This is a genomic window from Virgibacillus dakarensis (assembly GCF_900155625.1).
GTDB lineage: Bacteria > Bacillota > Bacilli > Bacillales > Amphibacillaceae > Lentibacillus_C > Lentibacillus_C populi.
Map to the genome: position 1 here is coordinate 2,768,186 of NZ_LT732554.1, position 57,671 is coordinate 2,825,856.

The 57,671-nt window shown below is 41.0% G+C and carries 49 protein-coding genes and 1 pseudogene; 30 read left to right on the plus strand and 20 right to left on the minus strand.

Going from position 1 to position 57,671, the window contains the following annotated elements:
• The first annotated feature begins 55 nt into the window (after positions 1-55).
• Together CZ382_RS22895 and CZ382_RS22900 are read left to right on the plus strand one after the other, a co-directional pair.
• Positions 56-724 carry a TerC family protein gene (locus CZ382_RS22895; RefSeq protein WP_088053599.1) on the plus strand — a complete coding sequence of 223 codons (669 nt, stop codon included), beginning with the start codon at positions 56-58 and terminating at the stop codon, positions 722-724.
• 174 nt (positions 725-898) lie between these two features.
• Entirely contained in the window at positions 899-1,570 is a 672-nt protein-coding gene (locus CZ382_RS22900; protein ID WP_088053358.1) for a hypothetical protein, read from the plus strand.
• Positions 1,571-2,588: 1,018 nt separating this feature from the next.
• On the opposite strand, the gene CZ382_RS22910 is transcribed toward CZ382_RS22900, so the two are convergent.
• From CZ382_RS22910 to kynU, 5 genes are all read right to left on the minus strand, one after another.
• Positions 2,589-3,935, minus strand: a complete 1,347-nt coding sequence (locus tag CZ382_RS22910) for a CoA-disulfide reductase (protein ID WP_088053360.1) — start codon at positions 3,933-3,935, stop codon at positions 2,589-2,591.
• Positions 3,936-4,028: 93 nt separating this feature from the next.
• Entirely contained in the window at positions 4,029-5,372 is a 1,344-nt protein-coding gene (locus CZ382_RS22915; protein ID WP_088053361.1) for a sodium-dependent transporter, read from the minus strand.
• Positions 5,373-6,114: 742 nt separating this feature from the next.
• Positions 6,115-6,957 carry a tryptophan 2,3-dioxygenase gene (kynA, locus tag CZ382_RS22920; RefSeq protein WP_088053362.1) on the minus strand — a complete coding sequence of 281 codons (843 nt, stop codon included), beginning with the start codon at positions 6,955-6,957 and terminating at the stop codon, positions 6,115-6,117.
• A gap of 18 nt (positions 6,958-6,975) precedes the next feature.
• Entirely contained in the window at positions 6,976-7,605 is a 630-nt protein-coding gene (kynB, locus tag CZ382_RS22925) for an arylformamidase (protein WP_088053363.1), read from the minus strand.
• Positions 7,605-8,876 carry a kynureninase gene (gene kynU, locus CZ382_RS22930; RefSeq protein WP_088053364.1) on the minus strand — a complete coding sequence of 424 codons (1,272 nt, stop codon included), beginning with the start codon at positions 8,874-8,876 and terminating at the stop codon, positions 7,605-7,607. The genes kynB and kynU overlap by 1 nt, the downstream gene beginning before the upstream one ends.
• A 241-nt stretch (positions 8,877-9,117) precedes the next feature.
• Here kynU and CZ382_RS22935 point away from each other — a divergent pair, with 241 nt between their 5' ends.
• The 11 genes from CZ382_RS22935 to CZ382_RS22980 all read left to right on the plus strand — a co-directional run bounded on the left by CZ382_RS22935 (position 9,118) and on the right by CZ382_RS22980 (position 20,636).
• Positions 9,118-10,698 carry a Na+/H+ antiporter NhaC family protein gene (locus CZ382_RS22935; protein WP_088053365.1) on the plus strand — a complete coding sequence of 527 codons (1,581 nt, stop codon included), beginning with the start codon at positions 9,118-9,120 and terminating at the stop codon, positions 10,696-10,698.
• A 124-nt stretch (positions 10,699-10,822) separates the two neighbouring features.
• The gene (locus tag CZ382_RS22940) at positions 10,823-12,004 is read left to right on the plus strand and encodes an aminotransferase class I/II-fold pyridoxal phosphate-dependent enzyme (RefSeq protein ID WP_088053366.1); all 1,182 of its coding nucleotides are present in this window, start codon (positions 10,823-10,825) and stop codon (positions 12,002-12,004) included.
• Positions 12,001-13,674, plus strand: coding sequence for a thiamine pyrophosphate-binding protein (locus tag CZ382_RS22945; RefSeq protein WP_268811341.1), 1,674 nt, complete (start codon positions 12,001-12,003; stop codon positions 13,672-13,674). The genes CZ382_RS22940 and CZ382_RS22945 overlap by 4 nt, the downstream gene beginning before the upstream one ends.
• A 41-nt stretch (positions 13,675-13,715) precedes the next feature.
• The gene (locus tag CZ382_RS22950) at positions 13,716-15,215 is read left to right on the plus strand and encodes an aldehyde dehydrogenase family protein (protein WP_088053367.1); all 1,500 of its coding nucleotides are present in this window, start codon (positions 13,716-13,718) and stop codon (positions 15,213-15,215) included.
• A gap of 539 nt (positions 15,216-15,754) precedes the next feature.
• On the plus strand, positions 15,755-16,930 hold the full coding sequence (locus CZ382_RS22955) for a saccharopine dehydrogenase family protein (RefSeq protein ID WP_088053368.1): 1,176 nt from the start codon (positions 15,755-15,757) through the stop codon (positions 16,928-16,930).
• A gap of 189 nt (positions 16,931-17,119) precedes the next feature.
• Positions 17,120-17,896 carry an IclR family transcriptional regulator gene (locus tag CZ382_RS22960; RefSeq protein ID WP_088053369.1) on the plus strand — a complete coding sequence of 259 codons (777 nt, stop codon included), beginning with the start codon at positions 17,120-17,122 and terminating at the stop codon, positions 17,894-17,896.
• A 21-nt stretch (positions 17,897-17,917) separates the two neighbouring features.
• Positions 17,918-18,241: a DUF3870 domain-containing protein gene (locus CZ382_RS22965; RefSeq protein WP_088053370.1), complete on the plus strand. Its 324-nt coding sequence runs from the start codon at positions 17,918-17,920 to the stop codon at positions 18,239-18,241.
• A 487-nt stretch (positions 18,242-18,728) separates the two neighbouring features.
• Complete coding sequence (locus CZ382_RS22970) at positions 18,729-19,019, plus strand: hypothetical protein (RefSeq protein ID WP_371871328.1); 291 nt, start codon at positions 18,729-18,731, stop codon at positions 19,017-19,019.
• The gene (locus CZ382_RS22975; RefSeq protein ID WP_088053371.1) at positions 19,003-19,383 is read left to right on the plus strand and encodes a retropepsin-like aspartic protease; all 381 of its coding nucleotides are present in this window, start codon (positions 19,003-19,005) and stop codon (positions 19,381-19,383) included. The genes CZ382_RS22970 and CZ382_RS22975 overlap by 17 nt, the downstream gene beginning before the upstream one ends.
• A 310-nt stretch (positions 19,384-19,693) precedes the next feature.
• Positions 19,694-19,846, plus strand: coding sequence for a hypothetical protein (locus CZ382_RS23875; RefSeq protein WP_155555447.1), 153 nt, complete (start codon positions 19,694-19,696; stop codon positions 19,844-19,846).
• Positions 19,847-20,084: 238 nt separating this feature from the next.
• Positions 20,085-20,636 carry a cupin domain-containing protein gene (locus CZ382_RS22980; protein WP_088053372.1) on the plus strand — a complete coding sequence of 184 codons (552 nt, stop codon included), beginning with the start codon at positions 20,085-20,087 and terminating at the stop codon, positions 20,634-20,636.
• 380 nt (positions 20,637-21,016) lie between these two features.
• Here the strand turns inward: CZ382_RS22980 and CZ382_RS22985 are convergent, their stop codons facing one another.
• The 5 genes from CZ382_RS22985 to mreBH all read right to left on the minus strand — a co-directional run bounded on the left by CZ382_RS22985 (position 21,017) and on the right by mreBH (position 26,972).
• Positions 21,017-22,459 (minus strand): NAD-dependent succinate-semialdehyde dehydrogenase, encoded by a 1,443-nt coding sequence (locus CZ382_RS22985; RefSeq protein ID WP_088053373.1) that lies wholly within the window; start codon positions 22,457-22,459, stop codon positions 21,017-21,019.
• An 87-nt stretch (positions 22,460-22,546) separates the two neighbouring features.
• A complete protein-coding gene (locus tag CZ382_RS22990) occupies positions 22,547-23,749 on the minus strand; it encodes an acyl-CoA dehydrogenase family protein (RefSeq protein ID WP_088053374.1) in 1,203 nt (400 codons plus the stop codon).
• A 16-nt stretch (positions 23,750-23,765) separates the two neighbouring features.
• Positions 23,766-24,923 (minus strand): CaiB/BaiF CoA transferase family protein, encoded by a 1,158-nt coding sequence (locus CZ382_RS22995; RefSeq protein WP_088053375.1) that lies wholly within the window; start codon positions 24,921-24,923, stop codon positions 23,766-23,768.
• 382 nt (positions 24,924-25,305) lie between these two features.
• The gene (locus tag CZ382_RS23000; RefSeq protein WP_088053376.1) at positions 25,306-25,665 is read right to left on the minus strand and encodes a DUF1428 family protein; all 360 of its coding nucleotides are present in this window, start codon (positions 25,663-25,665) and stop codon (positions 25,306-25,308) included.
• A gap of 299 nt (positions 25,666-25,964) precedes the next feature.
• Positions 25,965-26,972, minus strand: coding sequence for a rod-share determining protein MreBH (gene mreBH / locus CZ382_RS23005; RefSeq protein WP_088053377.1), 1,008 nt, complete (start codon positions 26,970-26,972; stop codon positions 25,965-25,967).
• 450 nt (positions 26,973-27,422) lie between these two features.
• Here mreBH and CZ382_RS23010 point away from each other — a divergent pair, with 450 nt between their 5' ends.
• Positions 27,423-28,214: a CAP domain-containing protein gene (locus tag CZ382_RS23010; protein WP_088053378.1), complete on the plus strand. Its 792-nt coding sequence runs from the start codon at positions 27,423-27,425 to the stop codon at positions 28,212-28,214.
• 243 nt (positions 28,215-28,457) lie between these two features.
• The gene (locus tag CZ382_RS23015) at positions 28,458-28,787 is read left to right on the plus strand and encodes a general stress protein (protein WP_088053379.1); all 330 of its coding nucleotides are present in this window, start codon (positions 28,458-28,460) and stop codon (positions 28,785-28,787) included.
• A 329-nt stretch (positions 28,788-29,116) separates the two neighbouring features.
• On the opposite strand, the gene CZ382_RS23020 is transcribed toward CZ382_RS23015, so the two are convergent.
• On the minus strand, positions 29,117-30,427 hold the full coding sequence (locus CZ382_RS23020) for a D-arabinono-1,4-lactone oxidase (RefSeq protein ID WP_088053380.1): 1,311 nt from the start codon (positions 30,425-30,427) through the stop codon (positions 29,117-29,119).
• Positions 30,415-30,876, minus strand: a pseudogene (locus CZ382_RS23025) (amino acid deaminase/aldolase); the annotation flags it as partial. The gene CZ382_RS23020 and the pseudogene CZ382_RS23025, both read right to left, overlap by 13 nt.
• A 212-nt stretch (positions 30,877-31,088) precedes the next feature.
• Here CZ382_RS23025 and CZ382_RS23030 point away from each other — a divergent pair.
• Positions 31,089-32,351, plus strand: a complete 1,263-nt coding sequence (locus tag CZ382_RS23030) for a transposase (RefSeq protein ID WP_159457745.1) — start codon at positions 31,089-31,091, stop codon at positions 32,349-32,351.
• Between the two features lie 153 nt (positions 32,352-32,504).
• On the opposite strand, the gene CZ382_RS23035 is transcribed toward CZ382_RS23030, so the two are convergent.
• A complete protein-coding gene (locus CZ382_RS23035) occupies positions 32,505-33,242 on the minus strand; it encodes an alanine racemase (RefSeq protein ID WP_088053382.1) in 738 nt (245 codons plus the stop codon).
• Positions 33,243-33,392: 150 nt separating this feature from the next.
• Between CZ382_RS23035 and CZ382_RS23040 the strand changes: the two genes are divergently transcribed.
• Positions 33,393-34,388, plus strand: coding sequence for a glutaminase (locus CZ382_RS23040; RefSeq protein ID WP_088053383.1), 996 nt, complete (start codon positions 33,393-33,395; stop codon positions 34,386-34,388).
• A gap of 36 nt (positions 34,389-34,424) precedes the next feature.
• On the opposite strand, the gene CZ382_RS23045 is transcribed toward CZ382_RS23040, so the two are convergent.
• Together CZ382_RS23045 and CZ382_RS23050 are read right to left on the minus strand one after the other, a co-directional pair.
• The gene (locus CZ382_RS23045; protein WP_088053384.1) at positions 34,425-35,921 is read right to left on the minus strand and encodes a sodium:solute symporter family protein; all 1,497 of its coding nucleotides are present in this window, start codon (positions 35,919-35,921) and stop codon (positions 34,425-34,427) included.
• Between the two features lies 1 nt (position 35,922).
• Positions 35,923-36,111 (minus strand): hypothetical protein, encoded by a 189-nt coding sequence (locus CZ382_RS23050; RefSeq protein ID WP_088053385.1) that lies wholly within the window; start codon positions 36,109-36,111, stop codon positions 35,923-35,925.
• A gap of 565 nt (positions 36,112-36,676) precedes the next feature.
• Here CZ382_RS23050 and CZ382_RS23055 point away from each other — a divergent pair.
• On the plus strand, positions 36,677-37,228 hold the full coding sequence (locus CZ382_RS23055) for a transcription repressor NadR (RefSeq protein ID WP_123057236.1): 552 nt from the start codon (positions 36,677-36,679) through the stop codon (positions 37,226-37,228).
• A gap of 292 nt (positions 37,229-37,520) precedes the next feature.
• On the opposite strand, the gene CZ382_RS23060 is transcribed toward CZ382_RS23055, so the two are convergent.
• Entirely contained in the window at positions 37,521-38,879 is a 1,359-nt protein-coding gene (locus tag CZ382_RS23060) for an alanine/glycine:cation symporter family protein (protein WP_088053387.1), read from the minus strand.
• Between the two features lie 513 nt (positions 38,880-39,392).
• On the opposite strand from CZ382_RS23060, the gene CZ382_RS23065 reads away from it, so the two are divergent.
• Positions 39,393-39,698 (plus strand): hypothetical protein, encoded by a 306-nt coding sequence (locus CZ382_RS23065; RefSeq protein ID WP_088053388.1) that lies wholly within the window; start codon positions 39,393-39,395, stop codon positions 39,696-39,698.
• A 123-nt stretch (positions 39,699-39,821) separates the two neighbouring features.
• Positions 39,822-40,643, plus strand: a complete 822-nt coding sequence (locus CZ382_RS23070) for a YihY/virulence factor BrkB family protein (protein ID WP_088053389.1) — start codon at positions 39,822-39,824, stop codon at positions 40,641-40,643.
• 3 nt (positions 40,644-40,646) lie between these two features.
• Here the strand turns inward: CZ382_RS23070 and CZ382_RS23075 are convergent, their stop codons facing one another.
• Positions 40,647-42,605 (minus strand): heavy metal translocating P-type ATPase, encoded by a 1,959-nt coding sequence (locus CZ382_RS23075; RefSeq protein WP_088053390.1) that lies wholly within the window; start codon positions 42,603-42,605, stop codon positions 40,647-40,649.
• Between the two features lie 304 nt (positions 42,606-42,909).
• Between CZ382_RS23075 and CZ382_RS23080 the strand changes: the two genes are divergently transcribed.
• The 6 genes from CZ382_RS23080 (at position 42,910) to CZ382_RS23105 (ending at position 49,343) form a co-directional block, all read left to right on the plus strand.
• Complete coding sequence (locus CZ382_RS23080; protein ID WP_230856245.1) at positions 42,910-43,764, plus strand: transporter substrate-binding domain-containing protein; 855 nt, start codon at positions 42,910-42,912, stop codon at positions 43,762-43,764.
• A 1-nt stretch (position 43,765) separates the two neighbouring features.
• Positions 43,766-44,464, plus strand: a complete 699-nt coding sequence (locus CZ382_RS23085; RefSeq protein WP_088053392.1) for an amino acid ABC transporter permease — start codon at positions 43,766-43,768, stop codon at positions 44,462-44,464.
• Positions 44,465-44,981: 517 nt separating this feature from the next.
• A complete protein-coding gene (locus tag CZ382_RS23090) occupies positions 44,982-45,239 on the plus strand; it encodes a thioredoxin family protein (protein WP_088053393.1) in 258 nt (85 codons plus the stop codon).
• A 1-nt stretch (position 45,240) separates the two neighbouring features.
• Positions 45,241-47,184 carry an anaerobic ribonucleoside-triphosphate reductase gene (nrdD, locus tag CZ382_RS23095; RefSeq protein ID WP_088053394.1) on the plus strand — a complete coding sequence of 648 codons (1,944 nt, stop codon included), beginning with the start codon at positions 45,241-45,243 and terminating at the stop codon, positions 47,182-47,184.
• A gap of 17 nt (positions 47,185-47,201) precedes the next feature.
• Positions 47,202-47,855 (plus strand): 4Fe-4S cluster-binding domain-containing protein, encoded by a 654-nt coding sequence (locus CZ382_RS23100; protein WP_088053395.1) that lies wholly within the window; start codon positions 47,202-47,204, stop codon positions 47,853-47,855.
• 321 nt (positions 47,856-48,176) lie between these two features.
• Positions 48,177-49,343 carry a DUF4317 domain-containing protein gene (locus CZ382_RS23105; RefSeq protein WP_088053396.1) on the plus strand — a complete coding sequence of 389 codons (1,167 nt, stop codon included), beginning with the start codon at positions 48,177-48,179 and terminating at the stop codon, positions 49,341-49,343.
• Between the two features lie 226 nt (positions 49,344-49,569).
• Here CZ382_RS23105 and CZ382_RS23110 read toward each other — a convergent pair whose 3' ends face one another.
• Positions 49,570-50,817, minus strand: a complete 1,248-nt coding sequence (locus CZ382_RS23110) for an MFS transporter (RefSeq protein WP_088053397.1) — start codon at positions 50,815-50,817, stop codon at positions 49,570-49,572.
• Positions 50,801-51,976, minus strand: a complete 1,176-nt coding sequence (locus CZ382_RS23115; RefSeq protein WP_088053398.1) for an MFS transporter — start codon at positions 51,974-51,976, stop codon at positions 50,801-50,803. The genes CZ382_RS23110 and CZ382_RS23115 overlap by 17 nt, the downstream gene beginning before the upstream one ends.
• A gap of 138 nt (positions 51,977-52,114) precedes the next feature.
• On the opposite strand from CZ382_RS23115, the gene CZ382_RS23120 reads away from it, so the two are divergent.
• From CZ382_RS23120 to mbcS, 4 genes are all read left to right on the plus strand, one after another.
• Positions 52,115-52,507 (plus strand): OsmC family protein, encoded by a 393-nt coding sequence (locus CZ382_RS23120; RefSeq protein ID WP_088053399.1) that lies wholly within the window; start codon positions 52,115-52,117, stop codon positions 52,505-52,507.
• A gap of 245 nt (positions 52,508-52,752) precedes the next feature.
• Entirely contained in the window at positions 52,753-53,553 is an 801-nt protein-coding gene (locus tag CZ382_RS23125) for a YfkD famly protein (protein ID WP_088053400.1), read from the plus strand.
• A gap of 425 nt (positions 53,554-53,978) precedes the next feature.
• Entirely contained in the window at positions 53,979-54,776 is a 798-nt protein-coding gene (gene pdaA, locus CZ382_RS23130; protein WP_088053401.1) for a delta-lactam-biosynthetic de-N-acetylase, read from the plus strand.
• Positions 54,777-54,923: 147 nt separating this feature from the next.
• Positions 54,924-56,504 carry an acyl-CoA synthetase MbcS gene (gene mbcS, locus CZ382_RS23135; protein WP_088053402.1) on the plus strand — a complete coding sequence of 527 codons (1,581 nt, stop codon included), beginning with the start codon at positions 54,924-54,926 and terminating at the stop codon, positions 56,502-56,504.
• 84 nt (positions 56,505-56,588) lie between these two features.
• On the opposite strand, the gene CZ382_RS23140 is transcribed toward mbcS, so the two are convergent.
• Entirely contained in the window at positions 56,589-57,605 is a 1,017-nt protein-coding gene (locus tag CZ382_RS23140; protein ID WP_088053403.1) for an LCP family protein, read from the minus strand.
• Positions 57,606-57,671 lie beyond the last annotated feature (66 nt).

A 57,671-nucleotide genomic window follows, 5' to 3' on the forward strand; every position in this document is an offset into this window, starting at 1 on the left:
AAATAGTATAATAAAGGTCGTTTCATATAGAAGGGTGGCACCAAATTTGCTCGGTATTGAATTTACATCTGAATCGATTATTGCATTATTAAAGATCATTGCGATTGATATCGTTCTCTCAGGAGATAACGCGATCGTTATTGCATTGGCCACCAGAAGATTACCAAAAAAACGCCAAAACAAAGCAATTATTTTGGGGACTGGCGGTGCGGTAATTTTACGGATCATCTTTGCTATTGTTATTGTATATTTATTGCAAATACCATTGGTTCATTTAATTGGCGGGCTTCTTTTGCTTTATATAGCCCACAACGTACTGATTGATGACAAAGAGGAAGCGAATGTTCAATCATCAAGCAGTTTGGGGAAGGCCGTTATGACGATTATTATGGCGGATGCCGTCATGAGCCTTGACAATGTTGTAGCGGTCGCCGGTGCGGCAAAAGGGCATATCGGTATGATTGCACTTGGTGTTGCGGTTAGTATACCAATCATGATTTTCGGCTCCAAAGTGATTGTTCGAATCATGGAAAAATATACATGGATTGCCTATATCGGTGCTGGGATATTAGCATGGACCGCTGGAGAAATGATAACGGAGGACGATTTCGTTACAAATACGCTTCAATTGGAACATGGGCCATTCCAGTATGCGATTATTGTAATTCTGACGATCGGCGTATTGTTGTCAGGATACGTACAGAATAAAAACACGAAAGCATAAAGGTTCCTGTAATGGGAGCCTTTTGTTCTAACACTAGTTATCCTTATGGAAAAATGGTACAATTGCTTTTACTTTAAAGGAAATTACATATACTATGTTTAGGATGTACAATAAGAAGGAAAAGAATTTAAGCCATTATTATTTTTGAAAAATGATTCATGAGGAGGTAACGAAATGAAGCTTTTCCAAGTAAGAAAGGGACAATTTGTTTTCTATAAGAATGAACTGCATAAGGTTTATTCGGTTAAGCCGATGTTTAAGAAGTCCGTCCATTTATACCGATTGAAGGATATGCAGCAAATACTTACGAAAGCGAGCGAAATTAATTTGTACCGGCCGAAACATTTGGATTCGTTTATTTTCTACGGCAAACGGTACACCATTGACAAGGACAAATTGCCGGAAAAAGGCGATTATATTTTAATTATTAAACCGGCTCCCGATTTCCTTGACCATTATTCCCTTAATGAAATTGAAAAGGTAGATACCGTAGAAGATGGGAATGTTGTAACAACAAAGGACAACGGGGTAAAACATAGTGAATATGTTGTAATGGTCCCAGGCAAGGCAGAGGGTAGCCAGGATATCGCGTATTTTGATAAAAGTCTCGTTCCGGAAACGCAGTTGCATGCGGATGAATCTCCGAAATACCTACAGGCGTCCGAAACACAACTGAAACCGGTTGTTGGTGATATTTATTATGATGCCAAAAATGAAATGAAAGCAATGATTGTTGCAATGACAGAAGATGAAGTCATTTTTGGCCACGGGGTGCGAATTCATGTTAGTGAACTGCTGGATGAAGAAAATTATACGTTGATCTATCGGATAGAAGAGGATTTATAAACACGAATATAAAAAACCCCCTTGGATTTGGGATAACAGGTTCTTTTAAGGGTGCAAATACACTAAATAGCAAGTGAAATCGGATAGATTTTCACATGTTATTTGTGTATCAGGTTTTATTGTGTCTCCAAATAGCATTTGGAAAACGTATAGGTATAAGCGGGACAGGAATGTATATTCCTATTCCGCTATTTACTGCATAAAAATAGATATTAATTACTGTCAGACACGTGATAGAACAAACTTGAAAAAATCGACTTCTATTATAAATCGGAGCGAATGTGGTCACTGATATCCATGATGAAGGCCTATTTCCTTGTAATTAGAGCGAATATGGTCACTGATATCCATGATGAAGGCCTATTTCCTTGTAATTCGAGCGAGTAAGGTCACTGATATCCATGATGAAGGCCTATTTCCTTGTAATTCGAGCGAGTAAGGTCACTGATATCCATGATGAAAGACTTTTTCCGTAATCCGATCAGATTTGTTCTTCATTGCCTGCTTATCTTACTAAAAACATAGAAAAAAATAGCAGGAGGATTTATTTGTAAATTACCCTGCTATTTTTATTTGATAATTTTAACGAACTTAGCCAAGAAGTCTTCATCCTCAAGGATTGTGAAGGGATTTAGCACAAGGAGTAGGGTGGAGATGAATTGGCTTTCGGGCAAATACGTCTTTAGATGTGCTAATTGACTGAACTTATGTTAGTATTTATCTATGAAGTGTTCTTTGATAACTGGATATATGAGGTTGCATGGAGAAATAAAAAATGCGAAAACCAAGCGAAATCCTTCCATGCGTAAAATATCCAAGGTACGAAAGAAACTCCGAATCGTCGGACATCTAGGGCAGGAACTTCCCGAAGTAACGCTCATGGAGATGAAAGGTTGCTTTCGTCATGGAAGTGAGAAGCTCCCACTTCAAGCGTAGCTAAGTGGTGAGTAGTTCACTGCCAAACTCTGTGTGATTTTATTGTATACACCTTAATTAAGAACCCCTTGGATTTGGGAGCTTAATTTTTGTTCAAGGCATCTACTGCTTTATAGCCAATAATATTAATCGGGTCTTTTGGTGATGAATATGGTGGGGCATACCCGAGTTCCAGTTCAGTTAAATCTGCAACGGTCAGCCCGCCTTTAATGGCTGTCGCCAGTACTGCAAGTCGTTTATCTGTACCCTTTCCCCCAATCACCTGTCCTCCTAGCAATGTTCCGGTTTCCCTGGCAAATAGAATTTTTATGGAAAGCTTCTCGGCACCAGGGAAATAACCAGCATTTGATAACGCTTCATGTGTTACCGTTTGAAACTGGAATGACGTCTGCTTTAATGATTCACTCGTGTGCCCGGTACTTGTTACGGTTAAATCAAATACTTTAACGATTGATGTTCCGAGTGCCCCCTGATACCGAATTGGCGTGTGATGAAGGTGATTGGCGATGATATATGCTTGCCGGTGGGCGGGAGATGCCAAGGCAACATTACTTGGTGCTCCTGTCAGAAAGTCCGGTGTTTCTGCGGCGTCACCTAGTGCATAGATGGCTGGATCGGACGTTTGCATAAATTCATTGACATGAATTGCTCCGGTTTCACCGAGAGAAAGATCAGCCTGCTTGGCGAGTTCCGTGTTGGGCTTAATACCAACTGCTAGTATGGTCATATCTGTCTCAAGACTTTTTCCATTGTTTAAATGTAATGTCCTTCCATGATTTGCAAAGGAATCAAGGGAAGTATTTAAAAATAACTGCACACCTTTCTCATCCAGGTGATCATGAATATGTGCTGCCATATCGCTGTCAACTAACGTCATCACATGCTCGGAATGGTCAATAATGCAACAATCTATGTTCCGGTCACGTATATTTTCAGCCATTTCCAGCCCAACAAACCCGCCGCCAACAATGGCACATGTTTGCGGATTATTTTCGTTAATAAAGGCGTTGATGCGGTCCATATCAGGTATGGTTCTAAGTGTAAATGTATTTTGCTCTGTCAGTCCTTTTATGGGAGGGACGGATGCGTGAGCCCCCGGTGAAAGGATGAGAACATCATATGGTTCCTCGTATTTACCTGAGTCATTTTGATATGTAACGGACTTTTTCGTACGGTCAATTTGTGTTACCTCGGAATGGATCCTTACGTCAACGTTATATTTTTTTGCAAATTTCTCCACATCTGGCAAGATATCATCCCGGACTGGAACTGTTCCGCCTATGAAATATGGCATCCCGCAATTGGAAAAGGCAATGTTTGCTCCTCTTTCAAATAAAGTAATTTCCGCTTGATTATCAAGCCTGCGAATTTGTGAAGCGACTGTTGAACCACCGCCAACCCCGCCAACAATTACAATTTTTTTAGCCAAAGTATGCTCACTCCTTTGCTTGTCATTATTATTATAGTACCCGTGTACTGCCAAAAGTAAGCAGAAAAAAACAGATGTCTAAAATGACACCTGTTACAGCATTCCAAGTGAACTGACAAAAACAATAATAATCGTAACCGGCACAAGCCAGCGCATAATCGGAAACCATAGTCGAAATAGGCCAGGGGATAGATTTCTCCCATAATAAAACTCCTGTTTAACTAAAGCTTTATCCATAACAAAGGTAATAAATATTGCAATTAGCAAACACCCGAGCGGAAGGATGATATTACTTACCAGAAAATCAGATGCATCAAACGCCGTCAATCCAAAAATTTTAACATCTACTAATACATTGGATGACAGTGCTGCTGGAATTCCTGCAAGAAAAACGATAAATCCCGCTATCCAGGCCACTTTGGTACGTGAACGTTGCTTGTTAGCGGTAAAAGCAGAAGTAATAATCTCCAGCATGCTAAAAGAAGATGTCAACACGGCAAATAAGAATAGTAAAAGAAATAAACATAAGAATAGTTCACCGAGTGGCATTTGGGCGAATGCTTCCGGTAAGACAATAAATAATAAACCAGGACCTTCCGTTGGTTCAAGACCGAACGAAAAGACAATCGGAAAAATGGCTAACCCGGCGAGCAATGATACAAAAATATTCATAATCGAAACAGAGCCCGCTGACATTGGCAGGCTAACGTCTTTTTTTAGGTAGGAACTATATGTGACCATAACGGAAATCCCAACCGCCAATGAAAAAAAGGATTGCCCAAGTGCATATAACACATTCTCCCCGGTTAATTTTGAGAAATCCGGCTGCAGAAAAAACTCGAGTCCTTCCATGGCACCTTCAAAGGTGACTGCACGAATAACCAGGATGATAAAAAAGATAAACAATAATGGCATTAACACTTTACTAGCTTTTTCAATCCCATTTTTGATGCCAAATGAAATGACAATAATATTAATGATCATAAATAAGGCGTGACCCAGAATAGTAATGCCGGGATTGCCTGTTATGGTGGTGAATAATCCCTGGTAATCGGCCGTTCCCGTAATGATCAGTCCCGGGATGGACATGGCACTATAGATGAGTACCCATCCGCCGACAACACTGTAAAAAGACATTAAAATAAATGCTCCAAATACTCCCAGTTTGCCAATAATCGACCATCCGTTATTTGATGCGAGAACCTTATAGGCACTAACTGCTTCCTTTTGTGCACCTCTGCCAATAATGAATTCCGCAATTAATAAGGGGAGGCCAATGATAATTGTGAACCCGATAAACAAGAGAAAAAACGCTCCACCGCCGTTCATCCCGGTCATATAAGGAAACTTCCAAATTGCACCAAGGCCAATCGCGGCACCGGCTGATGATAAAATAAAGCCGAGTTTTGATGACCATTGATCTGTTTTTTTCTGCATGATATTCCTCCCTTTGAAAATGCTTATCTTTAAAAAATATCATTACTTCTGGGTAAGCGCAAGTAATGGTATTTCGTCGTAGGTAAAGAAAGTTTAAAAAAATTTAGGCTCTATTCTGCTTACGTCAGAGTTGGCCATGTCCAGCTCCAGCGCTAAAGCCAAGCAAACTTCACACTCCTTCACTACGATAAGTCAACATCGGTTCGGGGCGGAAGGAAGGCCGACTAAAAACGGCCTTTGCGGCCAACGTCGGCATACCCCTTTTGCAGGGGCATGTTTCCTTTATCTCATTGCGGAGTGCTCCAGTTTGTACGTTGCTAAACGGGCGCTTGCGCTTTTCTTAAAAGATAAGAAAGTATATAAATTTAGGCTCTATTCTGCTCTCGACAGGGTAAGCCACGTCCGGCTCCAGCGCCCAGCGACTAGTGGACTTCCCTCACCTCCGTACGATAAGTCAACATCGGTTCGGGGAAGGAGGAAGGCCGACTAAGAACGGACTTTGCGTCCAACTCACGTCTACCCCTTTTGCAGGGGCATGTTTCCTTTATCTCCTACGGCTCAGTCCAGTCCATACGTCGCTAAACGGGCGCTTGCGCCTTTGTTCACAAGATCCCGGGATTCGTTGAAAAGCCGGCTTTACGGACGGGTGGAAGGTTTTTGTCGAACGGAAAGGTATCCGCCTGAAAAAGAAGAAAACGCATGCGAACGGAAAGATATGGCAACAACAGTATAAAGGATAGCATTACAATTCTGTCCGAATCGCCCACAATTCCGGAAAGAAATAATGATCCAGCACCTTTTTCAAATACCCGACACCTGATGATCCGCCAGTTCCTTTTTTATGTCCAATGATTCGTTCCACCGTTTTCATGTGACGGAACCGCCATTGCTGAAAAGCGTCTTCCACATCCACAAGCTTCTCAGCTAACTGGTATAAATCCCAATGTGCCTCCACATCTTTATAGACATCGAGCCAAGCACTTTCGACGGAACTATCCCTTTGATACGTTTTGGAAAAATCGCGATGTAGTATTGCATTATTAATTGCAAATCCATGCCGGGCTAAGGCTTGAATGGCCACGTCATACAAGCCGGGAGCGTTATATGCTTCCTGTAAAATGGTATGAACTTCTGGATCTTTTTGATAGATTTTCAAGATATAGGGTGTTTTATATCCTAATACAAATTCAACCAATCGGTATTGATACGATTGAAATCCGGATGCATTCCCTAACGTATCGCGAAATTCCATATACTCTGCCGGGGTCAAGGTTGATAGTACGTCCCATGCCTGAATAATTTGTGTTTGGATTTTAGAAACGCGAGCAAGCATTTTGAACGACGCTTGCAGGTCATCTCGTTCAATTGCTTTGATAGCAGCTTTCGTTTCATGGATAATCAGCTTCAGCCAAAGCTCTGACACATGATGAATAATGATAAACAGCATTTCATCATGATGATCGGATAATCGTTTTTGACTGGACAACAGTGTATCAAGCTGAAGATAATCGCCGTAGGTCATTTTCTCTTTGAAGTCAGTATGGATACCTTCCTCCGATTGGAAGGTGACATTTGCATCAGTCATGTGAAACTCTCCTTTTAATTAATCGATTTTTCGCAATACCGCTCGCACCGGGCTGCCGTCTGCACCATGAATGGCAAGCGGCAAGGCGATTAGTTGATAATTGCCGTCAGCTATGTGGTCTAACATAATATTCTCCAAAATGAAAATGCCATGATCAGCTAATGCATGATGTGTCGCCAGTTCTTTACTGTCAGGGGGATCAACGGATGGCATGTCAACGCCCAGCAATTTTATCCCTTTATCATGTAAAAACGCAGCAATTTCTGGAGCCAGTTCCGGTATTCTTTTCGGAAAACGTTCAGGATCATTTGGCAGACTTGTTTTCAATAACAGACGTGTTACATCCTTATCCCATTCGTGTTCCTGTAAAATATCTGGGGTAATCGTGTCGGTATGGCTGACATCGATTACGGCTGCCTTCCCGATATATATATTTACATCAAGCTGATCAACCGTTAACCCATCGTTATCAAAGTGAAAGGGTGCGTCTATATGGGTACCCATATGCAGGCTGGTTGTAATTTGCCCAACGTTGGTAGATCCGGTTTCTTCCTTGGTGCAAGTTAAGTTATAAGAAAAGGGTGTATCCCCGGGCCAGTGAGCAATTGTATTGGTCAGGGGCTGGGTAATGTCAATCCAGTTTGTCATTATGCAATAACACCTCGTTTGTTTTCAAATTGTTTATAATCCCCTTTATCCATGATTGATTTCAAAATTTGCACCGTTTGCCATACTTCTGCAAACATGTTGTACAAAGGAACCGGGGCGAGCCGAATGCCGTTTGGTGTACGAAAGTCAGGGATAACACCAGCTGCTTTCAGTGCCTTACAAATTCGTGCAGCCTCCTGGTGTTCAATAAATACATGAGCCCCGCGCATTGCAGCTTCCCGGGGATTAGCTATGAAAAAACCGTAACTGGAAAGCTCTGCTTCGATTAATTCCATTAAATAATTGGTGAGGCGAAGCGATTTTTCGCGAATCCTTGTTATTCCCGCTTCCTGAAATAGTTCCAACGCACCAATTAGCGGGGCGATACTTAAAAGATGTGGAGTACCAATTTGATAGGCGCCAGCATCCGCAGCCGGTGTCAGATGATGCTCCATGTCAAATTGCTTTTCCTTTGCCGAACTAAACCAGCCGGCAAGGCCCGGTTCATGCCCGAAATGCCGTTTGTTTACGTACAGACCTGCAACACTTCCAGGGCCGCCATTTAAATGTTTATACGTACACCAAAAAGCAAAATCAACATCCCAATCTGATAAATGATGGGGAATGGAGCCAATCGAATGGCATAAATCAAACCCAATCAATATATTGCGTTTATGTGCTTCTTTCGTTAATGTTTTCATATCTAAAATCTGGCCGCTGCGATAGAGGACACCAGGGAGGACAATCAGTGCAACATCGTCTGTCATGTTGGCAATAATGTCCGAGGTTTTGAGTGTGTTTCCGTCGTTACTCGGCACTTGGATCAAGTGTTTACTAGAATCATAGCCTTTTAATTTCAACTGGCTTTTTAATGCATAAATATCAGATGGGAAGTTTAGTTCGTCTGCAAGAATCTTTGTTTTTCTGCCGTTCGGACGATAAAAGCTGGCAACAAGCTGATGCAGGTTCGTTGTGGTTGATCCTGTTACAATGACCTCTTCCGGCCTTGCACCAACAAGTGGGGCTAACTGGTCGCCAAGTTTTTCGGATAAATAAAACCATGGATGATGCCCCTCGGTCCATCCATCAATCGCGTATCGTTTCCAGGAATCCATCAATTCCGCAACTGCTTGTTCAGCGCGTTTGGATAAAAGTCCTAATGAATTGCCGTCAAAATAAATCGTCTCATCTGAAACGTAAAATTCATTGCGGAAGTGTTTTAGTTCATCCTGCTGATCCAGGTACTGTGCATAACTTTTTCCTGTATTCATTGATTACACCTCATTTTATAACGAATTTACTCTACTTAAATGATAAAACGCTTTCCGGAATGTGTCAAAAGTCGAAATAAAGGAATAGCTTATGTACACGAATTTTTCGTATAAAAGGAGGATTTGGCAAGTATGTATAGAATAGTATGGAGTAGGTAAATAATGCAAGCGCTTACAAATGGGGGTGAAAAATTTTCTTGCTTGCAATATTGGAAATCAAATGGAAAAAGGAGGTTTTACCATGGTGAATTCAGCTTGGTCGTTACTTCCGCCGATATTAGCAATTGTGATGGTACTTTTAACGAAACGGGTATTGTTATCGCTTGGTGTCGGAATTGTCGCTGCTGCATTTTTTATTAAAAGCTTTGATATTCTTGCCTCACTTGGTATGGTCTGGGAAGCGTTCAAAGGTGTATTTGTTGCCGATGGTGCATTAAACACAGGAAATATCTATATTCTATTGTTTGTCATGATGCTTGGGATTCTAACGGCTTTTGTCAGTATGATGGGCGGGACAAAGGCGTTTGGCGACTGGATGATCAAACGGGTGAAAACAAGGGCTGGTGCACAAATCATGACAGCTGTGCTTGGTGTTATCGTCTTTGTTGATGATTATTTTAATAGTTTAACAGTCGGTCAGGTTGCAAGACCGGTGACCGATAAACATCGGGTATCACGGGCAAAGCTTGCCTATATTGTTGATTCGACGTCGGCACCTGTATGTGTTATTGCACCTGTTTCAAGCTGGGGTGCTTCCATTATCGGAATACTTGGGACGGTTTTGGCAGCACAACAAGTTACAGAGCATACCGCTTTTGGCGCCTTTGTCCAAATCATTCCGATGAATTTTTATGTGTGGGCTGCACTTGGTGTTGTCGTTATCATGGCATTGCGTCAGGCAGATTTTGGACCTATGAAAGTACATGAACAACGGGCGATGCAAACAGGTGAAGTGTTAAATCCAGAAAATAAAGATAAAATAGACACAGCGTCTAATTTGCCAACAAGTGATTCTGGTAAAGTCAGTGACCTTTTTATCCCAATTGCCGGATTGTTTGTGGCGACGGTCATTTCCATGTACTTCAGCGGTCTTGGCTCTGTTGAAGGAGAAAAAACGTTAATTAATATTTTTGGCAGTGCTGATGCGCCGGAGGCATTGTTGTATGGTGGGCTGATTGGTATTGCGATCACCTTCATCTTATTTTTGCGCCATATATTTAAGGGGAAATTAACGGGAAAGCACTTTGGAATCGGGCTTTATGAAGGGGCAAAATCAATGATGCCCGGATTCACTATTTTAATTTTTGCCTGGGCAATTGTCTTTTTGATTGGTGAACTGGGAACAGGGGAATACTTGGCTGGAGTAGTTGATAATGCCAATATCAGCCTGGCATTTTTACCATTTATTATGTTTGTTATTGCCGGATTCATCGCCTTTGCAACGGGAACATCGTGGGGGTCATTCGGGATTTTGTTGCCGATTGCTGGACACATTGCAGCAGCAACGGATATCTCCCTCATATTACCAATACTTGCAGCTGTACTAGCAGGAGCAGTCTTTGGTGACCATTGTTCACCGATTTCCGATACGACCATTCTTTCCTCAGCAGGGTCAAGCTGTCACCATATTGACCATGTGACCACCCAGATTCCATACGCATTAGTAGCAGCCGGAATTGCCGGATTAGGGTACATTGTTTTGGGGTTGGTCGGCAATGTGTGGGCTGGTTTGGCCACGGTTATCATCTGTTTGGTTTTGTTTTATGTTTTTTCAGAAAAACCGGATAATATAGAACGTGCAGATGAGACGTTAGCCCAATAACTAGTATTTTTGCACTGTTTATATTCTGTTAATTATAAACAGTTGCAAATTTATAAAATGTGATTTACACTTATAATAGTTATATGAAATATCGTTTCAAATAGTGAAATAGGGAGGATGGATAATGACTTTTGTTTCTGACAAAGTAACAAGCTTGCCGCCTTATTTATTCGCTGCGTTTCAGGAAAAAAAGAAAGAGCTGGAAGCGAAGGGGGTCAATGTAATCGATTTAGGAATCGGTGCACCGGATTTGCCGACACCGGATTTTATCATTGACAAACTGGCGGAAGAGGCCAGAGTTTCTGCCAACCATCGCTATTCAACCTATAGCGGTTGCCTTGAATTTAGGGAGGCTGTTTCCCACTATTACCAAAAACATTATGGCGTTACATTGGATCCAGACACAGAGGTACTGGCATTAATCGGGTCAAAAGAAGGAATTGCCAATTTAATGCATGCCGTTATTAATCCTGGCGAAACCGTGCTCGTTCCCGATCCAGGCTACCCAGCTTATCGTACTGCGGTACATCTAGCTGGCGGGAAAAGCGTTCGGTTACCACTTGATACAGAAAATGGCTATGTGCCGCTTTTTGATAACATTACGGATGAAGATAAGGAAAAGGCCACATTAATGCTGTTAAATTACCCGAGCAATCCAACTGCGGCAACTGTTCATTTAAGCACATTTGTGGAAGCGATTGCATTTGCCCGGGAAAACAACGTGCTCCTGGCCCATGATGCCGCCTACGATTTGGTTACGTTTCACGGATACAAAGCACCGAGTGTCATGCAGGCACCAAATGCCAAGGACTGGGCAGTTGAATTCGGATCATTGTCAAAAAGTTTTAGTATGACCGGCTGGCGGATCGGTTATATTGTCGGAAATAAAACGGTTATAGGGGCATTGGCTACGTTAAAAAGTAACATTGATACAAGTCAGTTTCTCCCGATTCAAAAGGCTGCTGCCGCTGCACTCGAAAGTGATCTGTCAGCAGTAGCAGCCAATAACAAAAAATACGAAATGCGCATGGAGAAATTGCATGCCGCTTTAAACAGAGCAGGTATTTATACGGAAAAGCCAAAAGGAACCATTTTTCTCTGGGCACGTGTTCCGGATGAGTATACCTCCATCGGTTTTGCCAATAAATTACTGGAGGAAGCTGGCATTATTGTTACTCCTGGTACAGCTTTTGGGCCAACTGGTGAGGGCTTTATCCGTATCTCCCTATCCGTGACAACGGGGCGGCTGGATCAAGTCATCAACCGGATAAAAGCAATGGATTTAAAGGGGGTGCACGAATCGTGAAGACTGACTTGGCTCCACAAACAACGAAAAAATTATCGGCTGCCCAGGCAATTGTAGAATGTATGAAAGTCGAGGGAGTTACAAACGTCTTTTGTGTGCCTGGAGAAAGTTATTTGCCCTTGTTGGATGCCTTATATGATGAGCAGGCGATTCAAGTCATTTCTGCAAGACATGAAAGTGGAGCAGCATTTATGGCGGAAGGATATGCGAAATCGGCATTACAACCTGGTGTCGTGCTGGCAACAAGAGGTGTTGGCGCGGCAAATCTTTCCATAGGCGTTCATACAGCCTACCAGGATTCAACGCCAATGGTTGTGTTTCTTGGCCAGGTACATAGCAAATTCCGGGGCAGGGAAGGGTTCCAGGAAGTTGATTTGGATAGCTATTTCCAGCATATCGCTAAATGGGCGGTGGAGGTAAAAGACGCGGAACGGATGCCAGAGCTGGTACAGCGGGCATTCCGAATCGCTCAGACGGGTAGACCAGGACCTGTTATTGTTTCTTTACCGGAGGATGTTTTACCGGTAGTATCAGATATGCACTTTGGACCAGCAACGATCAAGCCAAAGCCAAGTCCAGCAACAGAAGAAATAAAACGTGTCGAGGAAATAGTAGCTGGGGCAACACATCCTTTGATTATTGCGGGTGGCGGAGTGAAATGTTCACAAGCAGAAGGGGCACTGCTTAATTTTGCGGAAAAATATCAGCTTCCCGTAGCTGCAGCATTTCGCCGGCATGACGTTTTTCCGAATGATCATGCCTTATATGTTGGGCATCTGGGACTTGGAACGAATAAAAAGATCCTTGAAACGGTAACGGATGCGGATGTGATCCTGGCGCTTGGAACGCGGCTTTCCGAAGTTACGACACAGGATTACAGGCTTATCAACCCAGCCAAAAAGCTGATTCATATCGATATCGACTTTGAAACGCTTGGAAAAGTGTATCAGCCAGACGTCGGAATTGTGGCCGATCTGCAGGAGGCGCTCCAATCCCTGACAGGTTTGGACGTTGATCCCGTTTGGAGCGGTTGGGTGAAAGAGCGGCGGAAGGCATATGAATCGATCAGTCGTTTAGTTTTGAAAGATGATGATGTGCTAAACAAGCATGTTGTTGCAATACTGGCAGATAAACTTCCGGGAAATGCGTTATTAACCAACGATGCCGGAAATTTTGCCGGATGGCTGCACGCCTTTTATCCATTTACCGAAAAACATACGTATGTTGGACCAACTTCGGGGGCGATGGGGTACGGAATGCCGGCAGCACTTGGTGCAAAGCTTGCATTTCCGAAAAAGACGGTTGTGTCGTTGTCTGGTGATGGCGGCTTTATGATGACCGTGCAGGAACTGGAGACCGCAGTCCGCTATCATATTCCGGTCATAAGTCTCGTGTTTAATAATAACATGTATGGAACGATTCGCATGCATCAGGAAATACATTATCCGGAGAAAGTGATGGCAACAGATCTAGGGGATGTGTCATTTGCTGACCTGGCAAAAAGTGTTGGCGCTAAAGGGTTTACGGTTCATACGATTGAGGCGTTTGAGCGTGTATTTGACGAGGCATTAAAATCAAACAAACCAACAGTTATTGAGATTATAACCGATAAAGAGCAAATTTCCGTATCATCAACCATCCAGGAAATTCGGGATCGTTCTAACAAGTAATCTGCACCTTTGTTCATAAAAAATTTTAGGAGGTATTTAATATGGCAGAAGCATTATTAGAAGTAAGAAGCCTAAAAAACTTTATTAATGGGGAATGGATTGAATCAGACGGGAAAACGGCTGCGGTTGTTAACCCTGCAACTGGCGAAACTGTTGTTGAGGTACCGTTATCCAGCGGGGGAAGTGTGAATGATGCCGTGGCAGCTGCCAAAAAAGCACAAAAAGAATGGGCACTGGTGCCTGCACCACATCGAGCCGAGGTACTGTTTCGCGTTGGCAGCATGATGAAGGAACGGAAAGAAAAGCTTGCCCAATTATTAACAATGGAAAACGGAAAGGTTATTGAGGAAGCGCGCGGAGAAGTGCAGGAAGGAATTGATATGGCCTTTTACATGGCTGGTGAAGGACGCCGTTTGTTTGGGCAGACGACCCCGTCGGAATTAAAGGATAAATTCGCGATGAGCATGCGGGCACCAGTTGGTGTTGTTGGCATTATTACGCCATGGAATTTCCCGATTGCAATTGCCACTTGGAAGTCATTCCCAGCAATTGTTGCAGGAAATGCGGTTGTATGGAAGCCAGCAACCGAGACACCAATTATGGCCTTTGAACTTGCTAAGATTTTAGAAGAGGCAGGGCTGCCAAAAGGAGTTATGAACGTTGTGTTTGGCTCTGGATCAGAAGTCGGCGATGCGATGGTTGAACATGATGATATCCGGGTTATTTCCTTTACAGGGTCGAATGATACAGGAAGAAATATCGCCAGCAAATGTGGGATGAAACTGAAAAAAGTATCCCTCGAGATGGGCGGAAAAAATGCGGTAATTGTGATGGATGATGCTGATCTGGATTTGGCTGTGGAAGGTATTCTCTGGAGCGCCTTTGGCACAAGCGGCCAGCGCTGCACCGCATGCAGCCGTGTGATTGTTCACGAAGCGGTCAAGGAACGATTAGAAGAACGGCTGCTTGTGGAAATGGAGAAACTAACCATTGGAAACGGCTTGGACGAATCGATTAAAGTCGGTCCAATTATTAATCAAGCAGGTCTTGAGAAAATTAAACAGTACATCGAAATTGGTAAAGCGGAAGGGGCAAAAATGCTTGCCGGCGGTTATGTCCTGAATGAGGATGACCATCAAAAGGGAAATTATTTTTCACCGACCCTGTTCACGGATGCAACGGCGGATATGCGAATCGCCCAGGAAGAAATCTTTGGTCCCGTTGTTTCTTTGATTCCAGTTAAGAGTTTTGAAGAGGCGATTGAGGTAAACAACGGAGTAACGTACGGCTTATCAAGTTCGATTTTTACAGCAGATGTTAATCGTGTATTTAAAGCCCAGCGTGATCTTGATACCGGAATCGTCTACGTCAACGCTGGCACAACTGGCGCGGAAATTCACCTGCCATTCGGTGGAACAAAAGGAACAGGTAACGGGCACCGCGATTCTGGTGTTGCGGCACTCGACGTATTTACAGAATGGAAAGCGGTCTATGTGGATTACAGTGGAAAATTGCAGCGGGCGCAGATCGATGTAGAGTAGGTTAACACGGCATTAGCCGAGGCGTCTTAACGGTAGTCGGGTGGTTTACTATTTAGATAGTTGCTTGATCGATCCTTTTTGTAGCTTATCGTTACTTTTATCGGCGATTTTTGAGGTTTTACCGACGAATTTCTGGTGTTTTATCACTTTTATCAAGCATACAGAAACCCCGATCTAGAGGAGAAAAAGCCGATCGAACATGCAGAAACCCCGATCAGAAGAGGAAAAAAGCCGATCGAACATATAGAAACCCCAATCGAAGGGGAAAAAAGGCGATCGGCGCTTTCCACGATTTTAGCGCGATTCTAGGCTCACTAGGCTAGTGTTGGATTGCTGTTTTTTCGCTGGTTATCTACGGTGGCTGGAGTTTATTGAATTTTTTGTTTAAATGGAACTTTGCGGGCAGTTGAACCCCGCCTTTTGAGGCTTGTATTCGTTCCGCATTAAAAATGGGTGCTTCGCCTGCCCATTAAAACGGGATTAAGGAGCATTACTGCAGCCAAGTAGCTCTTAATAACTTTTCACAAGGAGTGGATTTGATGAAAATAGGTGTATTAGGATCTGGATTAATGGGAAAAGAAGCAGCACGGGACTTAGTCATGAGTTCAGGGGTAGCAGCAGTTGGCCTTGCCGATATCGACTTTGCCAGAGCACAACAGGTTTGTGATTCATTAAATTCTCCTAAACTGACAGCCTATCAAGTAAATGCCAGTGATGAAGACGAATTGGCAAATTATATGATGGAGTTTGATGTAATTATTAACGCCTTATTCTACTCCTTCAATGAATCTGTTGCTAAAACTGCTATCAAAGTTGGTGTTAATTCAGTTGATCTTGGTGGTCACATTGGCCATATGACGGATAAAGTATTAGCCCTCAAAGATGAGGCAAAGGCGGCTGGTGTGACACTAATTCCTGATCTTGGTGTTGCACCAGGGATGATCAATATCCTGTCCGGACATGGGGTATCAAAATTGGATAAGACGGAATCGATTAAATTGTATGTTGGCGGTATACCAGTACGTCCGGAACCACCGTTTGAATATAATCATGTATTCTCGATGGAGGGGGTTTTTGACCATTACACCGACCCGTCCCTGATTATTCGTGATGGCGTAAAACAGGAAATTCCGTCATTATCGGAAATCGAGCGCGTCTATTTTGAAAAATTTGGACCGCTGGAAGCCTTCCATACATCTGGTGGAACATCAACATTATCCATTTCTTATCCGAATTTGCAAACATTGGAATACAAAACGATTCGTTATCCGGGTCATGCCGAAAAATTCAAGCTGTTAGTAGATTTAAATTTAACTAGAATGGATTACGAAGTAGATGTAAATGGGCAAAAGATCAATCCACGCGAAGTATTGCTAAAAGTGCTCGATCCAATCGTCGATTTAAAAGACAAAGATGATGCGGTATTATTACGCGTGGTTGTTTCTGGAGAAAAGGATGGAAAACCTGCAACATTCCAATATGAAATGACGACGTACAAGGATCGGAACACAAATGTTACAGCGATGGCTCGCGCGACTGCTAATACGATCTCCGTTGTTGCACAAATGATTGCAAATGGTACAATAACGAAAAAGGGTGTCTATCCGCCGGAACAAATTGTTGCCGGAGATACCTATATTAAAGAAATGGCAAAGCGCGGTGTTATCATTAAGGAAACAAGTAATACCGAGAAAACGATACATGTAAATAGTTAATTTTAGTCCCTCTACTAAACTGGTAGAGGGATATCCATATTGCCTTTCCGGGGATACGGGATAAAAAGGGCTGCCGGTTCTTCATAACGAAATCGACTAACCTGCCGATTTCTACCAATCCGACCTCCGACTTCTGGCCTCTGGAAAGACGAGGCGGATGCCGAGTTTTTCTAAAGGAGTCTATTAATCATGAACCAAAGTGTAATCAAGGCACTAAAATTACTCGATTTATTTACCGAAGAAGATCAGGAATTGACACTAAAGGAAATTTCCTACAGAGCAAATATGCCGAAACCGACTGCTTACAGGCTGTTGTCGGCGTTGGAATCATGCAATTTTTTACATAAAACAAAGGAAACGGAGCATGACAGCCGCTACCGGTTAGGCTTAAAGCTGCTGGAATTAGGACAAATTGTCTCCGACCAACTGGAGCTTAGGGGAATTGCCCTGCCATTTATGGAAGAGCTGGCACATGAGATCAATGAAGTCATCCACCTCGTTATCGTCAATCAAAATGAGGCGACTTATATTGAAAAGGTAGAAAGTACAAGAGCACTGCGTCTGTATACGAGAATCGGGAAGAGCACGCCATTATATATGGGCTCCGGTCCTAAGTTGCTGCTTGCCTTTTTAGATGAAAAACGGAAGGAAAAAATACTGGATAGGGAGGAATTGCATTTTCTTGGTGATCATGAGCCTACTGATCGAAAAAGTTTGCTAGAGGAACTGGAAAAAATCCGTGAAGCAGGATATTCTTATAGTATAGGAGAACAAGACGCCGATACGACTGGAATATCCTATCCAATCTATGATCATCGCGGATATGTCGTTGCCGCACTGACTGTAAGCGGGTTGTCAAGCCATTTTGAGGGTGACAATCTTAGCTATATTAAAGCAAGTACGGAGAGGACAGCACAGGATATCTCCGAAAAGCTAGGCTACCGTGGGCGGGGTTTTGTTCGTTAATTCGGGGAGGATTGACAGAGAATGAATACGGTTTTTATTGCAGGGCATGCCAGACTTCCATCGGGGATGGCAGCGAAAAGTATTTACGATACGTTAACGATTACAGCTGAAATTGATAAAAAGTACGGGGTTATCGTTACCGCCGGTTGCACACTTGCCACCTTGCACGGCAGAGAGTATGTACAGCAGCTGCTGCGGGGCTATAGTTTGCAGGATGGGATTGAAAAACCGGTGCAGGAAGTGAAGGATCATTATTTGGGGAAAGCAGGAAATGCACTGGAATCGGCACTGAAGGATTTGTATAAGCAGTATGAGCAGTATCAGAGGGGTGCAGGGGCCAGGTGAATTACAAAGAGATTTTTTGTAAATGAATACTTGTTTTGTAGAAACAAAAAATCTTTTTTGTTATTGCAAATGCTGTAAAATTAAATAAAGTAATAATCGAACGGAGGTATTTGCTTGAAAAGGTTAGAGGGTATGCAGCCAAAATTATGAAGGAAATTATTCATAATGGAGAGTCAGTATATGAAATAGATGGTAAGCGGTATCATCTGCTGAAAGAATTCTTAAGTCAAACTCCCCCTATAAAGAGGATTTTGCGGAGCACTATTTAAATCCACCATATGAGGGGCCCTGATTAGTGAACTAATTGACTATCTCCCTTATTCCAGAATCACACTTCCATTTTTATAATCCCAACTTGGCTCAACTTTGTGAACGGTTAAAAGGAAGCTGCTATAAATAATAAATACATATGGTATATAGAAGAGCCAGGGTAATATCGTAGGGCAATTATATACAATGAAAAGATATATAGAAGGGTGTTATAATAATGGTACCAAACGAAGGGACGGTGAAAATCATGAAATGGTCAGAGGTCAGAGAATTATACCCTAATCAATTTGTTAAATTAAAAGTATTATCGTCTCATATTGAAAATAGTCAAGAATTCATTGAAGATATAGCGGTTATTAAGCCCGTGTCCGAGAAAAGTGCAACAACGGAATTATTAAACTCAATAGGTGACGAGTTGGTTTATCATACTGCTCATGAAAACATTGTGCTTGAAGTCCGCCAAGATGTAGGATTAAGGAGATTCCGCTATCATGAAAATCAAGCATAGATATGGATTACTTTTGGTTGATATTACATTAATATTTAATGGCAAAAGTAAAGTGATACAAAATATGGTAGTAGATACAGGAGCAGCTAGAACACTTATTTCCCAAGATATTGTGGAAGATATTGGACTACATGTTGATTTGCACGATCGAATTGTCACCTATTTTGGAGTTGGTGGAAAAGAACATGCATTTAGAAAACAAATAGACCAAATTCAAATTAGTGATTTTGTAGTTGAAAATGTAGAGGTAGATTTCAATGACTTTGGATATGAGGACATTAACGGATTACTTGGATTAGATTTGTTAATGCAAGCAGGATTTACAATAGACTTAATGCAACTTGAAATGGAGAGGAACAGTTAAAGGGAACTTTAAATACAATGGTTCTCTTTTGTTGTTATAGTATATAAGCCACATTTTATGTCTTCGTCTTAGTACCCCAGCTGCAGTAGAATTGCTTTGGCTCCGATATTAAACTTCAGGCGGATAACGATGGAAACAAGTATAGAGTAATGAGCAAACTGGAACATCAATTCCTTAACGCCCGGAAAATTGATAAAGAATACGGCTATATTATTGATGAAGGTAAATCCGGTGTGTTTTTGGAATCAGCTGGTGAAAAAGTTATCTGATTTTTAGTAAGGGTGAAGTCAAGGGTAAGGATAACGAATATGTGATGATTTTTGCTCCAGTTGAGGATCGCCAAAACTCCATTATTTTAGTTGGTGATGATATTAAACGTTCCATTAACGAAGTAAGACTTTTATATACTGTACTAAATAAGGACGCAATTTCCTATATGAATCGCGTTCATTTTGATAATTAGACAATTCTGTGGAATGAGACTATATGCAATTTCATTTGCTATTGTCTATCCACCTTTATTTTCATTATTATAATACGATGTACTAAAAAAATGGTAACACACTGTATTATAAAGGGGGGTTAGAATCGATAAAGATGAAGTTGTTTCATTAAAGTTACCTTAGGTGAAGTACACACACCTCTCCTACAATACATAGGATAATTTGTGAATAACAATTTATGTGAAGGGGTTGGGGAAAATGTACTGTGTGCCCTATACGTATCAATATCCTTATTATATGAATGTACCAATGCATACTTACAGAAATCTTACAGGTTATTGGGCTGATCCTAATGAGACATTTGGTTCGTATCGGTCATCTTATGGGGATAATAGGATTATGTTAAAAGATTATGGAGCAAACCCATTTGTTATAAATATCAATGAAGCCACCAAGCAAAACAATACGTATCGTACAGCAATATGGACAGGTAATCATTTGCAAGTTACATTAATGAGTCTCCATGTTGGCGATGATATTGGTTTGGAGATGCACCCTAACGTTGATCAATTCTTAAGGGTTGAACAAGGTCAGGGAATTGTCCAAATGGGCAAAGGTAGAGAAAATTTAAGTTTTCAAAGGAGAATTTTTGATGACTCTGCCATCATAATACCTGCGGGAATGTGGCACAATGTCACAAATACCGGAAATGTTCCTTTAAAACTATACTCGATATATGCCCCACCAAACCATCCATTTGGCACTGTTCATAGGACTAAAGCAGAGGCAATGGCTGCGGAAGAAGGATAAGTAATGGAAATGAAAAAACAAGCCACAATACCTCAGAAAGATAAATGTTAAATGCGCCTGTTTTAAGGACATTTACAACAGAATATCGGAATATGCTTCTATTTAGTATCAGAGTATATATTTTAATAGTAATTTGATTAAAAAATGTATACTAATTCACAAGAAAAGAATCCTTTCCAAACGGATTCTTTTTATTTATCGTAAAATATGGGCTTGGGAGGTGATTTTGATCAAACTATATTTTAAAGCTACTGTTACTAGAGTGTCTTAATCCGGGAAATATTTGCTTCAACAAATTTGGTTTCCTGATATAAGAAAGCGTTCCCCGACATTAATCTTGCCGGGGTGGATAGTTGACTGCGAACTAAAAAACTTTTCACTTATATCCCCATCGAAACAAACTTCCTCTCCAAAAATTCATCCATTCCATAATGACCGCCCTCTTTACCAATTCCGGACTGCTTTATACCGCCAAATGGTGCCTCGGCAACTGCAGGGAAAACATCGTTTACACCAACAATGCCGTAGTCCAGTTTTTCGGAAACGCGGATAGCGCGGCTCGTTTTCTCCGTGAAAATATACGCGGCCAGGCCATAATCCGTATCGTTTGCCTTTTCGATGACGGCTTGTTCATCGGAAAAGGCCTGGATCGGGATAATTGGACCAAATGTTTCCTCATTCATTACTTGCATGTCTTCGGTAATGTTGGAGAGAATGGTTGGCTCGTAAAAATAGCCGTCCATATTGCCATTCCATTTCGTACCGCCGCAGACAATTTGTGCACCTTTTTTCACTGCATCATCAAGATGTGTCTGAACTTTAATAGAGGCTTGCTCATTGATAAGCGGACCGAGATCGGTTCCGTCTTCCAGTCCATTACCGATTTTCAGTTGTTTTACTTTTTCGGTTAAAGCTTGCGTGAATTTTTCTTTTACCGATTCATGTACATATAACCGGTTGGCACAGATACATGTTTGACCATTATTTCGGAATTTGCTTGCTAGTGACATGCTAGCAGCTTTTTCTAAATCAGCATCGTCAAACACGATAATCGGTGCATGCCCACCAAGCTCCAGTGCTAGTTTTTTTACATGCTCGGCACTTTCCCGCATTAAGTATTTTCCAACAGCCGTTGAACCGGTAAATGTAATTAAACGGACGTCCTTACTTGTAAGCAGCGTATTGCCAATTGCTTCCGCGTCCCCGGTAACTAAATTAACGACGCCATTGGGCATTCCAGCACGTTCAAGAATTTTAACGATTTCAATGGCGGATAATGGTGTTTCCGGTGCTGGTTTTAGCACAACGGTACAGCCGGCGGCGAGCGCTGGTGCAATTTTCCGGGTAATCATCGAGGATGGGAAATTCCATGGTGTAATGGCACCGACGACCCCGACTGGTTGCGGTATAACGAGCATTCGCTTGGATTTAATGGACGATGGAATCCACTCACCGTAACTGCGGCTTGCTTCTTCCGCATACCAAAGCAGAAAATTGGCCGCACCTTTGACCTCGCCTGTTGCTTCTTTCAACGGTTTTCCTTGTTCGGTTGTTAAAATTTTTGCCAGACGGTCGGTTTCTTCCAACATAAGCTGATATGCTTTATATAAAATGTGCGAACGTTCACGCCCCGTCATCTCACTCCACGTGGTAAATGCATTGGCTGCGGCCGTGATCGCCTTTTTCGTTTCCACTTCACCACCGTAAGCCACTTCGGCAATTGGTTCAAGTGTTGCAGGGTTGTAGACGGTCGTCGTTTTATCCGATTCTGCACGCTGCCATTTGCCATCAATAAAAATACTGTTAATCATTGTATCGATCATCAAAAATTTCCTCCTTTAGCGAATAGGTCACATCTGGCCACCTACAATATATGAAACATCTACAGGTGAGATGCGACCGTGACAAAATTATTTAGAAACTAATTCCTTTTCCCAGGCTGGCAGCATTTTATTTAGCGGTTTGTCTTTGCGATAGCCGAGTACATATTCGGCTTGCATGATAGTGTGGATTTCACGGGTCCCTTCATATATAACAGGTGCCTTCGAGTTACGTAAATAGCGTTCTACTGGATACTCATCGGAGTAGCCATAGGCACCGTGGATTTGAACGGCATCATCAGCCGCTTGATTGGCAAAATCACAGGCTTGCCATTTTGCTAGTGACGTTTCTCTCGTATTGCGTTTCCCTTGATTTTTTAATTCGCCGGCACGGAACACGAGTAAACGGCTCATTTGCAAGCCCGCTTCCATCTTGGCAATCATTTGCTGAACGAGCTGGTGGCGGCCGATTTCTTTGCCGAATGTTTCCCGTTCGTGGCAATAGTTTACACTTGCTTCAAGGCATGCCATGATTTGCCCGCATGCACCGGCGGCAACGGTAAACCGTCCATTATCTAATGAGGCCATCGCAATTTTAAATCCTTCTCCTTCTTCGCCAAGCAGGTTTTCTGCTGGAACGCGAACATTATCAAAGAATAATTCACCGGTATTACCGGAACGAATGCCGTGTTTTCCTTTGATTGCTTTTGACGAAAACCCTTCCCACGTCCGCTCAACGATAAAGGCGGAAATGCCATGATGTTTCTTCGCTTTATCGGTATAGGCGAAAACGAGAAAGTGATCGGCGGTGTCACATAGTGAAATCCATGTCTTTTGTCCGTTTAAAACATAATGATCGCCATCCTTTACCGCAGTTGACTGAATGGAGGCAACGTCCGATCCCGCACCAGGTTCAGTCAGGCCAAATGCACCAACCTTTTCGCCTTTTGCTTGCGGGACTAAATATTTTTGCTTCTGCTCTTCGGTTCCCCATTGCAGCAGGGTCATACTATTCAATCCGGTGTGGACAGAAACTGCGGTCCGGAATGCGGTATCCCCGCGTTCGAGTTCCTCACAAACAATTGCCAGCGAATTATAGTCCATCCCGCTGCCGCCGTATTCTTCGGGGATACAAACACCCATCAGGCCAAGGTCGGCTAATCGGGTCATAATCTTAGTATCAAATTTTCCTTCCCGATCCCAGTCTGAAGCGTACGGCATAATTTCTTTGTCGACAAAATTTCGTACTGTATCCCGTAGCATTTGTTGTTCTTCTGAAAGTTCAAAGTTCATCTGATCATCTCCTAAATTAATTTGTCTTAGTCAATCCAAGCTTTGTTAAAATTTCATTTGTATGTTCACCAGCATCAGGCGGATGATGTTTCACCGTGACAGGCGTCCGGGAAAATTTCAACGGACTGCCGATCATTTTTATCTCCCCAGCTGTTGGATGCTCATATTCAATAAACATCTTCCGTGCCTTTAATTGTGGGTCATTCGCGACTTCTTCCAGGTTTTGAATCGGCCCGCACGGAATGTTATGCTGCCGGCATTGCTCCTGCCAGTACAAAGTGGATTTTGTCGAAAACACTTTCTGCAGCAAAGGTACTAATTCATCCCGGTGCTCAACCCGGCTCGGATTCGTCTGAAAACGTTCTTCACTGGCGATTTCCGGTTTTTCCAGAATACCACATAGTGCCTTAAATTGATTGTCGTTCCCTACCGCAATGACCATTTCCCCATCTGCAGTTTTGAAGGTCTGATAGGGGACAATGTTAGCATGATGATTGCCAAGTACTTGCGGAATTTCACCTGACATCAAATAGTTGCTGCCGATATTGACAAGGGAGCTGACTGCAGAATCATAAAGGGAAATATCAAGCTTCTGCCCTTTGCCAGACTGGGTGCGTTCGAGTAATGCACCTTGGATGCCGATACAGGCGTATAACCCTGTCAATATATCGGTAATGGCAATACCAACCTTTTGCGGACCTGAATCCTCACTGCCAGTAATACTCATAAACCCACTCATCGCCTGAATGATAAAGTCATATCCTGGCATGTGCTGATAAGGACCTGTTTCACCAAAGCCAGTAATAGAGCAGTATACAATCCCCGGATTGATTGTGGTGAGCGTATCATAGTCAAGCCCAAATCGCTCCATTGTACCGGATTTAAAGTTATTAATGATGACATCGCTTTCAGAAACCAGCTTTTTAATAGCCTCAATACCTTCAGTGGATTTCAGGTCGACGGTGATACTCTTTTTGTTGCGGTTGGCACATAAATAATAGGCACTTACACCATTTTGAAACGGGGGACCCCAGCCTCTCGTTTCATCACTTCCGCCTGGTGCTTCGACCTTAATAACCTCGGCCCCCATATCGCCAAGGATCATCGTACAATAGGGGCCAGCTAAAACACGGGATAGATCAAGCACTTTCACATTTTCCAGTGCTCCCGTCATGTCACCACTCCTTTCTTGAAATGTTAGAAAAACTCGGTTATTCGCCTCGTCCATACTAACGAGTCTAAAGTTTCTCTTATACTTTTATCCTATGAAATCTTAAAGTGAAAAAAGCCAATTCAAATTGACCACAGTCGTGTTGCTGCAAGTCAATGTGAACTGGCTTTATATCTGCTGGAACAGAACTGGGATAGTACTGTAAACAGATTAGGCAGTGTATGTTTTGTAATGGTTTGGCTTCTTATCGCATAGTTCGATTCGTAAACTTATAATCATGTGAACGGAACATGGCATTGTTTCCAACATGATTCATTAATTCCTATTATATTTTGTTCTGAATAATTTGTAAATCCCTTTTTCTAAAAAATATTGAAATGCTGTATTATTTCCTGTCGCCAGTTGTAAACGTAGCAGAGATCACCCTGGTAAAATCAATGATCTTGGTCATTTCATCATATAACCGGCTAATTTCTTCATCCTGATTAACCTGTTTCATGACATCCTCATAATGGGACTTATTACGAAATACACTCTGCCCTAAATAAACGGCTTCATCTTCTGCTACATCAATAATTGACATTAATCCCGTACAGCCATGCTGACCATGTAACGCATCAGCGAGATATGTAGTGTCTTCCAACGCACCATTTGCCAAATAAATTTCGCTAGCTTTTTCAGTAATATCTAAAAACGTCTGTTCATGTACTTTTTTGATGCGATAAATGTAAATAATTGTATACATGCAATCACCTCGCTACATTACTCTATATATTCAACACGTATCGGGAAAATCCTTTATTTTTTTGAGAAAGTTGTTAGATTGAGGGGTTAGTGGGGAAATCCTTGGATCCAATTATAGATGCCTTCAAAATTTATTGTTAAAACTAGCATTATTTATCCTCTTAAAAACTAACTTTAGCATAATTATTGTGAACTTCAGCATTTTGCTCCATTTTAACCGATGTACATCAATGGATTAGCTAAATTAAGGAATGACAAATAGCCGTACTCCATATCGGGTGTACGGCCACAAATAGTCTATTATTTCGCGGCTTTTTGCAGCTTTGATATCATTTTCAAAGCCCGTCCTGTCCCGACTGCAACCGACTCAAGGGGATTTGGTGCAATGTGAACAGGAACAATAATTTCCTGCGCCAGCCAATCCTTCATTCCGTTCAATAGGGAGCCACCGCCTGTTAAAACGATACCCCGATCAACAATATCACCGCTTAATTCCGGCGGGCAGTTCTCAAGTGTCGCACGGATTGCCTCCAGGATCTGCTGCAATGATTCTTTTAATGCATTATAAATTTCAAATGATGAAATGGTAACAGTTTTTGGTAAACCGGTGACCATATCACGTCCGCGAACATCCATTGTTTCTTCCTTATGATCAGGATGTGCGTAGCCAATTTCGATTTTAATATTTTCTGCTGTTCGTTCCCCGATAAGAATGTTGTATTTTTTGCGGATGTACTGGATAATCTCTTCATCCATCTTGTCGCCGCCAATCCGGACAGAATTGCAGGAGACAACCCCGCCAAATGAAATAATTCCTACTTCGGAAGTACCACCGCCAATGTCGACAACCACATTAGCGATTGGCTCGTCTACTGGTAAATCGGCACCAATCGCAGCAGCAACTGGTTCTTCAATTAAGTGGACATGTTTTGCGCCGTAGCTTGTGACTGCATTATGAATGGCGCGGCGTTCAACTGTGGTACTTCCAGATGGTGTACAAACAACAATAGTAGGTTTCCGCATCGACAGTCCCATTTTTTTGCTGACCTTTTTCAAAAATTCCTTCAGCATTTGAGCGGTCACATCATAATCCGCAATAACGCCGTCTTTTAAAGGTCGAATCGGAACAATGTTTTGCGGTGTTTTTCCTACCATCTCTTTTGCTTCTGCACCGACCGCAACAACATTTTTTGTATTAACATCGATGGCCACAACGGACGGCTCATTTAAAACAATTCCTTTTGATTTTGAATATATAAGTATATTTGCCGTACCTAAATCTATTCCAATTTCTGCATTAGATAACATATAAGCTCCTCCAATGATGACAGTTTTCTAATTAAATATCTTCTATACCATAACATAATTTTTGGGGGTAGATAAGCACTTTACATATTTTGTTATTTAGTAGGTTGGGAGGATGATTCTTTAACTCGATCAGGACAACTCCAATCATTAAATCGTTGAAAAATCAAGTAACAATCTGATTACAAATTCAGATATTTTGTAATATAACATCGGAAATTGCGGGGGTGTCAATAGCGGATTTACTGTAATTTTTACCAGTGTATTGAACATTTTCCTGTTTGACCGATATTATACAAGTCTATTTTTCTTGGAAATTAAAGATTTTTATTGACATGCCCTGTAAATTATTTTTGTTTATTCTGCGTTGGCAGGCCTTTCCAGCTTTATTACAAAAAAACCATGCTATGATTAGTTTTGCAAAAACAAAAACCAAAGGAGAGTGCATGAAAGATGTTGAAAAAACTCGGCGTCGTTACGGCGTTATCGACAGCATTATTATTTGGCGGAGCGTTATCTTCTGTAGATGCATCGGCTAACACAGATCATTCATCAGATAAAACATATAAAGTTTATTATTCTGTTAATGGTGGAAACTGGCACAAATCTTCACAAGGCAACAATAGTAATCTACTAAATGATTATTTCAAGCATTGCCAACTGAATTGGAAACATCAAGGTGATCAGCAAGCACAAGCCGATAAAGACAAACAAGAAGGAAAACAGCCAGAGCAAACACAAGAACAACCACAAGAACAACAAAAGCAAACACAAGAACAGCCGAAGCAAACAGACAAAACAGAGACAACTACACAACAGCCTGCTGCAGATAAAAATGAACAGCAAAATGAGTCACAATCACAAGGGTTAAGCCAATATGAACAACAAGTTGTTGACTTAACCAATCAAGAGCGTGAAAAGCAAGGCCTATCACCACTTAAAGTAGATGCGGAATTAAGCAAAGTAGCACATGAAAAATCACGTGATATGAGTGCAAATGGTTACTTTTCTCATAACAGCCCAACGTACGGCTCACCATTCGATATGATGAAGCAATATGGTATTAGCTACCGTTCAGCTGGAGAAAACATTGCCAGAGGGCAACGTACACCGGAAGAAGTCGTAAATGGCTGGATGAACAGTGAAGGTCACCGTGCCAACATTTTAAATCCGAAATTCACCCATATTGGTGTAGGATATGTTGAAAACGGCAATTACTGGACGCAAGAATTTATCGGAAAATAAACGGATGATGAGGGACTAGCTGCGAGGTTAGTCTCTTTTTTTATCGAAATATAATAGGAAGATACGTTTTCAATCTCATGAAGAAACTTGATTGATCGGTATTATTACCTGGAATTTACATGTAATCGTTATTTCCCCACATTTTTTTACGTTTAACCATAATGGATACGGGTATAAAAATTATAGAGCTGAAGGACAGGTATCATGCTCTGAACCAATCTATCAATTTGAGGAGGAGATTTCATGAAACCAATAGTAAAGGAATTTCAGGATGATACTGCTTTAATGACTGAAGTGAAAGAACTGTCAGCAAAAGGAATCCATAAGGACAACTTGTATGTAATGTCTCACGATGCCGATCGGACCAATAGAGTAGCTGAAAAAGTTGATGCTAATAAGGTTGGTGTGAGTGAAGAAGGACTAGGCACAGCGGTTGGAAACATTTTTCGTAAAAAAGGTGATGAACTCCGTCAGAAATTTAAAGAACTCGGTTTTGCACAACATGAAGCGAACGAGCTTGAAGAGAAGCTGGATCATGGAAAAATTCTGCTGATTGTGAATCAAGCTAGCTAAACATTGTTAAGTGAGTTGGCGCTTAAGTTAAACAGAGATGATTGCCAGAAAAACGAACCCTGAAAGACCTTTAGCGAGGCTTTCAGGGTTCGTTCTGTGTAGTATTTGTAAACCTATTTGTTTGAATAACTCCGAAGATTATGCAAAAGGAATATTGCTGTGTCAGCGGTGAAGAAAGGTTTTCGATCAGCGATTTCTCACTTTTGATCGGCGAATTTCTCCCTTTCGATGTCGTGATACATTCAACCAAAGAAGCGCTTGATTATTATACGATTCACAGCTTATCTCAAAAAATATTCAGATACAATTATTAATTGTCTTAAGGTTTGCTAAGAAACTGCAAACAATTTCTGAAGATACGCATTCAAAAACATCCCATTCGGATCAAGCTTAGCACGTACATGCAAAAAGTCGTGGAATTTTGGATATGCCAACGCCAGCTTCTGTGCCGTCATGTTGTGCATTTTTCCCCAATGCGGGCGACCTCCATGATACTGAAATATTTCTTCCATGGCGTTAAAATAGGGCTCGAATTCCATGCCTTTGTACATGTGAACGGCGATATAGGCGGAATCGCGCTGATAGGCCGGGCTAAGCCAAATATCATCCCCTTTTACATAGCGGCACTCAATTGGAAAATGCACCGCGAACTTTTGATTTTCCAGTACGTATTGAATATCCTCAAGCACAACGCGCATCCTTTCTGCAGGCACACTGTATTCCATTTCATAAAATTTTACTAATCGTGGGGTTGCATACAATGCATGGCTATTACCGGCCTCTTTAGCTGAGGGAATACCTAATGCCGAAATATTGCTTGCCGTTTTACTCAATCTAGGCTGCATACGGCACATTTGGGATAATAGCCAAAACGCACCGTTTTCTATCACGATTTTATTAAATGTACTTCCTTTTTTATCCGGCTGCCGGTTGGTCCCGGAGCTGTTCATTAGCTTTATTTGCACCGTTTTCGTGTACGGGAACCAAAAAAATTCAAAATGGCGGTTTGCCTGTTTTAATTCGTCTAACCGTGCTAAACAGTGATTAAGCGGTGTTTTGTAGGTTTCACTAATTAATTGATGCGATGGTATAACCCGCAATTGTACTTTGACAATTACACAAAGCATTCCTAATGATATCCGTGAGGCTTGGAAAAATTCCGCGTTTTTATCCGCAGCTATTTCCATTTGTTTACCAGATGCCGTAATGACTGTCAGCATGGTAACCTGTGTAGAGATGCTGCCAAAGTTAATCCCGGTACCGTGAGTTCCAGTACTTATCGCACCGGCGATGGACTGGACATTAATATCACCGAGGTTCTCCATCGCGTATCCTTCTTTATAAAGTAATTCGCCAAGGTCTTTCAAAGTAGTCCCTGCCCATACTGTAACAAGGTCTTGTTCCCGGTCAATTGTATCGATTCCAGTTAAATGCTTAAGCGAAACGAGTACCTCGCTTGTTGCGGCCAATGGGGTAAAGGAATGGCCCGCACCGACCACACGTATTTTTTTCCCTGTTGCATTACATTCTGCAACTATTGCCGCAATTTCATTTACCGTTTTCGGATGCCGAAATGCCTCCGATCGGCTCATTACCGTTTCTGACCAGTTTTTCCATTCATTTGTTTTTACAGAAAACATTGATTGTCCCCCCTGTAGGTCGTGTATTTACCAATTACCCTTCCATTTTGGATAAGATGAAGGTAATGGAAACGTTCACATAATTCTCCAGCTTTACTATGACGCATGATAATTGGATCACCGTGGGTAAGCTGGATTTTTCCGGCATAATAAATTGGTGTTTGCACTTCGCCGGCACCCTCATTCGCAATAAGTTTAGCACCTTCAGGCAAATAAACATGTGGCTGCTTATCATGACCCGTAGCTCCCGAAGCGATATAGCCGCCACCTGAACAAGTATAAATATGACTTGTCGGAATACGGGTGATTTCAATGGCAAATCCAACAGCGGGCTGTCGTTTAAATGCTTGATAATAGTCGAACAAACCCGGATTAAAAAAGCCCGATCCAACAGTCACCTCCGTAACTTCTGTTTCACGTGATGTTTGATGCAGGCTCCCTGTACCACCATTTAAGTTTACCTAAAAATAATGATTGACTTCCAACAAAAAATAGGCATCGAAAAGTTCTAGTGATAAATGAACTTTTTGATGCCTATTTTAACGTTTTTTGCTTAAAATGTACGTCATTTATTGAAAAAGAAAAATAAAAAGCCTCCCTAAATGTGTTAAAATTTTATTGGGTTAAAACAAAATATATGAACACAAAAAGGAGACTCTTTATGTCTAATCATAACACATTTAACCAATCAATTTATACCACAAAACGTTCCATTTTTCATTTTGCGTCCAAATTAACCCAAGGGCTGCAAAAACCCAACAAAAACTTTATCCTGGACATGTTATTTGGACTAGCAAAAGGCAGATCTGTTTTGCTTACTAAAATTGCACGCGCTCTGGAAGAACCCATTGAAGCGATACAAACCGTCAAGCGACTGTCCAATCGCATGGACGAATTTCACGAAACATCCGAGCTGTTGGAGAACTATGAGGAAATGGTAAAACCTTTTCTACAAGAGGAAGATAATCTGGTTTTAGTCGATAATTCCGAGATTGTGAAATCTACTGCCAGTAAAATGGAAGCACTTGGACAAGTGAGAGATGGTTCAACAGGAAAGATAGGCAATGGATATTGGACAACCAACATGATTGCCGTGGCTCCGAAGACAAAGCACCCGATTTCAATTTATTCCCATCTGTACTCCGCCGCCGAAAAGGGATTTGTCAGCGAAAATGAAGAAACATACAAGGGCTTGGATTACGTGAATCAACTTGTAGAGGCAAAGAAGGCAACCTTTGTGATGGATCGTGGGTATGACAATATAGAAGTCATGAAAAAGATCCTCAAGCAGAAAAATAACTTTATCATTCGTTTGAAGAAAAATCGGAATTTATTGTACCAGAATAAAAAATTCCCTGTACACAACTTAGCGATCAGAAGGAAAGGGAAAATCAATTTTCGTTCTGAAATAAAGGGAACCGTATATGATTTGAAAGTCTCTCATCTTACTGTGGAAATTCCTTCGCTAAAGGGTCAAAAATTCACTATGGTTGTGGTGTATGGATACGGAAAAGAGCCGATGGTGCTGCTTACAAATAAACGGGTTCAAAAAAAGGAAGAGGTCCTGTCTATTTTGAAAGCTTATATTACTAGATGGCGTATCGAAGAAATGTTTCGCGTTCAAAAGCAGGAATTTGACTTAGAAAATGTTCGGGTTCGTACATTGCCAAGACTGAAAAGAATGTTTTTACTCGTTTCCATTATGATAACGTTTATGACGCTGAAAGTAGAAAAGCAGAATGGATTTTTCCATGACGTGATTGAACGGGCAAAAGGGATTAAAGCAAAGGATAAAATTAAGATGTTTCTATATCGTTTTTCAGCGGGGATGGAAGCCATATTGATAAAAGACAAACATGGCATTCGGCATTTTAAATACATAGAGAAACCAGTAAGTTCACGGCAGCTAACATTACAACTCTGAATTTATTAATTGAATAGTAAGAAAAAACATACTGATAAGTATGTCTATTTGTGCTGGTTAAAAATTTGCTTCCTTCAATAAAAACGAAAAAAAACCTTCTAAAGGACTCTTAAGGTGAAATAATTCCGTTTTATGCGGCGAAAAAAGGTAAACTTAAATACCACCACCATTGACAAATCGCAATGAAATACCTTTCCTTTTTATTGCTTTGATGATCATGTCTCGCTTTTTGATCAGTTCTGCTGATGATTTTCTTTTCAAAAACCGGATTACATTATTTTTTGCCTTCTGATTTGGGTCATTGTCGGTAACACCGGCGATCTGCGCTTCATACCCCATTACCCCGTCAATTTGCAGGTAGTTGGAGCCGCTGGCGCGGTTGATAATTGCCATGGCGTGTTCAAGCGTTTTTATCGGTGAACGGTGCACACCAAAATGAAGACCAAAAAAATCACTAGACAGGTCGATATCGATACATACTAAGAATGTACAATGTTCCGCCTTGGCGACTTTTTCCAGACGATCAATGTGATCAATTGAATCAATCATCACGGTAATGATATGATTGTCTCTCCTGAGTTTAGCAATCTGTTTTAAGTGGTAAGTATCCCAAACTGGATATGCGATTAGCAGATCGTCAAAACCATGCCCATTTAAATACACGGCTTCATCAGCTGTAAAGCACATAATCCCTTGAAAAACAGGGGAGGCGTTAAGAATCGTTTTTAAGACAGCAACACTGCGAATTGATTTACTGGCATTCCGTATCTTTTTGTTATTGCTTTTCCCGGTGATATCATGGATATTTTCAGCCAGCACATCAAGATCCAGGAATGCACATGGTTTTGTTACATTTTTTAATGCCTCTTTGTAGTAATTATAGTCCGGCATAACAAAAACTCCTTTGTAAACATATCGTTGCAGATAGATGGTGATATAGTATCTTTATACTTATGGTAGCATAAGAACACACATAACAGGGAAAATTCTGAAATAATTTTTGTGCATCGCTTTTACATAACTTTTCGTGAGGTGATCGTAATGGTGCAAGGAGCAGCAAACTGGAATACGGAGCAAACGCAGGAATGGCTTGAGAATTATGTTGATGATTGGGTATCCTTTTACCGAAAACATACAACGGAAGGAAAAGTGGCTTCCTATATCCCGATTTTGGCTGAAGCAAATCGAGACCATTTAGGCATTTCCATCATCGGGAAAGATGGGATGACGATTCGGTCAGGTGACGTCGATATCCCATTTACCATCCAGAGTATTTCAAAGGTGTTAAGTTTTATTACTGCCTGTATGGAACGGGGTGTTGGCTATATGCTTGACCGGGTTGATGTGGAGCCAACTGGAGAGGCTTTTAATTCGATCATGCATTTGGAAATGAAACAGGTAAAAAAGCCGTTCAATCCATTAATTAATGCAGGGGCAATTACTGTAACATCAATTTTACAAGGAAAAACGTCCGATCAAAAGCTGAAACCAATCCTGAATTTAATGGAGGCGATGCTTGGGTATCGTCCAGCGATTAATGTTGATGTTTATGAATCAGAGCGAGATTCTTCGATGCGAAACCGGGCAATTGGCTATTATTTGCTGGAAACCGGATTCCTTGAATCAGATCTAAACATAACGTTGGAAACTTATTTCAAACAGTGCTCCATCGAAGTGACGGTGGATGATCTCGCCAGAATCGGAATGATCTTGGCAAATGATGGGGAGGATCCGAAAGCAGAGAAAGAGATTATCCCCCGCCAGGTTGCGCGTATTGTGAAGGCGTTAATGTTAACTTGTGGAATGTATGATGCCTCCGGAAAATTTGCGACATACGTCGGGATTCCGGCGAAAAGTGGTGTTTCCGGTGGGATAATGGCAGTAGCACCACCAAGGGTTCGTGAGGAAGAATTACCATTTATTGAGGGCTGTGGCATCGGTGTGTATGGTCCAGCATTAGATAACAAAGGGAACAGTATAGCAGGAATTCGTTTATTGCGGCATATCGCCAAGCAATGGGATTTAAGTATCTTTTAAAGAAATAAGGAAGGTACACTGGGGCTTGTTCCTTCCTTATTTCAGTTCTTTTTGTGATATCTGCTGTTGCTTTTTCTCCGGCTTCGTTTTCAATATAGTGATAAATAGCTCCGCCTTTTTTACAGGAGCCTTTGTCGCCAAACTTACACCAATAAAAAGTACTGTGGAAATGATGAGCCCCCAAATCCCGGCAGCCAGTCCAAACGGTTTTAAACCGGTGAATTCCAACATCATGACGAGAACTGCACCAATTGATACACTGGAAATGACACCTGCAGCGGTTCCACGTCTCCAAAAAAAGGTACCAAAAAACGCTGGAACTGTAACAATTAATCCGGACGATGCTGCGACAGACAATATGGCTATCAGGTTAAGTTCCAGCTCGGCAAAGGCAAACGCCAAAATTGCGATGATAGGAATCACGATTTTTCCAACCCGTAATTGTTTCGCATCAGAGGCATCTTTTTGCAAGTTCCCATATACATCACGTGCGACCATCGATGACAATGTCAGCATAATCGAATCGATGGTCGAAACAGCAGCAGCGAGAATACCAATCATGACGATAACACCAAGAACCGGTGGTACCAGGTCAGACGATAATAATTTTGGTGTTGCCAAATCGGCTGTAGTTAGATCAGGAAACATTTGAAGTGCAGAAAATCCCCATAATACCGATACGAAGGTGTAAATAAAGCCAAATACAAGAAAACCAATCAGCATTTGCCGTAACCCCTTTAGTGATGCAGGCATAAACATTCGCTGACTCACCTGGGGATTGGACAAGCTAAAGAAAAACCATGGCAGTGTCAAGCCAAGAAATGTTAAGAAATTAAAATAGCCATTGCCCGGTACGGAAAGTGCATCCGGATGATCGGTTTGCAATGTAGCAAAAAACGAGCCAAAACCACCTAACCCATGGATTACCAATAGCACAACGAGTGTAGATGTAATAATCATGATCACTGCTTGCAGGGAATCTGTCCAAACAACGGAACGAATGCCAGCTGTATAAGAAAAAAGAATGGCTAGGCCAGTGGCAATCACAACTCCCACGGTAAAGGGAATGGCATTATTGGTGATTCCCTGTAATAAATAGCCTATGCCTGCGAGCTGAACTGCACAGTATGGAATAAGAAACAAACAATTTACAATTGAAATAGCCGCAGCTGCCGTTTTACTTTCATAACGATCCCCAACCATTTCCGAAGGTGTAACATAGCCAAATTTTTTCCCTGCCAGCCAAAAACGCGGACCGAATAAGGCAACGAGCGAAACACCGGTGAAGTAAACTATTTCAAACCCAAGCGCACCGACCCCGCCTTGATACGTAAGACCGGCCAAACCGACCAGCATAAAAGCACTGTACGTTGTGGCACTGTAGCTTAATGCTGATAAAATCCCATTCATGTTGCGGCCGCCAAGGAAGTAACCAGACATATCCGTCCGGTTCCCATGTCGCGCCATCAATGCAACGGCTAATGCTAAAACAACATAAATTACAATTCCCAAAGTTACCAGATTTGAACTCATTTTATTCCCTCCAATCCCTCGTGACCATGATATTCGCTACGATAATCAGGATCCCGATAATACCCCACAGCAAAAAACTGCCATACCAGGCCTGAATCCCTGACATAATTGTGTAGGGGAGGATATAGGATAACAGTATTAAAAAAACGATTAGTGCACCCCATAACATTTTTGCGTTCTTTCTGTTCATCTGCTTTCTCCTTTTACATGAATGTTTTTAGAAAAACTGGGCATTCGTTTCGTCTATAATAGCTGAAGCGAAGTTTTTCTTATACCATAAGAAAGTATATAAATTTAGGCTCTATTCTGCTTACGCCAGAGTTGGCCATGTCCAGCTCCAGCGCTAAAGCCAAGCAAACTTCACACTCCTTCACTACGATAAGTCAACATCGGTTCGGGTAGGAAGGAAGGCCAACTAAGAACGGGCTTTGCGCCCAACTCACGTCTACCCCTTTTGCAGGGGCATGTTTCCTTTATCTCATTGCGGTAGGAGTGTTCGGTTAAAACCGCTGCTTTGCGCAGCAACACCGAACCACCCGCGTTGCGCGGGCGCAGTTTGTACGTTGCTAAACGGGCGCTTGCGCTTTTCTTATACTTTCTTAAAACGAAACATAATTGTATACATGTGTCTTTACATATATATTTACATAATTAATTAAAAAGCGCAACATGTTTTTGATGATGTAATAGGCAGGACGTCTGCTATAATGAAGTAAAGTTTACGGTAATTCTATTCGATAGCTAAATCTAGTGAGGTGATAGCATTGAGAAGTGAAGGGAATAAGGTTCTTGGCGAGGAAAGAAGGCATTTGATTTTGACCTGGCTGAAAGAGAGCGATCATCCTTTGTCGGGGAAAGTTTTGGCGGATAAAACAAATGTCAGCAGGCAGGTGATCGTGCAGGATGTTTCGCTTTTGAAGGCAAAGGGTGAGCCAATTATTGCTACGTCACGGGGCTATGTCTATTTTAGTGAGATAAATAATGCAGCTAACTTTACTACGATCATTGCCGTTTGTCATCGGTCCGAAGACACTGCGGACGAACTTTATATGCTGGTTGATCGAGGTGTTTCCGTTAAAAATGTCATGGTCGAGCATCCGATTTACGGAGATATCACCGGCTCACTGATGCTGAAAAACCGGCGTGATGTTGATGCATTTCTTCACGAGTTGAAATCAAAGCAGGCTTCCCTTTTATCTCAGCTTACCGAAGGAGTACATTTACATACAATTGAAGCGGAAACCCAGGAGCAGTTGGACGAAGCAAAGGCTGCATTAAAGGCTGCAGGATATTTATTGGAGCAATAGAAGCCGTTATTACGGAACATCAAAAGGAATGGGAGAACATCAACGTGATCTTGAAAATCAACGTGAACCTGAGCTGAATTAACGTGAACTGCACGGATATCAGCGTGAGCTATGCTGAAATCAACGTAAACAGCGCGAATACCATCCGTAAGTGAGCTGGAATCAACGTAAACGGCACGATAATCAACGTGAACCGTACAAGCATTATCGGGAACCGTTTAAATATGCCCTGTGAAAATCCAAAATTAAAAATAACAAAACGGGACTGACGACATTTGCCAGTCCCGTTTTGTTATGATACTCTTGAAGCCCGCTTTCGTTCTCGCTCCTCTTCTTTGGCAACTTTCAGGAACTTTTTCGTTTCGTAAACAACTACGCCAGAGAGCCCCAGTAAGCCGATCAGGTTTGGAAAAGCCATTAAGGCGTTCATAATATCGGCGATGTCCCAAACTACACTTAGCTGCTCAACGGCTCCATACATAACGGCTAATACGAAGACAACCCGGTAATATGGAATAGCCTTATCATTGAAAAGATAGGAGAAACATTTTTCACCGTAGTACGACCAGCCGACAAGTGTTGAAAAGGCAAATAATACAATACCAATCGTGACAATATAGCCACCGGTATCACCTAAAAATGCTGAAAATGATGCTGCGGTTAAATCGCCGCCTTCCAAACCGCTTCCGGCTAAACCTGCCATCACAATTGTAATACCAGTAATCGAACAGACAATAATTGTGTCAATAAGCACCTGGGTCATCGAGACAAGTGCTTGCCGGCCAGGATAATCGGTCTTGGCCGCAGCCGCGGCAATCGGTGCTGAACCAAGTCCTGCTTCATTGGAAAATACCCCACGTGCAACACCATACCGGATAACCGTTCCTAGTACACCACCACCAAGTGCACTGCCTGTGAAAGCATCGTTAAAAATTAACCCGATAACAGATGGGACCTGATCGATATTCATAACCATAATAATAAGTCCGCCAATGACGTAAAACAATGCCATAATCGGTACGAAAAATGCAGTTACTCGTCCAATACTTTTAATTCCACCAAGAATAACTAAACCGGTTAAGACAGTAAGTATAATACCTGTTACCCAAGTTGGAACATTGAATGATCGCTCTAGTGCATCTGACACAGAGTTGGATTGTACCATATTCCCGATCCCGAACGCTGCAATGGCGCCAAAAATGGCAAATAAAACACCAAGCCATTTTGCCTTTAATCCGCGTTCCAGATAATACATTGGTCCTCCGGACATTTGACCTTTACTGTTAACAACACGATATTTAACAGCAAGAATGGCTTCTGAATACTTGGTCGCCATCCCGAATAAAGCCGAAATCCACATCCAGAATACAGCACCAGGTCCACCTAGAACGACAGCTGTTGCTACCCCAACAATGTTACCTGTCCCAATGGTGGCTGCCATTGCCGTTGTTAATGCTTCGTAATGGCTAATATCCCCTTTTGATTCTTTGTCCTGACGTTTTGGGCTGAACGCCAACCGCAATGCATATGGCAGCGTGCGAAACTGGAGAAATCCGAGACGGAAAGTAAGATACAGTCCTGTTCCGACAATTAAAACAAGTGTCACAGGCCCCCAAACAAAAGCGCTTATCTTTTCCATGATATCATTCATGCTTCTCCCCCTTATTACTTTTTTATATTAAGATGCCTATAATAAATATTCCGAAAATGACAAGGAAAAGTCAAGCCTTTTTTAACAATTAATTTATCTTTTACGATATTTTTAGGTTAGAATTGCAAAAACATCGATACTTATCAGATTAAATGGAGTTTTGCATTATATTGGGCGGGTAAAAGAATAAAAAGGCTATCTTTCCAAATTAAAGCAAAATCCGCTATAATGGAATCTGATATGGGGAAAGACAGGTGATCTGTTTCTGCAAGGTGTCCACCAGGTACATAGATGCAATTAGTACGGTTTCGTTCATATTATTACGGAGGGATGACAAAATAAAAGGAGTCGCTGATAATGTCGGGATCACATACTTTTAGGTTATCAGAAGACCTAAGTCAGCACTGTTTCTGAGCATTTAATTTTCGCCGTATGATCATGTTTCAAAAAGACGTAAAAGCTTGGTACAATTGAAAAGAAAATGTAGCAAACATAACTTAAGGAGCGATAGAAATGGGCAAACAAAAATTATGTTTAGGTATTCTGCTAGGTGCAGTCGCAGGTGGACTAACTGCATTATACGATAGGGAGACAAGGTATTATACAAAGAAGCAGCTGCAAAGTGCTAAGAGCACAACAGGTTACTATTTGAAACATCCAGCCGAAGCAATACGAAACGCGAAAGATGCATGCAATGAATTTAATGAAAAGTTTAGTGTCAATGCAGATAATGCAATCAATGCTTTGGAGCAGGTAGAAGAGACGCTGGGTAAAATTAGTAAAAAAGAGGAGCCAAAAAAGCTGGAATCAAATATATAACCTGGAAAAGCGGAAGCCGCTGGCGATGAGATAGACATTGCCTTAACGGATATTGAATTCATATAGATGGAATTTGTATCCATTATTTACTGGTAAAATAAATGGAAGGGGATAGGTCGTAACATGAAGAATATAGAACAATTCTTTAAGCAGCTATTCCATCGCATTGCAGAAGATGATATCTTTGGACTTGCTGCACAGCTTGCATACTTTTTTCTGTTATCCCTTTTTCCCTTCTTATTATTTTTAGTAACACTGATTGGTTATTTACCGCTGGATGAGCATGCTATTACCGACTTTCTGGGAACCTATGCGCCTGAGGAAACGATGGATCTGATCAAAAATAACATGAGTCAATTGGTTAATAAGCAAAATGGTGGGTTATTGTCTATTAGTATTATTGGTACATTATGGTCTGCCTCAAATGGAATCAAAGCGATTATGCGCGCTTTTAACCGTGCTTATGATGTAGAAGAAGATCGCTCTTTTGTCTTCGGCAGGCTAATCGCTATTGTGCTGACAATTGCAATGGTGCTTGTCATTTGCATGGCATTCCTTTTACCAATCTTTGGAAAAATGATTGGAGAATATGTATTTTCTCTTTTCGGGTATTCGGATAATTTTATTCAGTTTTGGACGATGATGCGCTGGGTGATTTCGTCGATCATTTTTTTCATCGTGCTGACCCTGTTGTATAAATTGGCGCCGAATAGACATATATATTTTAAAGATGCTATTTGGGGCGCTATTTTTGCGACGATTGGCTGGCAATTGGTTTCACTGGCATTTTCCTATTACGTAAATACACTCGGAAACTACTCCGCAACTTATGGCAGCTTGGGTGCGGTCATCGTATTAATGATTTGGTTTTATTTGTCGGGAATTATTATTATTATTGGCGGCGTGATTAATGCTGTTATCATGAAAAATAAACTAGAGGAGTAGCAGTCACTGAACCGGTGACTGCTGCTTTAATAATCGTAAGCCATTTAGTATAACTAATATCGTGCTGCCTTCATGCCCGACAACACCTAACGGCAAATCGAGCACCTGGAAAAAATTCGATATAATCAGCAGTAAGATGACCCCTATCGAAAAGACTACATTTTGTTTCATAATTTTATTCATCCGTGAGGAAAGGCTTATAGCATCAGTGATTTTAGGCAGGTCATTTTTCATTAAAACAACATCAGCCGTTTCCAAAGCGACATCGGTACCTTCTCCCATTGCAATCCCAACATTTGCGGTTGCGAGTGCTGGTGCATCATTGATTCCGTCGCCAACCATTGCTACATTTTGATACGTTTTCCGTAGTTCTTTTACATGATTTACCTTTTCCTCTGGCAAGCATTCCGCAATATATGCAGCAATACCGGCTTCTTCGGCAATTGCTTTAGCGGTAATTTCATTGTCTCCCGTTAGCATAACCGTATGAATACCGGACTTATTTAATGCACGAATCGCTTGTTTTGTGTCAGTGCGAATCGTGTCCTTTAAGGCAAAAAGTGCAACAATCCCACTGCTGTTTTTCACGTAGACAATTGTTTTCCCCTGTTTTGCCAAGCTCGTTCCCATCCCGTTTGCAAAACGAACCGCTTCCTCTTCGTCGACAAATTGGGCTTTACCGATTTCCCATTTTTCCTGATTCACGAACCCAACTACACCATTACCGGTTATCGTTGTAATTCCAGCAGCTTCAATTGGTGACGTATTTTTCTCCAATTGTGTTTTGCAATGTGCTGTTATTGCCTCGGCAAGTGGGTGGGTCGATTCCTTTTCAATTGCCCAGGTTACGGCTAAAATGTGCTCCTTTTTAGTTTCAGAATCGAAATAAGTGTCCGTCACAACTGGTTTCCCATTTGTTAGTGTACCTGTTTTATCAAACGCAATTGCCTTGATATGAGCTAGGTTTTCGACATGTACACCGCCCTTAAACAAGACCCCGTTTTTGGCACCATTGGAAATGGCTGATAATGTAGCTGGCATGATCGATGCTACAAGGGCACAAGGTGAAGCAACGACGAGCAGAATCATAGCACGATAGATGCTTTCGGAAAAAGACCAGTTAACTAACAGTACCGGCAAAAATATCATCAGGACAACAGCGGCCAATACCATCTTTACATAGGTCCCCTCGAATTTTTCGATGAATAGTTGAGAGGGTGACTTTTCTGCCTGGGCAGACTGAACCAATTGGATGATCTTTTGAAATAATGTTTCATTTGCTGACTTGGTGATTTTAACGGAAATGGATCCATCAAGAGCTACTGTTCCTGCAAAAACATCATGATCCTTCATTTTGCTTACTGGAACAGATTCACCGGTTATGGCGCTTTCGTCAATAGCTGTCGCGCCTTTTAAAATGACCCCATCAGCGGGAATACGTTCACCAGCCTTAACAAGTATCGTATCGTCAACAACCAGCTCCGATACAGGGACGATTCTTTCCTGATTGTTTGTTGTCAGCAGCGCCTCCTCAGGCTGAAGCTTCATTAATGATAAGATTTCTTTACTGCTTTTATTTTCCGTATATGTTTCGAGTGCACCAGATAGTGCGAAAATAAAAATTAGTATTGCGCCCTCTGTCCAATAGCCGATGATTACGGACCCGACAGCGGCAAATATCATGAGCATTTCCACATTCAGCTCTTTATTTTTAATTGTTTCCGTAATTCCTTCCTTTGCTTTTGCATAACCACCTACTGCAAATGCCAAAATGTGAAGCGTAATCCAAAGCGGATGGGACAGATAATCATGAAACGTCCATGTTGCGAGGATAAGTAGACCGCTAAAGAGGGCGGCGATAAGTTCACTATGCTGTGATATATGTGTAAGCCAATTTTTGACTGACGATACTGAAACATGCTTCGGTTTTGGTCGATTTAATGCTTTCGAATGGGTAGTCATTTTCAATCCCTCCTAGTTAATTGATAATAATAATCATTTGCATACGCCTTGCTTTAAAAGTGATATTTAGTGCGTTTAGTGATATCAATCACCTAAAAATCCAGTGTTTTATTTTATAATTATTATAAATTAGTATTTGTTATTATGTTACCATTATAATCAATAAAGTCAAGGATAATTTTTTGTGAGTAAAACAGATTGATAATGTAATAGATAACAGTAGTAACATTTCATTGAAACAAAGGATCCAAGCTGTTACAATCGTTATATGATTTTTAATATAACAACATGGGGAGTGTCGGGATTGAGATTAAAGAGATTTACCTTATTTTTCGTATTGCTGCTTGTCTTAGGAGCGTGTGGCGAAACTAGTAGTCAAAATCAAAATAGCGACGAAAAAGGGAGTGGAAAATGGGCGGAAATAAAGGAAAACGGGGAATTAGTGGTTGGAACGCCCGGTACTCTTTATCCTGCTTCGTATTACCCGGAAGGATCCGATGAATTGACCGGTTACGATGTAGAAGTTATCAAGGAGATTGCTAAACGGTTAGATATAGATGTGAAATTTGAGATTTTAGGCTTTGATGCCATGCTTGCTTCATTAAAATCGGGCAGAATCGATGTTGCTCAAGCTGGACTTCGGGAAGCGAGCAAAAAGAAATTTGCTTTTAGCGATCCATATAAATACTCGTATTCGACCATGATCGTACGTAAAGATGAAGTAGCCGATTTTAAAACATTAGCAGATTTGGATGGCAAAAAAGCCGGTGGTGCTGCAACAACCGTTTATAGTGACATTGCGAGAAAGTTTGGCGCAGAGGTAAAAACATACGGTAACGTGACCAACGATGTTTACTTAAAGGATGTTGATAATGGCAGGACGGATGTGATTATTAATGACTATTATTTGCAAAGCCTGGCACTAGAGGCGTTTCCAGATTTGGATATTACGATTCACCCGGATCTAAAATTTTATCCTACAACGCAAAATGTTGTCATGGACAAGGATGCTGACCTATTGAAAGAAAAGATAAATGAAGTGTTGGCCGGCATGCGTGAAGACGGAACGCTGACAGAGCTTTCGGGTAAATTTTTTGGTGGTAAAGATGTTTCCAAAAAGCCGGACGAGGATATCATTGAAATTGAAGGTATAGAATAGCATGTTTAACTTACAATTCGATAACGTTCAGCTAGGGAAGTTATTCGATTGGCAGCTGGCATGGGAAAGTTTACCTTTCCTTCTTGAAGGAATTCCGGCGACATTATCTGTTTCGTTTATCGGCATGGGTATCGGTTTAGTGTTAGGATTTTTCCTTGCCTTGGCACGCGGTTCTAGTCGAATCGTATTAAGATGGCCGGCGCGGATCTACATTTCTTTTATGCGCGGGACACCAATTCTAGTATTTTTATTTATTCTTTATTCTGGTTTGCCGGTTGTCGGGATTGAACTATCGGCATTTTTAGCAGCGTCGCTAGCATTTGGACTGAACAGCGCTGCCTATATAGCTGAAATAAACCGTTCATCGTTAAATAGTGTGCCACAAGGGCAATGGGAATCGGCCACATCGCTTAACATGGGATACTGGTTAACATTGAGAAAAATTATCCTGCCGCAAGCTACAAGAATTGCTATTCCGCCACTTGCAAATGTTTATTTGGATCTGGTTAAAGCGACGTCGCTAGCGGCGGTTATTACCGTTCCCGAGCTGTTTCAAAAGGCACAAATCGTTGCCGGGCGTACATATGACTCGATGACAATGTATATTTTGGTGGCATTAATTTACTGGCCAATATGTATGGTGATTTCATTTATGCAGGATCGCATGGAAAAGCGATTTAGCAGGTTTATGGAGAAGTAGGTTGTGAGTTATTTAGGAGGTTGCATGCTGGACACGTGGTAATGGGAGGCATGGCACCATATTCCCAAATCTGGAATCCTCGTGAGTTTTAACAAATAAGGTGAGGATATGGAACGCTATACAGTAATAAAAGAAGTTAATTACAAAGTTCCAGATCCGACAAAATAAAAACCCTTGCAGATGTTCCCAACAAGATAAGACAAATAATCGCTTCCAGTAAAGATCAAGGAATTCCCCAAAATAAGTGGTTCCTTGATTTTTATTTTAAGGTTCATTTGGATACGGCCAATTAACAGTTTTTACTTCCCCTTAACTTTTTCTCCTAAATAAGCCTCCTTTTTCACTGGTCTGGAACCATTCTCCTGGTCTAGTTTTTTCTTCCTCGTTTTGCTAATAGAACATGGTGAAATCAAGTTTACAACACGATCAAAGTCAATATATAGTGATTATAATCACTTGATAATACTATATATTGTGTTATGTTTGTTTTGCTTACAATTTTAATAGGGAGTGAATCATGATGCATTTATTACTTTTTACCGCTAGTACTTGTCCTAAATGCACAATTGTCAAGAACTTTATGCAGCAACAGCGTATACAACCTGAAGTTGTATCTGCTGATAAAAACAGGGTGCTAGCCGACAGATTTCAGGTCTTCTCCGTCCCAACTACCATTCTATTAACAGATGATAAAACAGAAATTGCTAGAAGTACAGGTGTTAACCCAAATGAATTGCTCAACATGTTTCAACAATTTCAAGGAGGTACGATATAGAATGTTTAAGAACACCGAACAGATTATCCAAAAATTCACATCTAATGTAGAAGACAAAAGAGCTGATTACTTAAAGCACGAAAACAGTAATTATGTATACTCTCTTCCACTGCTTCGCCATAACATACATAATTACGCAGAAGAAGCGTATTTATTTAAGCATATCCTGCCACCAAGATTAAAGGAGCTTTATGATGACGGAAGTATTTATGTTCATGATAAACAGCTTGCACCTTACTGTGTATCCATTAGCTGTTTGGACATTGCTACAAAAGGAATTCCAGCACTAGCAAAAAATATGATCGAGTCTAAACCAACAAAACGACTATCCATTCTACTTCGTCACTTCAGTAATGTTGTAACACTTGTTTCTCAACAAGTATCCGGCGCAGTTATGTTAGCACAATTATCAACGATTACTGCTTCTTACTTATATGATGAGGAAACACATGGCGTGATATACGAAGCTGATGACTTAAAACAACTATTTCAAAGCATGATTTGGGAGTTGAATATGCCACTACGTTCTGGTGCACAAAGTAGCTTTTCAAATGTCACCCTAGAATTTGGTAAGCCATCCGAAGAAATTAAGGATGAATATGTTGTAATTGGTGGCGAACTGCGATTAATGCAATACAAAGATATTCCGAGTGAATACTTTGACAGAATTAATAAGGCAATTATCGATGTTATGAGTGATGGTACAGGAAGTGGAGGTATTCCATTTACATTCCCATTACTTACAGTTCAAGTGGATGATGATTTCAATTATGAAAATCCATTATTCCTAAAATTGTTAGATAAAATGTATAACTGGGGTGGTGTCTATTTTGAAAACTTCAAAACGAAACCATTTGAAGACCCATATTACAAAGTATTAAACCCACTAATCCAGGCAAAAGACCCGGAAGTTAGCAGAAGCCTTTGTTGCCGATTACAAATCAATCTGAAAACAATCTCGAAAGCTGGTGGTGGCGTCTTTGGATCTTCCACAGGATCAACTGGTGCCGTACAAGTCCTAAACTTAAATATGAACCGAATTTTATTAGAATTCGGGCATGATATGGCATTAGTGAAGAGGAAAATTAAAGAATACATGGAAGTGATGCAAGAGGGTCATATGGCAAAACGCAGCTGGATTGAAAGTCATAAAGAATTATATCCCACCTTCTTTGCGTACAATGATAACTTGAAAAACTACTTCAATGTATTTGCGGTAACAGGTATGAACGAAGGGATTATTAACCTTGGATATCAGGATGGAATAAAGGATAATGAAGGAAAAATGGTTGCCCATGAACTCATGCAATATATGACAGAGATTGTTAATTCCTTTATTGTCCGCGATAAGGTAGCTTGCGGGATTGAATATGCACCAGCAGAAAATGCCGCAATTAAATTAGCTCGTCATGATGTAAAATGGGCAAAAGTGAATAACCGCGCAATATTCACTCAAGGTGAAGGAGACAACCCATACCTCACAAGTGGTTGTATGACTCCCTTCTCTGAAGAAGATTTCTTTGCGCAACTGGAAAACAGCGCAGAATTCCAAGGCTATGCAACATCCGGAAGTGTATTACACCATTTCCTGGAATCAAAAGTGGCACCGGAGAAGTTAGCAACTTATTTAGATAAAATCTTTGAAAAACCAATCAATTATATTACATTGACACCTACAATCACTTCTTGTATGTCTTGCGGGCAGAAAATCATTGCAGAAGATGCCAAAAACATTCATCACTGTCCAACTTGTGACGCAACAGACATTGCAACATTTAGTCGTGTAATAGGTTACTTGAAAATGATAGCAAGAAATAATATCCAAGTTGATGAAAAGGGGTACTATAAAGGAAAATACAACTTCTGGTCAAAAGCAAGAAGACATGATTGGAATGTCCGACACCGCTTGAAAGAAGAAGTATTACAAGATGTTGCTCGTCAATAAGGAGGACAACATAAACAATGAACTTTTACAACAATTTTATTCGTACATTTAATGATTTACCAAACCATACGACATTACTTTTACACACATTATCAGGTTGTCCACTTCATTGTTTTGGCTGTCATAATTACGATGAAATAATTGCTAATACACCGAGGGAATATAAGACACCTAAAGATTTGTACGACTATTTAAAGAAAAGCGGATTTTTATTCGATGCAGTGATGTTTAGTGGTGGCGAATTTTTAATTGACAAAATAGATGACATTTGTGAAGTCCTCACTAATGTTAGACAGCTATTTGATGGCCGAATTATCGTAACAACGAGTGGAATCTATCATCAAAAGGTAAGAAAACTCTACGAAGAAAATCTTGTAGATGGGATCCATATTGATATGAAATTACCATACCATGCCTTAGACCCAAAAGAGGATGCCGAGATTTTCCTAGCAGTAATGGGAATCAAACCCTCGCAAAAGGTAGTTGATAATTTACTGGCAAGTGTAGACTTAGTCATTCAACACGGCTCCATTCTCGACCAAGTTCGAACAGTGAAGTATCCGATACTTGATGAAGCATTTTTTGAAGAAATCTGCCATTTTGTTGATAAGAAAAAGGCACTTTATCATAGTGAAGTACCTTACTTTTTAAACGAGTTTATGCACCCATAAGGGAACGCTTAACCATTTTTCAATGACAGTTAATTCTAGCATCGTTGTAGAAATTATTCCAATAAACTCGGGGACTGCCCCAGAGGTCTTATTTAGACTTTTGGGGCAGTCCCTTCTTGTTTTCGTTGCTCTATCTTCGTTCGTACTTTTTGCGAATATCGTTCATGTCTTTATACAATGAGTAATGAAACTTGGGGTCTGACCTTTAAGTTTTATGTTACAATAAAAGGAATTCAAGGGACGGAGGGTAAATCAAATGGATTTCATGATTTACCCTCCACCTTTTATTGCAGATCAAAACAGACTAGGGTGGGACGATATATGAACAAAAAAGACGTAGCAAATATTCGAAAACAATTTAAAGTAGATAATGATTTATTGAAGGTTACCGAAATCTTTAATGTTTATATTATGAAGGAAACAAGCGAAATTTATCATCAGCAAAGTCAACCGTTTGAAATGTTAGATCAAGACCAGCAAGAGTTATTTATGAATAACTTCAAAAAAGTACTAACAGGCCAAATGGATGAAAAGTTATTTGAATTAAAATTTCAGCGTGATGCAGAAAATAACAGTCAGCTTATTCTTCATCAAGGGTTATTAAGCAGCAATACAGAAGAATGGAAAGAGCAAATGCTTCTCATCGTGGAAAAAATGCTGCAAGATAAACAATATGAAATGGATATTGTTGTAACGTTCATCCGGGGGGAATACTTAAAGCCAATGAAGCGTCGGAATGAAGAGACGGAGGAGAGTGAACGGGATGCTGTTTATTCCCATTCCTTTATTCTTTGCAGCATCAATAAAACCCAAGATCCAAAAAAAGAATTGCTTTTTGACTATGTTGAGAAGGAATTCAAGTACAATATTGTCGTAGATCCGATTATTAATCTTAATGCGCCGATAGCGGGTTTTTTATTTCCTTGTTTCACCGATAATGCGGCAGATGTCAACCACATTCTGTATTCGGCAGGTAAAGCAAATGAGCTTGGTTTCGAGTTCAGCGAGAAAGTATTAAATGCGCAGGAAGCGATAACCGCAGAAGAGGATAAATTCGTTTTTGAGGAAATTGTCAAGGATGTAACAGGTGGTCAACTGAATACCTCAACTCTTGCCAATGTATATGAGGAAATCAACCACGTGGTTGAAGAGAATGAGGGTGAAGAAACACCGAAATTGGGCCACAAAGAAGTGGAACGTGTTTTAAAAATGAGTGGTTTGGAAGAAGTAAATGTAGAAAAGGTAGAAGCAGCTTTCCAGAAAGTTACCGATGATGAAAAATATGAGTTGAAGGCAAGCAATATCATGCCAAAATATAACGCTAAATCTATCAAAATAGACACAAAAGTTGCAAAAATTTCAATCAGTCCACAAGATTTAAAGTATGTGAGACAGGTCAATTTTAACGGGAAACGCTGCATATTAATTGAAGTTGAGGAAGATACCGTGATCGAGGGGTTCACAATGATTCCAGAGGCTTTTAACTAGGAAGCAGGGTGGGCGAATCTCCTACCTTCCATTTCGAAGGGGAAGCATAAGGTCGGTCCCTATTCTTGTAACTAATATGTTATAATTCGGGAAATTACAGGTAAGAAATTTTAAATCGTATTCCTTCGGAGGTGTCTATTCGACCCCGACCACCGGTATCAATTTATTCAAGGATTGTTTGTTTTGGAAAATAAAACAAGTAATCCTTTCTTATTATGTCTTTTCCCTAATAACCATCATCCCGCGCCGATTGTAGTCCCCGAAACCACGTATACCCAACAACCGTCAGCACCAACATTCCAATCGAAAAAGCGACAAAATACGGTGAAACTACATCACGAATAATCCCCGTAACAAACGAACTGATGATCATGCCGAATGAATATACAGCTGACATAATGCCAAACGCTCGACCATGCCCTTCACTTGGCACCGCATCGGTTACTGCTGTTGCCATCGCCGGCATCATTATACCGAAAAAGAAGCCGAGTAAAAAAAGCGCTAAGGATAACGACAGTAACGCGTTAAATAAAGCAAATATACTCATGCACATACCAAACAGGCCAAATATAAGCCGATTAATTGGGTTAAAGCGGTTGATGAAAAATAATGATAGGGATAAAAATGTTCCGATACCCATGAAACTGAATAATTGCCCAGTAGTGGCAGTAGAAAGTCCCTTTTCGACAGTTAAATAGGGAACCTCATAAATAATCACACCATGAATATACATCATAGCAAATCCGGTTATAAAAACAATATATAAATTGGGCATTGTTAATAGTTGGATAAAGTTTACTGGTCTAGAAGTTCGCCTTTTTTTAACAATAACTTCTCTTTCCTTCAACAAGTAAGCAGTATACAGAGCCGTTAAAATCAATGCTAATCCGATGACATAATACGTGTTAGCATATCCAATCAAAGCACCTAGCTGACCGCCAATCAATGGTGCAATTATACTCGCAATTGTACCGAGAATTCCATTTACCGCCATATTTTTCCCCTGTTGCTGACTGTTCGCTGCGTATCCTGATAGCAAAGCTAAAGCAGCAGGAATTAAAAATGCTAATGAAAATCCATTTAGTGTACGCAAAATTAGCAAACTGGCGGCGTCGGAGACAAGCGCATGGGCGATAAACAAAGTCCCTGATACAAATAGTGGAAGCATAATGAACAGTTTTTTGCCAAATCGATCCACCAATGGTCCGGCAATCAAATTTCCCGTTAAATTGGCCAATGATGCGACACTAAGCATTATCCCGATCAAAACACTTGATGCACCTATCTTCGCAGCATAAGGGGTGAAAATAGGCGATTGAATACTCATGATTAAACTAACAAAGAACATGACAATGAAGATGTGTAATTTATCTGTCGTTGCTTCTCTCAATTTTTTCACCTCTGAAACAATGTATGCTTTGGTGAAAAAAATAGACGAGCTTTTATGTGACAAATTATCATCTACCGCTGACATTTTCCTGCACTGCACCATCTTTCTTCACATACAAAGCCACTAATACAATGACCAGCATCACAACAATGACATAAAAAAATGACACACCAGGAAAAATTTGCAAAAATAAACCGCCGAGATAGGGTCCGCTGATGCTGCCGATACTAAAAGCAATCCCAATTAGCAGATTTCCTGCGGGTAAAAGGGACCCTGGCAAAAGATCGGTCATATAGGAAATCCCTAGGGAAAAGAGCGAGCCAACGAACATGCCAGCTAACGTAAACATAAGAAACAGGGCAACAAGAGATGTTTCCCATAGTGCTGCAATAAGGAAGCAGATCACACCAGCGGTCACAACAGATAACAGAATTTTACGCCTGCCAACCCGATCACTTAACACTCCTAAAGGCAGCTGTGTAATAATACTTCCAGCGGCAAAACAAGGTATAATAAGTGCGAGCATATCAACATCGTGGCTGATTCGTAATCCGTAAATCGGGAAAATACCGTGTAAGGTTGCCTCCAAAAAACCATAACCAAATGCAGGTAACAGTGCCACCCAGGCAATTTTTCCAGTTTGGATAAAACGAGTTAATGAACTCGTCGTATTTTGCGTACTTATATCATCTTCAGGCCATTTATTTCGGACAAAAAACATCCCGGACCAGACGATGGCACTGAATAATGCCGACAAGAAAAATGGCAATGCTTCATTAATGGAAAGAAGTCTGGTCATTAACGGACCAAGTGTAAAACCAAGTCCGAATGCAAGGCCGTACAATGCGATATTTTTCCCTCTGGATTCCTTTGCAGATGTAGTGGTGATCCATGTTTGTGTACCGAAATGCAGCATATTATCACCGATGCCAATGGTGACCCTAAGGATAAACCAAAGCCATAATGCTTCCCAGACAGGAAACAGTGCTAAGGAGATAAATACAAGCAATCCGCCAACAACAATAATCGGTTTAAAACCAAATTTGCGCACCGGTTTTTCCATGAAAGGAGACGCGAGCAGGACGCCGATATAAAGACCTGTTGCGTGTAGACCGTTTACCGATGAAGGCACACCATGCTGTTCTAATATAATTGCTAGTAACGGTAACAGCATCCCCTGGGAAAACCCGGAGATAGTGACAAGTGAAATTAAAATCCAGAATCTGACTTTTGCTGATGCCATTTCATCCCTCTCCTCCTTTTCCATTCCATAAATGTAATCGTTTTTCGAAGAATGGTCAATCACTGTGCATGAATAATAATGAAAAATAATATAGAATAAGAATTAGTACGATACCATAAATGATCGGAGTGACTGGCAGTGGAATTTTATTTAAAAGATAATGGAATGCGGACTGAGTTTGACTATGGTACGTTATCGGTTTCGGGAAATGAGGAGTTCGGATTCCGGCCATTTCAATTAATGGTTGCATCAATTGCCGGATGCAGCGGCTCTGTTTTTCGAAAAATCCTGGATAAGCAGCGTACCGATTATGACGATTTGATTATTCATGCAGATGTAGAGCGAAATGCCAAGGAAGCTAATCGTATTGAGAGGATTACATTAAAATACACGATAAAAGGACATCGTTTGAATCCGGAAAAGTTAGAGCGAAACCTGGCATTATCCAGAAAAAATTGTTCAATGATTCGTTCAGTAGAGGACAGTATTAAAATCGAAGAAAGTCTGGAGATTGTTGAGTTAAGTAGGTAAAAACATAAAAAACCCTGTCCAAGTGTTATCTCTGGAGGGGGTTTTAGAGATTTGAGTTCAATCGAGAGGACTGTGAAATTGATCAAGATGCACGAGAAACGGTTAAGGCGAACGGAAAACCGATCAAAAAGTGCGCGTGTCAATCGTGACAAGCGCAAAGTCGATTGTGGAGAACGCTTCTCAAGATAACAGGTATAATATTCATGTGTCCGAAAAAACTATAGAAAAAGAAAGGAATGGGACACATGAATCGAAGGAAGATTTGGCAGATTGCATTAATCGTATTCGTCATTACGTTAATATCCCCGGTGAACAGTTTTGGGGCGGACAAGAAAAAAGCAAAGGATGATTTTAAAGTACCAAGTCATGCGTTGAATATTTCCAAGGAAAATACATTCCCGAATTCAACAGAAGATCAGGAGATTGTTGAACCAAGCAAGGCAACAAAGGGACTGATTAACGAAGTGGATGTTCCGATCGAGAATCCAGATCTCATCAAAATGTTAAATGAAACAACCGTGAAACCGTCTTTTCTTGCAATCGGTTATCGTGGGATGATTTACTTGGGTCGTTGGCCAATCAACTACAAATCATCAGAAACAACGGTCAACTGGGAATACCAGCAAATTAACGAAAATGAGCTGAACAATATGGGCGGTGACAGCACCCAAAAAATCAATTATATTCAGAAACAACAAACGGAAGTAGAAGGCGCCCTGACGAACAAGATTACCAAACCGGATGATATTAAAAAAATGATGCTACTGAAAGCAAAGGAAAAAGCGGATTTGCCTTTATCTTATAAAACAGTAATTGGGCAAAATACAAAAAAGGATAACTCCTACGCTGTTCCGACAGAAAAAATAGGGACGTTAAAAGCTTATGCTCCGGCGGTAAGCGAAAAAGGTCAAGTAACATTTGGAGAAGTATACATCAAACTGAAAGGTAATAAGAAATCCATTGTTGTAAAAAATGTAACAAAACAAGGGATTGGTGCCTGGATCCCCATCCAGGATTACGTTTCTTTTACGTTTAACCTAAAATAATTAATCGTCAACCCCTGTGAGAGTGCTCTTGCAGGGTTTTTCTTATTGGTCAAATGCCGTATAAAAAGGAAGAAATACTATATCGGAAATCGAAAATACTATCCAAAATGAGCAGAATACTATCCAAAATCGGTCAAATACTATCCAAATTGGGTAGAATACTATCCGGAAATCGAAAATACTATCCAAAACAGGAAAAATACTGTCCTAAGGCAAACCCCTCATACACATAATATTCAAAACGTGCAACCTCAGGACACAACCGTGCAATCCTGTGTCGTAGCCGCGCAATATGCGAGCTAAGCGCGCAATCCCATCCATGTTCAAGCATCAGAACAAACCTTCAATAATTTTCAAACCCACTTTCCCTCATGCATAATAAACAACCCCTTAGGAAAAAGTAAGAAAAAAACAGGTGGGTTGTTATGCGAAAATTATTCTTGGTTGTATCAAGCTTGGCATTGTCTTTGTTTGTCTTTTTTTATATGAACCCGGCAGTACATGCGCAAAGCTTCGGTTGGGGATATAAGAAAAATTCCGACCATAAAGTTCCGGAAATTGGCAAGTATCGGGATATGCTTGATAAATATGGTGCCTATTACGCTGACCATTCAGGGGACAAGGTCGTTTATTTGACGTTTGATAATGGCTATGAACAAGGCTATACGGATGACATTTTAGACGTGTTAAAGGCGGAAGATGTTCCAGCAACTTTTTTTGTGACCGGACATTATGTAAAAAGTGAACCGGATCTTGTTAAGCGAATGGCTAATGAAGGGCATATCATTGGCAACCATTCCTATCATCACCCGGATTTAACGATACTCACGAAAGATTCGATGAAAATGGAACTGGAGGAATTAGAAAAGGCAGTCGCAGCGATTACCGATCAGAAACAATTAAAATACATGCGCCCGCCAAAAGGTGTTTTTAATGAACGATCGTTAAAATGGGCAAATGATTTGGGTTATATTCATATATTCTGGTCGTTGGCATTTGCCGACTGGAATACGAAAGCCCAGAAAGGTGGTCAATACGCATTTGATCAAATTATGAAGCAAATGCATCCCGGAGCCATTATCCTGCTTCACACCGTTTCCTCTGATAACGCAGACGCCTTGTCAAAGCTGATTAAGGAATTGAAAAGTCAAGGGTATCAATTTAAAAGTCTTGACGATTTAGTATTAAAAGATATGCTGCCTAAGGCAATTTATGGATTTTAGATAGGAGCGCGAATACCGATCACTGGTGTTTGCGCTTTTTAATGCTCTAAAAAACTTTTGTTGCAGCAGGTCTTACGGACGTTCTGTATTTAAAATTTTCGAAACCTTTGCTATACTATTAGTATACCTTGTATTGGAGTTGATAGAATGAAAAGAGAAGATCTAATAGCACCGAAAGAGTATAATACTGTAATGGAAATGGAGCGCTATGCAACAGACCCGGAACGAGAGGCACTAATTTGGCAGGATGATGCAGGGAATGAGAGAACGGTAACTTATACTGAACTGATGAAAAACGTAAATCGGATTGGAAACGTCTTCCTTAATAATGGTTTGAAAAAAGGGGATAAAGTGTTAGTCATGATTCCAAGATTAATTGCAGCATATGAAGTTTATTTAGCTGCATTAAAAACGGGAATTATCATTATCCCAAGCTCGGAAATGTTGAAAACAAATGATTTGCAATACCGGATTAGCCATGGGGAAGTAAGTGGTGTTATCAGCTATTTTCCATTTGTTAAGCAATACGAGGAAATTAACGAATACGAGCAATTGAAACGTTTCGTTGTCGGTGAACCTGCAGCAGGCTGGCTGTTTTTGGATCGGTTGAAGGATGAGGCGTCCGACGATTTGCAAATGGCAGAAACAACACGTGATGATATTGCATTTTTACCATATACATCAGGGACAACCGGTAATCCAAAAGGCGTTGTACATACCCACGGCTGGGGCTATGCCCATTTAAAAACAGCATCGGAAAATTGGCTCTGTATTAATGATGGGGACAAAGTATGGGCAACTGCAGGTCCTGGCTGGCAGAAATGGATCTGGAGTCCGTTTTTATCTGTTTTGGGCTCTGGGGCAACCGGTTTTGTCTATCACGGAAAATTTGCTGCCAAAACATATTTAAGCCTGCTTGAGGACAATGATATTAACGTATTATGCTGTACCCCGACGGAATATCGGATTATGGCGAAAGTCGATAACCTTAGTGATTACCAGCTTCCAGCACTCCATAGCGCCGTATCCGCTGGTGAACCGCTTAATCGTGAAGTTATCGATACGTTCCGCAAGTATTTTAATGTTACGGTACGCGATGGCTATGGTCAGACTGAAAATACGTTGTTATTAGGTGTGATGAAGGATATGGAGGTTAAGCCAGGTTCGATGGGGAAACCAACACCAGGTAACGACGTAGATGTGATTAACGAGGAAGGACAACCAGTGGCCTCCGGGGAAGTCGGTGATATTGCAGTGAAGCTTGATTGTCCAGCGTTGTTCCGGGAATATTATAAGGATTCGGAGCGGACAAAAATGGCGAAGCGGGGGGATTATTATGTGACAGGTGATCAAGCATCCAAAGATGAAGACGGCTATTTCTGGTTTGAAGGTCGCAGTGATGACATCATCATTAGTTCAGGGTATTCAATTGGACCATTCGAAGTGGAGGATGCATTAGTCAAACATGCCTATGTTCAGGAATGTGCGGTTGTAGCAAGTCCCGATGAGATTCGCGGCAATATAGTCAAAGCATTTGTTGTCCTAAAAGATGGAGTAGATGGGAATAATCCAGATCTTGTCAAAGAGCTGCAGGATCATGTAAAAGAGCTGACTGCCCCATATAAATATCCAAGGGCTATTGAATTTATTGATGAATTGCCAAAAACGACATCTGGAAAAATTAGGCGGGTGGAATTAAGAGAAAAAGAAAAGGTAAAAATGCAATAATTTTTATCTGGCAATGGGTTTAAACGAATAAAACAACCCTAAACGTGACTGCTTTTATCGCGTTTGGGGTTGTTTAAATCAGGATTACTCCTGCAATTCCAATTCCTGTTTCAATTTCCTGCTTACTTCTGCTAACCCTTCATCTGTTGGAATAAAATAGGAGCCCCCATTAGTCGTCTGGTCCGATCCTTCGATTGTATATGTTTTAATAGCCGACGCATCAATCGAGGAGTATACCTTTTGCAGTGCATATATTTCAGTTGGTGTCAGGCTGGTTTCGACATCTTTTCCAAGAATATCGGATATTTCACCGAGTTTAAAGATTGTCCCAACGGAAACCGCCTCGTTAATTGCTGCTTGAATAAATTGTCGCTGTCGTTCATCACGAGAATATACATTGTTAACCGCCCGTTTTCGCATTCGGACAAAAGCAAGTGCTTCTTCACCATTCAGCTTTGCAGGCCCTTTTTTGAAATAGATTTTTTTATTATCGTTGTAAATATTTTTCTCCCAAAAACCTTCTTTTATATTAACGGTTACCCCACCAAGGGCATCGACAATGTCGCGAAATCCTTCAAAATCAACGGCAACATATTCGTCAATCGGAATATTAAGTAACTGCTCAACCGTCTCGACGGTAAATTTATTTCCACCATAACCGGTAATGGAACCATACGTATAGGCCGCATTAATTTTATGAATGCCAGCATATTGCCCTGCCCCTTCAGCAGGCAAATCCACCTGTGTGTCACGCGGAATAGTAGTCATCGTCATGGTATTTGTATGTGGATTAAGTGTTACTACGATTTGTGTATCCGCTCGCCCATTTTCTCCCCCGGTAGCATAGGTTTCGACACCCATTAGCAGAATCGAAATCGGATCCTTGCCAATGGTGACATCCATATCCCGTAGTGCCGATTTTTCTCCTGGACGGTCTAAATCCTGATATGAATTTTTAGCTGCGTTGTATGCGTGGAAAAATAAATAGCCTAATCCCCCAACTATAATAATAAATAGGATGAGAAGGATAAGGAGAATTCTTTTCTTCCATCTTTTTGTTTTTTTGCGTTGTCTTCTTCGCTCTGTCCTTAATTCGCTCACCCGGAATCCCGCCTTTGTTCCCCTTATTATATGTGAAAACAAAAAAGTTAACAAGACGAAATCTGG

Excerpts from the sequence above, each read along its gene's own strand:
- CZ382_RS22900 (WP_088053358.1), top strand. The coding sequence starts at position 899 with ATGAAGCTTTTCCAAGTAAGAAAGGGACAATTTGTTTTCTATAAGAAT.
- CZ382_RS22915 (WP_088053361.1), bottom strand. The coding sequence starts at position 5,372 with ATGCAGAAAAAAACAGATCAATGGTCATCAAAACTCGGCTTTATTTTA.
- kynA (WP_088053362.1), bottom strand. The coding sequence starts at position 6,957 with ATGACTGATGCAAATGTCACCTTCCAATCGGAGGAAGGTATCCATACT.
- kynB (WP_088053363.1), bottom strand. The coding sequence starts at position 7,605 with ATGACAAACTGGATTGACATTACCCAGCCCCTGACCAATACAATTGCT.
- kynU (WP_088053364.1), bottom strand. The coding sequence starts at position 8,876 with ATGAATACAGGAAAAAGTTATGCACAGTACCTGGATCAGCAGGATGAA.
- CZ382_RS22935 (WP_088053365.1), top strand. The coding sequence starts at position 9,118 with ATGGTGAATTCAGCTTGGTCGTTACTTCCGCCGATATTAGCAATTGTG.
- CZ382_RS22940 (WP_088053366.1), top strand. The coding sequence starts at position 10,823 with ATGACTTTTGTTTCTGACAAAGTAACAAGCTTGCCGCCTTATTTATTC.
- CZ382_RS22950 (WP_088053367.1), top strand. The coding sequence starts at position 13,716 with ATGGCAGAAGCATTATTAGAAGTAAGAAGCCTAAAAAACTTTATTAAT.
- CZ382_RS22955 (WP_088053368.1), top strand. The coding sequence starts at position 15,755 with ATGAAAATAGGTGTATTAGGATCTGGATTAATGGGAAAAGAAGCAGCA.
- CZ382_RS22960 (WP_088053369.1), top strand. The coding sequence starts at position 17,120 with ATGAACCAAAGTGTAATCAAGGCACTAAAATTACTCGATTTATTTACC.
- CZ382_RS22965 (WP_088053370.1), top strand. The coding sequence starts at position 17,918 with ATGAATACGGTTTTTATTGCAGGGCATGCCAGACTTCCATCGGGGATG.
- CZ382_RS22970 (WP_371871328.1), top strand. The coding sequence starts at position 18,729 with ATGGTACCAAACGAAGGGACGGTGAAAATCATGAAATGGTCAGAGGTC.
- CZ382_RS22975 (WP_088053371.1), top strand. The coding sequence starts at position 19,003 with ATGAAAATCAAGCATAGATATGGATTACTTTTGGTTGATATTACATTA.
- CZ382_RS22980 (WP_088053372.1), top strand. The coding sequence starts at position 20,085 with ATGTACTGTGTGCCCTATACGTATCAATATCCTTATTATATGAATGTA.
- CZ382_RS22985 (WP_088053373.1), bottom strand. The coding sequence starts at position 22,459 with ATGATCGATACAATGATTAACAGTATTTTTATTGATGGCAAATGGCAG.
- CZ382_RS22990 (WP_088053374.1), bottom strand. The coding sequence starts at position 23,749 with ATGAACTTTGAACTTTCAGAAGAACAACAAATGCTACGGGATACAGTA.
- CZ382_RS22995 (WP_088053375.1), bottom strand. The coding sequence starts at position 24,923 with ATGACGGGAGCACTGGAAAATGTGAAAGTGCTTGATCTATCCCGTGTT.
- CZ382_RS23000 (WP_088053376.1), bottom strand. The coding sequence starts at position 25,665 with ATGTATACAATTATTTACATTTATCGCATCAAAAAAGTACATGAACAG.
- mreBH (WP_088053377.1), bottom strand. The coding sequence starts at position 26,972 with ATGTTATCTAATGCAGAAATTGGAATAGATTTAGGTACGGCAAATATA.
- CZ382_RS23010 (WP_088053378.1), top strand. The coding sequence starts at position 27,423 with ATGTTGAAAAAACTCGGCGTCGTTACGGCGTTATCGACAGCATTATTA.
- CZ382_RS23015 (WP_088053379.1), top strand. The coding sequence starts at position 28,458 with ATGAAACCAATAGTAAAGGAATTTCAGGATGATACTGCTTTAATGACT.
- CZ382_RS23020 (WP_088053380.1), bottom strand. The coding sequence starts at position 30,427 with ATGTTTTCTGTAAAAACAAATGAATGGAAAAACTGGTCAGAAACGGTA.
- CZ382_RS23030 (WP_159457745.1), top strand. The coding sequence starts at position 31,089 with ATGTCTAATCATAACACATTTAACCAATCAATTTATACCACAAAACGT.
- CZ382_RS23035 (WP_088053382.1), bottom strand. The coding sequence starts at position 33,242 with ATGCCGGACTATAATTACTACAAAGAGGCATTAAAAAATGTAACAAAA.
- CZ382_RS23040 (WP_088053383.1), top strand. The coding sequence starts at position 33,393 with ATGGTGCAAGGAGCAGCAAACTGGAATACGGAGCAAACGCAGGAATGG.
- CZ382_RS23045 (WP_088053384.1), bottom strand. The coding sequence starts at position 35,921 with ATGAGTTCAAATCTGGTAACTTTGGGAATTGTAATTTATGTTGTTTTA.
- CZ382_RS23050 (WP_088053385.1), bottom strand. The coding sequence starts at position 36,111 with ATGAACAGAAAGAACGCAAAAATGTTATGGGGTGCACTAATCGTTTTT.
- CZ382_RS23060 (WP_088053387.1), bottom strand. The coding sequence starts at position 38,879 with ATGAATGATATCATGGAAAAGATAAGCGCTTTTGTTTGGGGGCCTGTG.
- CZ382_RS23065 (WP_088053388.1), top strand. The coding sequence starts at position 39,393 with ATGGGCAAACAAAAATTATGTTTAGGTATTCTGCTAGGTGCAGTCGCA.
- CZ382_RS23070 (WP_088053389.1), top strand. The coding sequence starts at position 39,822 with ATGAAGAATATAGAACAATTCTTTAAGCAGCTATTCCATCGCATTGCA.
- CZ382_RS23075 (WP_088053390.1), bottom strand. The coding sequence starts at position 42,605 with ATGACTACCCATTCGAAAGCATTAAATCGACCAAAACCGAAGCATGTT.
- CZ382_RS23085 (WP_088053392.1), top strand. The coding sequence starts at position 43,766 with ATGTTTAACTTACAATTCGATAACGTTCAGCTAGGGAAGTTATTCGAT.
- CZ382_RS23090 (WP_088053393.1), top strand. The coding sequence starts at position 44,982 with ATGATGCATTTATTACTTTTTACCGCTAGTACTTGTCCTAAATGCACA.
- nrdD (WP_088053394.1), top strand. The coding sequence starts at position 45,241 with ATGTTTAAGAACACCGAACAGATTATCCAAAAATTCACATCTAATGTA.
- CZ382_RS23100 (WP_088053395.1), top strand. The coding sequence starts at position 47,202 with ATGAACTTTTACAACAATTTTATTCGTACATTTAATGATTTACCAAAC.
- CZ382_RS23105 (WP_088053396.1), top strand. The coding sequence starts at position 48,177 with ATGAACAAAAAAGACGTAGCAAATATTCGAAAACAATTTAAAGTAGAT.
- CZ382_RS23110 (WP_088053397.1), bottom strand. The coding sequence starts at position 50,817 with ATGTCAGCGGTAGATGATAATTTGTCACATAAAAGCTCGTCTATTTTT.
- CZ382_RS23115 (WP_088053398.1), bottom strand. The coding sequence starts at position 51,976 with ATGGCATCAGCAAAAGTCAGATTCTGGATTTTAATTTCACTTGTCACT.
- CZ382_RS23125 (WP_088053400.1), top strand. The coding sequence starts at position 52,753 with ATGAATCGAAGGAAGATTTGGCAGATTGCATTAATCGTATTCGTCATT.
- pdaA (WP_088053401.1), top strand. The coding sequence starts at position 53,979 with ATGCGAAAATTATTCTTGGTTGTATCAAGCTTGGCATTGTCTTTGTTT.
- mbcS (WP_088053402.1), top strand. The coding sequence starts at position 54,924 with ATGAAAAGAGAAGATCTAATAGCACCGAAAGAGTATAATACTGTAATG.